The organism is Paenibacillus sp. FSL R5-0914 (assembly GCF_038004525.1).
GTDB lineage: Bacteria > Bacillota > Bacilli > Paenibacillales > Paenibacillaceae > Paenibacillus_AQ.
Genome location: NZ_JBBORH010000001.1, coordinates 1,384,114 through 1,441,784 on the forward strand (window position 1 = coordinate 1,384,114; position 57,671 = coordinate 1,441,784).

At 44.2% G+C, this 57,671-nt stretch carries 44 protein-coding genes and 1 pseudogene (1 of these 45 running past the window's edge); 43 read left to right on the plus strand and 2 right to left on the minus strand.

What is annotated here, in order from left to right; all coding sequences use genetic code 11:
- The first annotated feature begins 279 nt into the window (after window positions 1-279).
- The 40 genes and pseudogenes from MKX60_RS05970 (at window position 280) to MKX60_RS06170 (ending at window position 49,566) form a co-directional block, all read left to right on the plus strand.
- The gene (locus MKX60_RS05970) at window positions 280-2,976 is read left to right on the plus strand and encodes an Ig-like domain-containing protein (RefSeq protein WP_179086619.1); all 2,697 of its coding nucleotides are present in this window, start codon (window positions 280-282) and stop codon (window positions 2,974-2,976) included.
- A gap of 87 nt (window positions 2,977-3,063) precedes the next feature.
- The gene (locus MKX60_RS05975; protein ID WP_076285661.1) at window positions 3,064-3,600 is read left to right on the plus strand and encodes a hypothetical protein; all 537 of its coding nucleotides are present in this window, start codon (window positions 3,064-3,066) and stop codon (window positions 3,598-3,600) included.
- A gap of 153 nt (window positions 3,601-3,753) precedes the next feature.
- Complete coding sequence (locus MKX60_RS05980) at window positions 3,754-4,020, plus strand: alpha/beta-type small acid-soluble spore protein (RefSeq protein WP_076285662.1); 267 nt, start codon at window positions 3,754-3,756, stop codon at window positions 4,018-4,020.
- Between the two features lie 342 nt (window positions 4,021-4,362).
- The gene (gene metK, locus MKX60_RS05985) at window positions 4,363-5,565 is read left to right on the plus strand and encodes a methionine adenosyltransferase (protein ID WP_341059287.1); all 1,203 of its coding nucleotides are present in this window, start codon (window positions 4,363-4,365) and stop codon (window positions 5,563-5,565) included.
- A gap of 206 nt (window positions 5,566-5,771) precedes the next feature.
- Window positions 5,772-9,812, plus strand: coding sequence for an Ig-like domain-containing protein (locus MKX60_RS05990; protein WP_341059288.1), 4,041 nt, complete (start codon window positions 5,772-5,774; stop codon window positions 9,810-9,812).
- 228 nt (window positions 9,813-10,040) lie between these two features.
- A complete protein-coding gene (locus MKX60_RS05995; RefSeq protein WP_341059290.1) occupies window positions 10,041-12,773 on the plus strand; it encodes a stalk domain-containing protein in 2,733 nt (910 codons plus the stop codon).
- A gap of 57 nt (window positions 12,774-12,830) precedes the next feature.
- Window positions 12,831-13,991 carry a sensor histidine kinase gene (locus tag MKX60_RS06000; protein ID WP_042131343.1) on the plus strand — a complete coding sequence of 387 codons (1,161 nt, stop codon included), beginning with the start codon at window positions 12,831-12,833 and terminating at the stop codon, window positions 13,989-13,991.
- A 4-nt stretch (window positions 13,992-13,995) separates the two neighbouring features.
- The gene (locus MKX60_RS06005) at window positions 13,996-14,718 is read left to right on the plus strand and encodes a response regulator (RefSeq protein ID WP_042131342.1); all 723 of its coding nucleotides are present in this window, start codon (window positions 13,996-13,998) and stop codon (window positions 14,716-14,718) included.
- A gap of 237 nt (window positions 14,719-14,955) precedes the next feature.
- The gene (locus tag MKX60_RS06010) at window positions 14,956-15,402 is read left to right on the plus strand and encodes a glycosyltransferase family A protein (protein WP_341059292.1); all 447 of its coding nucleotides are present in this window, start codon (window positions 14,956-14,958) and stop codon (window positions 15,400-15,402) included.
- A gap of 652 nt (window positions 15,403-16,054) precedes the next feature.
- Window positions 16,055-17,542 (plus strand): annotated as a pseudogene (locus tag MKX60_RS06020) (DEAD/DEAH box helicase); the annotation flags it as partial.
- Window positions 17,539-18,357 (plus strand): ComF family protein, encoded by an 819-nt coding sequence (locus MKX60_RS06025; RefSeq protein WP_341059295.1) that lies wholly within the window; start codon window positions 17,539-17,541, stop codon window positions 18,355-18,357. The pseudogene MKX60_RS06020 and the gene MKX60_RS06025, both read left to right, overlap by 4 nt.
- A gap of 168 nt (window positions 18,358-18,525) precedes the next feature.
- Window positions 18,526-18,936, plus strand: coding sequence for a TIGR03826 family flagellar region protein (locus MKX60_RS06030; protein ID WP_042194629.1), 411 nt, complete (start codon window positions 18,526-18,528; stop codon window positions 18,934-18,936).
- Between the two features lie 102 nt (window positions 18,937-19,038).
- A complete protein-coding gene (flgM, locus tag MKX60_RS06035; RefSeq protein WP_042192418.1) occupies window positions 19,039-19,323 on the plus strand; it encodes a flagellar biosynthesis anti-sigma factor FlgM in 285 nt (94 codons plus the stop codon).
- A gap of 12 nt (window positions 19,324-19,335) precedes the next feature.
- The gene (locus tag MKX60_RS06040; protein ID WP_042192416.1) at window positions 19,336-19,836 is read left to right on the plus strand and encodes a flagellar protein FlgN; all 501 of its coding nucleotides are present in this window, start codon (window positions 19,336-19,338) and stop codon (window positions 19,834-19,836) included.
- Between the two features lie 54 nt (window positions 19,837-19,890).
- On the plus strand, window positions 19,891-21,474 hold the full coding sequence (gene flgK, locus MKX60_RS06045) for a flagellar hook-associated protein FlgK (RefSeq protein ID WP_341059296.1): 1,584 nt from the start codon (window positions 19,891-19,893) through the stop codon (window positions 21,472-21,474).
- Between the two features lie 15 nt (window positions 21,475-21,489).
- A complete protein-coding gene (gene flgL / locus MKX60_RS06050; protein ID WP_341059297.1) occupies window positions 21,490-22,407 on the plus strand; it encodes a flagellar hook-associated protein FlgL in 918 nt (305 codons plus the stop codon).
- A 15-nt stretch (window positions 22,408-22,422) separates the two neighbouring features.
- Complete coding sequence (locus MKX60_RS06055) at window positions 22,423-22,989, plus strand: DUF6470 family protein (RefSeq protein ID WP_341059299.1); 567 nt, start codon at window positions 22,423-22,425, stop codon at window positions 22,987-22,989.
- A gap of 108 nt (window positions 22,990-23,097) precedes the next feature.
- Window positions 23,098-23,553 carry a flagellar assembly protein FliW gene (gene fliW / locus MKX60_RS06060; protein WP_341059300.1) on the plus strand — a complete coding sequence of 152 codons (456 nt, stop codon included), beginning with the start codon at window positions 23,098-23,100 and terminating at the stop codon, window positions 23,551-23,553.
- Between the two features lies 1 nt (window position 23,554).
- Entirely contained in the window at window positions 23,555-23,797 is a 243-nt protein-coding gene (gene csrA / locus MKX60_RS06065; protein WP_339248693.1) for a carbon storage regulator CsrA, read from the plus strand.
- Window positions 23,798-24,039: 242 nt separating this feature from the next.
- Window positions 24,040-25,710, plus strand: coding sequence for a flagellin N-terminal helical domain-containing protein (locus MKX60_RS06070; RefSeq protein WP_341059301.1), 1,671 nt, complete (start codon window positions 24,040-24,042; stop codon window positions 25,708-25,710).
- 198 nt (window positions 25,711-25,908) lie between these two features.
- The gene (locus MKX60_RS06075) at window positions 25,909-26,307 is read left to right on the plus strand and encodes a flagellar protein FlaG (RefSeq protein ID WP_341059302.1); all 399 of its coding nucleotides are present in this window, start codon (window positions 25,909-25,911) and stop codon (window positions 26,305-26,307) included.
- Between the two features lie 16 nt (window positions 26,308-26,323).
- Complete coding sequence (gene fliD / locus MKX60_RS06080) at window positions 26,324-28,210, plus strand: flagellar filament capping protein FliD (RefSeq protein ID WP_341059303.1); 1,887 nt, start codon at window positions 26,324-26,326, stop codon at window positions 28,208-28,210.
- 28 nt (window positions 28,211-28,238) lie between these two features.
- Window positions 28,239-28,637, plus strand: coding sequence for a flagellar export chaperone FliS (fliS, locus tag MKX60_RS06085; RefSeq protein ID WP_341059304.1), 399 nt, complete (start codon window positions 28,239-28,241; stop codon window positions 28,635-28,637).
- Complete coding sequence (locus MKX60_RS06090; RefSeq protein ID WP_339243743.1) at window positions 28,630-28,965, plus strand: hypothetical protein; 336 nt, start codon at window positions 28,630-28,632, stop codon at window positions 28,963-28,965. The genes fliS and MKX60_RS06090 overlap by 8 nt, the downstream gene beginning before the upstream one ends.
- A gap of 235 nt (window positions 28,966-29,200) precedes the next feature.
- On the plus strand, window positions 29,201-29,398 hold the full coding sequence (locus tag MKX60_RS06095; protein ID WP_019915069.1) for a cold shock domain-containing protein: 198 nt from the start codon (window positions 29,201-29,203) through the stop codon (window positions 29,396-29,398).
- A gap of 385 nt (window positions 29,399-29,783) precedes the next feature.
- Window positions 29,784-31,220 carry an S-layer homology domain-containing protein gene (locus tag MKX60_RS06100; RefSeq protein WP_341059305.1) on the plus strand — a complete coding sequence of 479 codons (1,437 nt, stop codon included), beginning with the start codon at window positions 29,784-29,786 and terminating at the stop codon, window positions 31,218-31,220.
- A gap of 229 nt (window positions 31,221-31,449) precedes the next feature.
- The gene (hpf, locus tag MKX60_RS06105) at window positions 31,450-31,998 is read left to right on the plus strand and encodes a ribosome hibernation-promoting factor, HPF/YfiA family (protein ID WP_042131328.1); all 549 of its coding nucleotides are present in this window, start codon (window positions 31,450-31,452) and stop codon (window positions 31,996-31,998) included.
- A 279-nt stretch (window positions 31,999-32,277) separates the two neighbouring features.
- Window positions 32,278-34,785, plus strand: coding sequence for a preprotein translocase subunit SecA (gene secA / locus MKX60_RS06110; protein ID WP_076297896.1), 2,508 nt, complete (start codon window positions 32,278-32,280; stop codon window positions 34,783-34,785).
- A 364-nt stretch (window positions 34,786-35,149) separates the two neighbouring features.
- Window positions 35,150-36,263, plus strand: a protein-coding gene (gene prfB, locus MKX60_RS06115) for a peptide chain release factor 2 (RefSeq protein WP_143759238.1) whose coding sequence is annotated in 2 segments (ribosomal slippage) — window positions 35,150-35,221 and window positions 35,223-36,263 — 1,113 coding nt in all. Because the reading frame shifts where the segments join, the coding sequence is not laid out codon by codon here.
- A 151-nt stretch (window positions 36,264-36,414) separates the two neighbouring features.
- Complete coding sequence (locus tag MKX60_RS06120) at window positions 36,415-37,299, plus strand: YitT family protein (protein WP_076285679.1); 885 nt, start codon at window positions 36,415-36,417, stop codon at window positions 37,297-37,299.
- Between the two features lie 175 nt (window positions 37,300-37,474).
- Entirely contained in the window at window positions 37,475-38,530 is a 1,056-nt protein-coding gene (gene argC / locus MKX60_RS06125) for an N-acetyl-gamma-glutamyl-phosphate reductase (RefSeq protein WP_445670741.1), read from the plus strand.
- A gap of 20 nt (window positions 38,531-38,550) precedes the next feature.
- A complete protein-coding gene (argJ, locus tag MKX60_RS06130; RefSeq protein WP_341059306.1) occupies window positions 38,551-39,783 on the plus strand; it encodes a bifunctional ornithine acetyltransferase/N-acetylglutamate synthase in 1,233 nt (410 codons plus the stop codon).
- Window positions 39,784-39,825: 42 nt separating this feature from the next.
- Entirely contained in the window at window positions 39,826-40,656 is an 831-nt protein-coding gene (argB, locus tag MKX60_RS06135; RefSeq protein WP_341059307.1) for an acetylglutamate kinase, read from the plus strand.
- 69 nt (window positions 40,657-40,725) lie between these two features.
- Window positions 40,726-42,012: an acetylornithine transaminase gene (locus MKX60_RS06140; protein WP_341059309.1), complete on the plus strand. Its 1,287-nt coding sequence runs from the start codon at window positions 40,726-40,728 to the stop codon at window positions 42,010-42,012.
- Window positions 42,009-42,977, plus strand: a complete 969-nt coding sequence (gene argF / locus MKX60_RS06145) for an ornithine carbamoyltransferase (RefSeq protein WP_341059311.1) — start codon at window positions 42,009-42,011, stop codon at window positions 42,975-42,977. The genes MKX60_RS06140 and argF overlap by 4 nt, the downstream gene beginning before the upstream one ends.
- A 311-nt stretch (window positions 42,978-43,288) precedes the next feature.
- Window positions 43,289-44,524, plus strand: a complete 1,236-nt coding sequence (locus MKX60_RS06150; protein ID WP_042192353.1) for an argininosuccinate synthase — start codon at window positions 43,289-43,291, stop codon at window positions 44,522-44,524.
- Window positions 44,525-44,618: 94 nt separating this feature from the next.
- The gene (gene argH / locus MKX60_RS06155) at window positions 44,619-46,034 is read left to right on the plus strand and encodes an argininosuccinate lyase (protein ID WP_341059312.1); all 1,416 of its coding nucleotides are present in this window, start codon (window positions 44,619-44,621) and stop codon (window positions 46,032-46,034) included.
- 146 nt (window positions 46,035-46,180) lie between these two features.
- The gene (locus MKX60_RS06160) at window positions 46,181-47,380 is read left to right on the plus strand and encodes a phosphoenolpyruvate hydrolase family protein (RefSeq protein WP_341059313.1); all 1,200 of its coding nucleotides are present in this window, start codon (window positions 46,181-46,183) and stop codon (window positions 47,378-47,380) included.
- A gap of 99 nt (window positions 47,381-47,479) precedes the next feature.
- Window positions 47,480-48,688 (plus strand): Tm-1-like ATP-binding domain-containing protein, encoded by a 1,209-nt coding sequence (locus MKX60_RS06165; RefSeq protein WP_341059315.1) that lies wholly within the window; start codon window positions 47,480-47,482, stop codon window positions 48,686-48,688.
- A gap of 41 nt (window positions 48,689-48,729) precedes the next feature.
- Entirely contained in the window at window positions 48,730-49,566 is an 837-nt protein-coding gene (locus MKX60_RS06170) for a phosphoenolpyruvate hydrolase family protein (protein WP_042192344.1), read from the plus strand.
- Between the two features lie 181 nt (window positions 49,567-49,747).
- Here the strand turns inward: MKX60_RS06170 and MKX60_RS06175 are convergent, their stop codons facing one another.
- Window positions 49,748-50,536, minus strand: a complete 789-nt coding sequence (locus MKX60_RS06175; RefSeq protein ID WP_341059316.1) for an alpha/beta hydrolase — start codon at window positions 50,534-50,536, stop codon at window positions 49,748-49,750.
- A gap of 188 nt (window positions 50,537-50,724) precedes the next feature.
- Between MKX60_RS06175 and MKX60_RS06180 the strand changes: the two genes are divergently transcribed.
- From MKX60_RS06180 to MKX60_RS06190, 3 genes are read left to right on the plus strand one after another with little or no spacing between them, the layout of a single operon-like run.
- Window positions 50,725-51,282, plus strand: a complete 558-nt coding sequence (locus MKX60_RS06180; RefSeq protein ID WP_341059317.1) for a type IV pilus modification PilV family protein — start codon at window positions 50,725-50,727, stop codon at window positions 51,280-51,282.
- The gene (locus tag MKX60_RS06185; protein ID WP_341059318.1) at window positions 51,266-51,811 is read left to right on the plus strand and encodes a type II secretion system protein; all 546 of its coding nucleotides are present in this window, start codon (window positions 51,266-51,268) and stop codon (window positions 51,809-51,811) included. Before MKX60_RS06180 ends, MKX60_RS06185 begins: the two co-directional genes overlap by 17 nt.
- Window positions 51,812-51,825: 14 nt before the next feature.
- Window positions 51,826-53,598, plus strand: coding sequence for a hypothetical protein (locus MKX60_RS06190; protein WP_341059319.1), 1,773 nt, complete (start codon window positions 51,826-51,828; stop codon window positions 53,596-53,598).
- A gap of 119 nt (window positions 53,599-53,717) precedes the next feature.
- On the opposite strand, the gene MKX60_RS06195 is transcribed toward MKX60_RS06190, so the two are convergent.
- A protein-coding gene (locus tag MKX60_RS06195; protein ID WP_341059320.1) for a DUF5057 domain-containing protein crosses the window boundary here: on the minus strand, window positions 53,718-57,671 show its 3' portion. Its footprint extends 615 nt past the window's final position; only the last 3,954 of its 4,569 coding nucleotides appear in the window; the start codon falls outside the window, past its right edge; the stop codon is at window positions 53,718-53,720.

Sequence of the window (57,671 nt, forward strand, 5' to 3'; positions counted from 1 at the left end):
GCGTTTAAGGTGTAGAGTCATTTACACAGGCAGTTGAAATTAACCAGTGGTAAAGCGATTTTAACAAAATGGAAAAATTAGCTTTACGTGACTTGAGGCACATTGTATAATACTTAGGTATAATTAGGAATCTAGTATTGTCATGTCCTGATCATTGTTTACCAGTTTCTGTGATACCCGTCACAGACATTATTTATACTTAATTTGCTCAACTCTGGAAAGGGGGTGCATCGGCTAATGAGTGACACGAGCTACTCAACTAAAGAAAAATCTCAGTTTATGAACGTCCAAGGAGGAGAAAAAAAGGTTATGAAGAAAATTTTATCCGTAGCATTATCTACAGCAATGGCATTCTCGATGTTTGCCTCTGTAGCGTTTGGTGACGCAGCAGCAACTCCGCAACAAAAATTTGACGCTTTGGCAGCAAAAGGTATTCTCAATGGGTACCCAGATGGTCAAGCTCACCTTGAAAAAGATCTTACTCGCGCTGAATTCGCGAAGATCGTTACTAAATTGTTCGATCTTACTGAAGTAACTAACAAATTGTCTTACAAAGACAAAGGTTACAACGCTAAGAACTGGGCAGTTCCTTACATCGAAGCTGTTACTGCAGCTAACTTGATGCAAGGTAAAGATACTGTTAAAGGTATCTTCGACTACAACGGTAAAGTAACAGTTGAAGAAGTAGCGGCTGTATTGTTCCGCGCTTTGAAACTTGAAACACCAGCAACTAGCGACAACACTGCATCAGCATGGGCTAAAGGTTATGCTCAAGCGGTAATCAATGCTGGTCTGATCGCTAAAGACACTAACTTCAAAGCTAACGCTAGCCGTTCTTTGGTAGTTGAAACAGCTTATGCTGTTGATCAATTGAAAGCAGCTCCTACTGTAGCTTCTGCTGAAGCAACTAGCCCTACTAGCGTAGTTGTAACTTTCTCTGACAAAACTACTACTACTGTAACTTTGACTACTGCACTTGTAGAAGGCGTTGAAACTTCAATTTCCTTCAAACACAACAACCACGACTACACAACTAAAGTAACTTTGGCTGCTCCTAAGGTTCTTTCCGTAGAAGCTCCAAACGCTAAACAAGTTGTTGTTAAATTCAACCGTGCAATCAGTGCTGATTCTGTAATTGAAGACGGCAAATTGGTTGCTGACACTGTTAAAGTTGTTCCTGTAAGTGGAACTGCTGTAACTGTTGCTGGTTCAGCTGCAAGCTTGAACGAAGCTGGTACTGAGTTGACTATCACTTTGGATAAAGTTGATACTGACTATCTGAAAGGTCAATATACTGTAGTAGTAAGCGACGCTGTTCTAACTTCTGCTGGAACTAAAGTTGCTTCTTACACTACTTTGTTGACTGTTGCTGATACAGTAGCTCCTACAGTTAAGGCTATCAATGCCGTAGCTAAAGATTCTACTAAAGAAGTATTCGTACAATTTAGCGAGCCAGTAAAACAATACAGCTTTACTGCTACTGTTAACGGTGCTACTGTATCTGTATCAAGAGAATCTGCTGATACATTTAAATTGACTACAAATACTGCACTGAAAACTGGTACAGCTAATGATGTAGTGCTTAACAAAGTTACTGACTTTGCTGGTAACGTTGCAAGCTCACTTAAAACTAGTGTAACTGTAGTAGCTGATACTGCTGCTCCAACGATCGTTAGCGTAACTCCAGAGAGCGATCAATATGTAAAAGTTAAATTTAACAAAAAAGTTAACGCTGCATCCTTCAAGGGTAATGTTTCCTTGTTGAAAGCTGACGGTGACAAAGTTGGTAACATGAACGTTATTACAACTGACGATGGCGACACAATTAAACTACAAGTACCTAGTGGTTTTAACTTCCCATCATCTGGAACTTTCACTGGTACATTGTCATTCGCAGCATCTGTACGTGATACATTGGGTAACACTCTTGGATCTACTGTGACTCAAGCAGTTACTTTTGTTAAAGACACTACTAAACCAACTGTAGTATCTGCTACTTATGGTACTAGTGGTCTTGTACTGACTTTCAGCGAAGATGTAGTACTTGCAACTGGATCTGTTAGCATCATTGATGAATCCACTGGTGCTGTTACTGGTCCAGCGATTACTCAAGCTGATATGACTGTAAAAGGTGCAAAAGTAACCGTTAAGACTAACAGTACTTTGAGCGGAGACTACACAGTTCGTTTGACTGCTGGCTTGGTGAAGGATAAAGCAAGAACAGCTAATGTTTCTGACGCAGCAACTGTTGCTCTTACAGCTGAAAAAATCAACACTAACGATGACAAGAGACCTACTGTTACTTCTGTAGTTTATACAGCTGGTTCTTCAGAAGCTGGATACCACCAATTTACAGTTACAGCTACTGATAACGTTGGTTTGAATGTAGCTTCACTTCGTGATGCTAGCAGCTATGTCCTGAACGGTGCTGCTCTACCTTCTGGTTCTTACGCTGTTGTTGATCCAACTAAGGTTGTAGGTACTGCTACTAAACCAACATCTGCTGAAGTGAAAGTATTCATTCCAGTAGGCGGAATTACAGAAACTAAAGATTACACATTCAAAGTTGTTGGCATCTCTGATGCAGCTGGCAACGGAATGGAAAATACTGCTTCGGCTTCGGTAGTTCATAAGCTTATGAACACAACTGCTCCTAAATTGACTGAAGCAGCTATTAACAGCAATTCCGCTTACCTGACATTGACTTTCTCAAACAAAATTAAAACTGCTTTTGATGCAGACTTTGATGTTGTTGTAGGAGTAGATGGTAAAGAGCCAGTAAAAGCAGTTGTAACTGCAACTGTTGGTTCTGGTAGCGAAGAAGGTAAAGTATTGTTGAAAATCAGTGCTCACGGTAAAGAAATCACTGATTTGAACACTGTTGATTCCCTCACAGTTGAAGTTAAGACTGGTGCTACATCCGTAGACGGTGATGGACTTAAACTTGTTAGTGGTAACAAACAAACTGTAAGATAATTAGCTTCCTTTCGAAGCAAGAATAGCCTCTTCGGAGGCTATTCTTTTTTTATAGGCATTTATCCCCACTCATGAGGAGGAACTTCATTGAAATCGGTATGGAAAGTAACAACAGCTGCTGTATTACTGGCTGGTGGTGTATGGGCTGGATCACTGTTGAATGTTACTGCTGAAGGTGCAGGTGTTGGTTCGCAGCCTGGAACAGCAGATGACCCTGTGGTTACCAAAAGCTATGTTGATCAGCAAATTCAGAAAGCACTTACAGGTGGTACAGGTACAGCTCCAGTAGCTACAGCTACTCCGAGTCCAAGCTCAGCTCCAACAGCTACAACAAACCCGACTACTAGCAGTAATGAATCCGTAATTGTCGATGTAAAACCAGGACAAACCTTAATTGCTTCCGCAGGCGCTGAATTTATCGTTCGTGCGGGTAAAGCGGTTATCTACTCTCAGGATGCAAATGGTGTTGCTGATTTAACGGATGGTAAAGACCTTGCCAATGGAGTAGCTGCACCGACTAACCATTTATTATCTTTCCCTCGTGATGGTCGTGGTATTACTGTGCAATCAGGACAAACTCTTGGCCTTGTTGTCATGGTTCGTGGTGGATATACACTAAAATAATTTGTAATAATATATATTCATAATGCCCGTAAAAGTACTTAATCATACATGCAAACTGATTTCCAAAGTTACAAATCATTGGCGCGATTGAAGAGTAGCTGTTGGACGCACAATATTCCTGTAATCTTACAAATTCACAGGAGGTGCTGTAACATGGCACGTAACAATCGTACAGTGGTACCGGAAAGCCGGGCAATGCTGAAGCAAATGCAATATGAAATTGCAGCTGAATTTGGTTTATATGGAGCGCATTATGGAGGCGGAGCAGACACAGAGTTTGCTTCTGAATTAGGAGCAATCGGAGGTAGTGGTTCTGGCCGTAGCCAGTATCTTGGACATCTTAGTTCGAGAGATAATGGCTCTGTTGGTGGAGAAATCACGAAGAGACTCATTAAGCAAGCCGAACAGTCTCTTCTTTAATAATATCAGGCTGAAGGAATTCTTATTAATCCTATCTGATATTTCTTTTTAATACTGTGGAATCAATATTTATACTGTGATGGAGGGGCTTCGGAGTAATTGACACCACCTCCCAAATAAGATAATATGACTTTTGAGGAAAGCCTTAGACCTTTTCCATATGGGAAAGGTTCATTTTTTTGAAGAGTTTAGTGAATATAAACATGAAATACTGCAATCATCCTTCATAAAAAGAACAGGCCCCTGAGTTTCTTTGTTTTATATTTTTTTATTAATTTGGCCTGTGATTATTAAGGAACTCCTTATACAGTGTCAGACTAACCATAAGGGAGGTTGTTATACTTGTCTATTAAAGGGCGTCATTTGTTTACTTCTGAGTCCGTGACGGAAGGGCATCCGGATAAAATCTGTGACCAGATTTCCGATGCGGTATTGGATGCATTTTTAGCTAATGATCCAAATGCACGTGTAGCCTGCGAAGTAGCAGTAGCAACTGGTCTTGTTTTGGTGATCGGGGAAATCAGTACCAAATCTGAGTATGTAGATATTCCTGCCATCGTACGCAATACCATTAAAGAAATTGGCTACACACGTGCAAAATATGGTTTTGATTATAATACCTGTGCAGTTTTGAGCTCACTTAATGAACAGTCAGCTGATATTGCTCAAGGTGTAAACTCTGCTCTCGAGCACCGTGATCCAGCACAATTGGCTGAAGAAACAGCAAATATTGGTGCGGGTGATCAAGGCTTAATGTTCGGTTTTGCTACGAATGAGACACCTGAACTGATGCCGCTACCGATCGCTTTATCTCACCGTATTGCTCGTCGCCTATCTGAAGTTCGTAAGAACGGAACTTTGGAATATTTGCGTCCTGACGGGAAGACACAAGTTACGATCGAATATCAAGATGAGAAGCCTGTACGCGTAGACGCTATTGTAGTATCTACACAGCATGCGGAAGAAATTTCTCTTGAACAAATTCAGAATGATATTAAAGAGCATGTAATTATGCCGGTTGTTCCTGCAGAACTGCTCGATGCTGAAACTAAGTATTTTATTAATCCAACAGGACGATTTGTTATTGGTGGTCCTCAAGGGGATGCCGGTCTGACTGGACGGAAGATTATCGTTGATACGTATGGCGGATATGCTCGTCACGGCGGCGGCGCATTCTCTGGTAAGGATCCAACTAAAGTGGACCGTTCTGCGGCTTATGCAGCTCGTTATGTGGCGAAGAATCTTGTAGCTGCAGGTCTAGCTGATAAATGTGAGATCCAGCTTGCTTATGCCATTGGTGTGGCTACTCCTGTCTCGATTAATGTGGATACATACGGAACAGGTAAAATCAGTGAGGAAAAAATGGTTCAACTGATCAGCAACAACTTTGATCTTCGCCCTGCGGGTATTATCTCCATGCTTGATTTGCGTAAACCAATCTATAGACAGACTGCAGCATACGGCCATTTTGGACGGACTGATGTTGATCTTCCTTGGGAACGCGTAGATAAAGCGGAATTACTCAGAGGTCAAGCAGGATTGTAGTTAATTATATGTTCTTATAATACGTTACGTTAAGCCCGCAAGTTGGCACTTAGTGTCAGCTCTGCGGGCTATTTTTATGTAGTGGACAGAATTAGGATTGATTCTAATCATAGAGAAGTAGACTACTAAACTTTGTAAGCCCTTTAACCGAAATATAAGAATATACATAAAGACGTTAGTATGGTTTGAGAGGAGTCTATCACGGCATGAAAAGAAAAATTTCAATATGGACGGCAATTTTTCTAGCAGGAGAACTGGTACTTGGAGCAGGGTATCCTTCTATCGGAATTGGAATATCGGCAGTACATGCTGCAGCGGAATTTGGCATTAGTGTGTCGCCAGCACCTGGAGCAACCTATGTAAATATCGGATCATCTCTTAAATTAAGCTTTGATCGTCAAGTAAACCCACAGGCTGGAGAAATTACCATCACGGGTCAGGGTGATAGTACACCTTTTGTGACGATTCCTATTGGTAGTTATGGTTTAATCGGTAGTTCAAAAGACTACGAGCTTAAGTTAGGGCCAAACCAACAATTCACTCCGAATAAGGCATACACGGTCACAATTCCCAAAGGATTGTTCAAAGATAATGAGGGTAATGAATCAGGACTTACTTCATGGGCATTTACCACCGCTCCAGAGAGTAATACGGCTATCACGGCAGGCAACTTTTCACCGGCTAGTAATGCAAGAGTAGATGCCGGGAGTTTAAAGGAGCTCAGTCTGACACTAAATAAGCAGCTGTTAAAAGGTGGGGGCTCTATCCGAATCCTCTCCTCAGCAGATAATACAACCGTGCAAGAGTTCAGAATAAAGGATGATGACACTAGAGTTAACGTTCTGACTGATGCTAACTCTACTACAGTTAAATTAACGCTAGAGAAAGCATTGGCGGCCGGAGGGAATTACTATGTTCTTATTGATGCCTACGCTTTTAAGGATGTTGATAATAGAACGTTCTCTGGTATTTCTAGCGGCAATGTATGGAGTTTCTCTACAAAAGGTGTAGCTGAAATTCCAATGACTCCATCCCCGGCTAACGGTGCAGGCGGTATATCTACCACAGGAGCGCTACAGCTCACTTTTGACCGTCCTATGATGCCTGCATCAGGTGTAATTACGGTGTCCCCAGGGGCAGCTAACGATGCTAGAACAAGATGGCTTAATGTGAACTCCCCAGCCGTTACTGGAGGAAGCAGCAGAACTATAACATTGAATCCAGCATCCACAGCCTCACCGCTGCTAAACGGCACACAATACACAGTTACGATCCCCCAGGGTGCTTTTTATGATCAAGATGGAAATGTATTTCCTGCCTCGGGCCCGTACACTTGGACCTTCACAACGGTATCTTTGACTGGACTTGGCGTAAGTGCTTTGAATCCATCTGATCGAAGTGAATCTGTTGCTAACAACAGATCCTTTTCGATCGCGTTTAATCGGGATGTGAATTACAACAGTGCAGTGGCCAATGGTGTGGCTCTATATAAAAGCGGAGGATCTCAGGTGCCGGTTAACGTTACCCGGAGTACCACTACAGCTAAAGAATTTATAATCACACCTTCTGTAGCGTTAGATAGTGATTCAACTTATTACATTGATATCGCTAAAGGGGCTTTTGTAGACGCAAGTGATGCTAACGTTCTATATGACGGGTTAAGTGGTAAGAATTCATGGAGCTTCAAGACCTTGTCTCTGGACAAAACAGCTCCACAGCTCACATCTGCACAGCTTGAGAATAACCGAACCATTCGTCTGAAATATAATGAGACGCTCAATTCATCCATAGCGCTGCTGACTTCAAGCTTTGGAGTTACGGTGAACGACGAGAATCGAGCGATTGAAAGTGTTTATATTCAGGGAGATAGTGCCTACGTGGTGCTGAGTACAGGAGTAGCTGTTGGACAGATTGTAAAGGTCAGCTATAATGGCGGACTGCGGACGATTCAGGATCCAAGCGGAAATGCAGCGAGCACTTTTAGCTCTAAACAGATCACGAACTCCATCGAGTCCTCCATGCCGACACCTAAAGACGGGAGAATCACGGGAAGATCGGTAGTATTAAACTTTAACGACACATTAAAATCGGTTTCCTATTACGCTCATAACCAGTTCTCTGTGACTGCAGATGGAAGCTCACTTGGGGTCAACTCGATCAGTTCCAGTGGCAATACAGTATATTTAACGTTGAGCAGTGAAGCATCAAATGGACAGAACGTTCGAGTGTCCTATTATGCAGGTTCTTATCCTTTGCAAAATTCTTATGGGCAAAATATCGCAGATTTTACTGATTTCAATATCCGTAACAGTAATGATACGATTCCGCCAGTGTTCCAAAGTGCAACCGGAGGCGGCACTAAAATCATTCTGAATTATAATGAAGGCTTGTCTACAACCAATCTCCCACTGAATAGCCAATTCTCTGTGTTAGTGGGCAGCACGCCTAATTATGTGACTAATGTATCGGTCAGCGGTACTCAGGTTACGTTAACTCTCCAGACAGCGGTGAAGGTTAATCAGAATGTGACTATATCTTATGTGCCGGGCTCTACCGGAATAAGCGACTTGAATGGAAACCGAGCGGCGTATATTAACCTGCAGCCTGTATCCATCTCGGAAAACAGCGGCACTACCATACCGGAGATTAACTCAGCGACCGTTTCTGGTGACGAGCTAACCGTTACTTTTGCCAAGAATATGCAGGCATCCGGTTCCCTCTACACGAATCAGTTCGGAGTTCGAGCAGATGGCAGCAGCTTGGGCGTGCAATCCTACTCTATTTCAGGCAATATTCTAAAAATAACGTTATCCTCGGTTGTAAAGACCGGTCAAACAGTAGACCTGTCCTATATGACTGGTACCGGGACTATTAAGGATTTGAGTGGGAATACACTATCCTCATTCTCAGCTTTATCAGTTCAGAATCTAACTGGCGTGACCACTGGATCTGGAAATCGTCCATCCTACCTAGGAACACTTGCAACGAGTGAGTTTGGAAAAGAGTATGCACTATTAAAGAGCGATTCCTCGCAAATTGTGGATGACCGTTCTGTATATAATCAGTCTGTAAAAAGATATACTTTAAACGCAGATCGAATAGCTGCCAGTTATGAATATCTGTATAAGATGAATAATGATGTATTGGCTTTTGAGGTTCCTTCCACGGAGCAAGCAGCTTTTGTAACTGCTCCGCTAAAACCATTACTAGACGCGGTGAACCGTAATAAAAATACTAAGTTCATGATTCGTCATGGAGATAACCTATTTAGCGTAGGGCTCGATGATATTGATATGAATGGGCTAGCGAGCAGCCTGATCTCGGACAGTAAAAATATTTCGCTCGTGTTCCGCTTGGATAAAGTTCCAGCAGGTACATTTACACCTTTTGAGCAAAAGCTACAGACGATGGGTATGCGAACTATTACTAGTCTTATGGATGTCCGGGTGACGGCGATCGTTAGCGGTAATTATTCGAATGCCAAGGCACTGACAGTACCGGGAGAATATACCGTACGTACTACTTCTTCATTAAATAGTGCGCAGACATCTGCGGCCAGATTGGACCTTTCCTACTACGATGCAGCTTATTTACCTACAAAAATCAGTACGGTTGGCAACTATACGGTTATTCGTGCTCGTACCGCTGGTAATCAGATTTTAGGGACTTTCTTATCCACCCGAGCTTTCACGGATATGGGTAAGCATTGGAGTAATGCAATCGTAGCTGAGCTTAACGCAAAGAATATTATTGATAGCAGCTACGGTAGTGCGTTTAATCCGGAGAAAAAAATTACCCGTGCTGAGTTTGCTATTATGCTCAGTCGAGGTCTAGGTTTGCTAGGAGACCGTGAGACCGCACAACGTTTCCGGGATGTGCAGCCTTCCACACAAACTGGAGATTACATTGGTGCAGCGGCTAAAGCTGGAATTATCACAGGGAATACGGATGGTACCTTCCGTCCGAATGATAATATAACACGCGAGCAGATGGCGATCATGATGATCCGTGCGATGGAATATACCAATCATCCTATTACACTAAGCGGTACTTCTGCCTCAACACTTGCAAAATTCAAGGATAAGGCAAAGATTCAGAATCAAAGTTCGGAGTTCGTCGCAAAGGCAGTACAATCAGGGATTATTTTGGGCATGACAGTAAGTGAATTCGGGCCCCAAGGCAATGCCACCCGTGCTCAAGCTGCCGTGATGTTACAACGGATGCTGAAACAGACTGATTTCTTGTGAACAACTCTTATAAATAACCAAACAATTGGTAAAGCCCGGCAATTATGCCGGGCTTTTTTTGTCGTCTAATTATGACACTTTTGACTCTATAAAGCTTGAAATCTCTCAATTTCGCAACTTTTTGGCTTATTTTCAGTCTATTAAAAGAGTACTAGGAAAATAGGAACCAGTTTCCAGACATTGATATGGACTGATAGAGTACAAAAGAGATGGGAGAGTTACGTTGAAATGAATGAAGTTTTCATGGAGAAGAAGAGTAGCGAGGTTGTACGGGGAATAAGATTATCTTCCACTAAAAAGTGGATTGCTGCTTCATTGGCTGGTGTGTTATGGATTATGCCGGTAATCGGCAGTGAAGGTATGATGCTGTTTGGTCAGGGGTCTGTACCAATCGCAGCTGCAGCCACAGCTCCTTTTAAAGTAAGTAAGCTGGGAGAAGAAGTGATTACTTCGGGCGCCATTATGATGAAATATAAATATACTACTACACGTTCTGGGGCGAGTGCTTCTGGGCTTGCGGATGTCATTCGTGTAGATCTTAACAATCCATATGTTTCTTTAGATGTAATGACTGGTAAAGGTGGAAATCTGACTACGCGGCAAAGTACTGGCGGGATGGCGAAGGAAACTGGAGCCGTGGCCGCAGTAAATGGCGATTATTTTAATACAGGTGGAGAGGGTGCTCCGATCGGTGGACAAGTCTCAGGTGGAGTACTGGTGTCTACCCCTTCACAATTGGATGGAATGTATGCCTTTGCAGTGACAAAAGATCGCAAACCTATTATTGACGAGTACAGCTTTGAGGGGATGGTAACCGCGCCAGATGGCGCACAGTTTGAGATCTCCGGTATCAATAAAGGCGCTTATAGCCCTGAAGGCGGAAGCTCGACTTATAGTCATGCTAATGCTATGTATATCTACACAGATGTATGGACTGCACTCGACCGCCCTAAAAATAGCTCTACCACTCCAACAGAGGTACTTGTTGAGAATGGTGTAGTTACTCAAATCTCAGAAAATGCAGCACTCCCTATGGCGGTTCCAAAGGGAGCTTATATTTTGCGGGCACATGGCTTAGCCGCACGATATGTTACTGCCCATTTGACGGTAGGACAACCTGTAACAAGTGTGTATTCCCTGAAATCTAAGACTACACAGCAATCGTTAGATCCTGCGAGTCTACAAACAATGATTGGCGGACATACGATTCTAGTAAATAACGGAAAAGCAGCAACGTTCTCTCGTTCTACTAGCAGCATTGGAGGCTATCGTGCACGCACGGCTTTAGGATATTCTCAAGACGGACGTTATGTATATATCATAGCTACTGAGAAAAATGGCAATAGTTCAGGGATGTCTCTAACCGAATTGCAATCATTCATGACCAATATCGGAGTCTGGAAAGGTCTTAATCTCGATGGAGGCGGCTCTACAACGATGGTAGACCGGCCCCTCGGTGAAACCTCTACTACACTCACTTTTAATACAGAGTATGGCACAGAGCAACGTAGCATCGTTAACGGGCTTGGTGTCTACACTAACGCACCGCAAGGTGAAGTAAAAGGAATCAAAATTAGCGGAAGTTCCGCACTGCTGGTTGGACAAAAGGCAACGTATTCTTTAAAAGGTTATGACACTTACTACAACCCTATTGATGTAGCAGCGGGTAATCCTACATGGGTATCAAGCGGCGGAAGCGCAACGGTAAGTGCAGGTGAAGTAACGGCAGTGAAGCCAGGTACCGTTACCTTAACGGCTAAAAGCGGTTCTGCAAGCGCCTCTACAACTGTTACAGTTCTGGGTGGTAATGATCTATCCAGTATGAGTGTAGGTACAGCTACAGCGCCACTGACAGCCGGAACTACTGTGTCTGTCCCTGTTACAGCGGCAACGAAGAGTGGAACAACTATCAATGTTCCGGATTCAGCACTGAAGTGGGAGTTTGTAGGCTTTAAGGGAGCCGTGAAAGATGGCAAGCTTACTGTAAACGCCGTTGATGCAGGGGTTACTACAGGTTATGCTATTGCCCGTTATGATGGATTTAGTGCAGTGGTTGTATTATCAACAGCAGCAGCTACAACATGGGAAGATTTCGAGAAGGTAAGCTATCCAATCGACTTTACTACCAATGTTCCAGCGGTACAGGGTACTGCAACGATAGTGGATGGAACGGCTGAAAGAGTAGGCTCCAAGGTGCTGTCACTCAGTTATGATATGACGGCTGGCAGCGGCAAAATGTATGCTTATGCTCAGCTTAATGGTACAAGCGGTAAAACAGTTCCAGCGCTTGCAACTTCGATGTCGGTTGATGTGATGGGCGATATGAGCTTGAATTGGCTGCGTGCTGAATTTGTAGACAACAGTGGAGCTACAGCTTATGTGGATCTTGCGAAGATCATCGATTGGAATGGTTGGAAGAACATTAACATTGACTTGTCAGGCTCAGGCATTAAATTCCCAGCAACGCTGAAGAGACTCTATGTTGTTAACGTAGAGGAAGGCCAAGATGAACGGGCGAAGACGGGTACAGTTGCCGTTGATAATATCAAGTTTACAATGCCATCGCTTTCTAGTGATGCAGGCTTACCGAAAGGTACGGCTTCCATGAGCATTGGCTCGAAAGCAATGACCGTAAACGGAACAAAGAAAGCTATTGATGTAGCTCCAATTGTAAAAGATGGTAGTACTTATGTGCCAATTCGGTATGTCCTTGATGCTTTCGGAGGCAGCGCTACTTGGGATCAGGTGAATAAGAAGATCATGGTATTACGCGGAGCCAAGGCACTGGATCTTACCGTAAATAAAAAAGAATATCTGCTGAACGGCAAACGTCAAAGTGCTGAAGTAGCACCAATCATTTTACAAGGTAGGACTTTAGTACCGTTAAGACTAGTTTCTGAACAGCTAGGATTAACTGTAAAATGGGAACAGAAAACGAAGACCGTAACTATCGAATCGTGATATGTTAATATAAAGGAAAACCTTTAAAACGATTCGATAGAAAAGGGGCAAGCATCCGTGGAATTTCAAGCCGATGCGATTGATCGCGTCATTAAAAATACCATCGACGTGATGGAGAGCAGCAAGTATCAGATTTTTGAAATATTGCAGGTTGCGCGTGATGAACTTGCTGCACTCAACAAAGAACTGCAGCGGGTCATGGACGAAACGGATGAGACATTGAAAAAAGTAGACAAGCTGGAGCTGCAGTATCATCGCTCCAGAATCCGGCTGACAGAGGTCAGCCGGGACTTTGTCCGCTACTCGGAGAAGGATATCCGTATTGCCTATGAGAAGGCTACGGAGCTACAGCTCGAACTCATGATGACGCGTGAGCGAGAGGTCTATCTTCGATCAAGACGTGATGAATTACAAATGCGGGTGCGCAGTGTCGAAAATTCTGTAGAGCGCGCAGAGTCAATTGGTTCGCAAATGAGCGTAGTGCTCGAATATTTGTCGGGAGAACTAGGTCAGGTGACGAGAATTGTCGAATCTGCGAAGAACAGACAGATGATAGGACTCAAGATAATCCTGGCTCAAGAGGAAGAACGGAAGAGAATTGCCCGGGAAATTCATGATGGTCCTGCTCAAATGCTGGCGAATCTAGTCCTTAGGACGGAAATTGTAGAAAGAATGCTGGTAAAGCAGGAATTTGGGCTGGTGCAGGACGAAGTAATAGATTTGAAAGGACAGGTTCGATACAGCCTGGAAGAAATGCGTAAGGTCATCTTTAATTTACGACCGATGGCTCTCGATGATTTGGGATTAATTCCGACTTTGCGGAAATATGTGCATGATTTTGAGGAGAAGACGAAGCTGAGGACGACCTTGGAAACCAGAGGTCAGGAACATCGACTATCTTCAGCCATGGAGGCAGCGGTATACCGATTGGTCCAGGAAGCTTTGTCTAATGCAGCTAAACATGCCTACCCGAGTTTCGTATTGGTAGAGATTACTTACCAAGCGCAGTTAATTAAGATTGTGATTAAGGATAATGGATTAGGTTTTAATGTGCAGAAATTAAAAAATCCGCAGGGTAATCGTGAAAGCTTCGGGCTAGTAGGTATGCGGGAACGTGTAGAGCTGCTTGAAGGCAGAATGGAAATCATTTCAGCCGAGAATCAGGGGACAACAATCGTGATCCACATTCCGACGAACGTGGAGAAAGGGAAGGAGTAATGTGATGGAGAACTTAAACTCTACTAAAACGCCCATTAAAGTTCTTTTGGCGGATGATCATCAGCTTTTTCGTGAAGGGCTGAAACGTATTTTGAATATGGAGGAGGATATCGAAGTCATCGGTGAATGTGGTGACGGTATCCAGGTATTAGAGTTCTGTAACGGAACTAAGCCAGACATCGTACTAATGGATATTAATATGCCTATTGAGAATGGCGTGGAGGCCACTCAAAAACTGCGGGAAATGTTCCCGGAGGTTAAGGTAATTATTTTATCGATTCATGATGATGAGAGTTATGTGTTTGAAACCCTTCGTAAGGGCGCCAATGGTTACTTATTGAAGGATATGGAGGCCGAATCTCTTATTAATGCGATCCGTTCGGTCTGTGAGGGACACGCTTTTATTCATCCAAAGGTTACCGGAAAGCTAATCAATCAATTGCGGCGCATGACTTACCTTAATGAGACTGGAGTAGCTGCTGATACGGTAGTGAAAGAAGCTGGTGTTAAGTTTGTGGCCGGTGACAACAATCCTCTAACGCGTCGTGAAGCAGAAGTACTGCGGCTGATGGCGGAAGGTAAGAGTAACAAAATGATCGGTGAGTATTTGTTTATTAGTGAAAAAACGGTGAAAAACCATGTTAGTAGTATTTTGCAAAAAATGGAAGTTGATGATCGTACGCAAGCAGTAATCAACTCGATCAAGTATGGTTGGGTAACCTTATAAGATTATTTACAGATTTACGGTACATATAGGAATGAAATCAAGGAGAGCACAGCTTGTTCCTCTAAAATATAAGAAAGTATAAGTTTCACACCATACTTTATGTCTTATATTTCTCGCTTAAACGCTTACCGTCCTTGCAAGGACGCCGAAGGCGTTTATGCTTGACAGGAACTCTGGGCAGTCACCGACCTTTTGAAGCCGGCATATAGTGTTGGTATACAGAGGAGGTGCATCTCCATGGTAGCCCAGTTGATATGGATTGCGGCTGTTTATGTATCCGCTGCAGTGATTATTCATATACTGCATAATCGGCAGAAGGTGCGGCAGACACCGCAGTCCGTGAAATGGATTCATTATATTTTGATTACCCGCAATCATGCATCTGTTGTGGAATGGTACATTCGGGCGCTGACATTTCAAGCATTTTTAACCGGAAAACGATTTCGAGTAACGTTCATGGATGATGGCTCGAGCGATGGAACCCTTGGAATTGTTTCCAGGCTGGCTGATAGTGGCTGCTCTATCGATCTTGCAACAGCTATGTACACTTTTCAGGTGAGTGAAGAAGAGTTGCAGCAACAAGGGATTGTGGTAGACTTGCGGTTGTCAGGGCAGGCTGTTTCGTTGCCTTTTATGGGGATGGCAGGAAGTAGGGGATGCGGATCAAAGCGCGACAGATTTTAAGTAAATATGTGAGTAACGGGTGAAGCACACTCTCCAAGAAATGGAGGAGTGTGCTTTTTGCGTTTGGCGGTAAGGGGAGTGTTGTGGGGGAGAGTGATTTATGGTGAAAGTTAAGGAGGCGGATTTTATGCGAGCGGCTGTGTATGCCTTGGAATGTAGAGGGATCTGGAGTATTTGGATTTCTTTAGATCTTACAGTAGATAGATGGTGGTGGTCTGGCGCTGGACCGGAGCGTCAAGGCAGAGGCTTAGTAACGGTGGACAAGCTGGTCTTATTATCTCCTGTACTGCCGCTGGGGTGGGCGGTGAAGCTCCGCGATTATTTTAAACAAAGGGACGGAATGAGGAACTGGGGGGCTAAGGAGTGGGGTCAATACGTAAGCTGTGTTCTTGAGCCTGAGTTGAAGGAGGAAAGGGAAGCAGGAGGAATGGGAAAGGAAGAGTGCCTTAGTGATGGGGTATCGCTATGGCGACCTTATGAATTAGGTTGGGTAATAGAACAGGGTAAGAAGAACATTGATAGCAGAAGTTACAGTAGAAGAAATGATCTCGATTATGCTTTGCTTGAATCGGAGGCAGAACAACTATCATGGGCTGTGGCCGGCCGCTCTTTACTTCAGCCGGAAATAGAAGCGCTGCTGGCAGAGGGATTGCCAGCGCTGACAGGTCGTTGGCGCCAGGCGGCACAACTGGCGCATTTGCAGGGGCGGCTGCAGCTGACAGCCGCCGTGGGTAGTCACGCCCCGGCTGCGCACGGGGCGTGGGCCCGCCAGCTCCCTGCGGGCGCTGGCGCTCTGGCGCGTGCGGCGGCTAGGCTGCCGCACGTATTGTGGCGCGGCGCTGTCGCCCGCCGCGCGGTTTCGCGCTGCCTGCGCTGCGGCAGCGCTCCCACCGGCCGCACGGCATGCGCCGCGTGCGGCCTTATGGGCTGCGCCTATTGCGAGGCCTGCCTCGCACTTGGGCGCAGCCGGGCTTGCGCGCTGCTGCTGCGCAGCGCAGCGCTTCCGGCCGTGCGGTGCACGGCCGCCCTTGACCCCACCGTGGCCGCAGGCCGGTGGGGACTGAGCCCAGCGCAGGCGGGAGCCGCTGGCGCTGCGCTGGGTTTTCTGGCGGAGCGGCGTGAGCGCTCCGCCAAAACGTGCCCAGAGCGGTTCCTGCTCTGGGCGGTGACGGGAGCCGGGAAGACGGAGATGATCTTCCCGCTCCTAGAGGCCGTGCTCGCCACCGGTGGGCGGGCGCTCGTAGCGACGCCGCGACGCGACGTCGTACTCGAGCTTGCTCCGCGGCTCGCAAAAGCTTTCCCGGCGGAGACTCTCGCCGTGCTTTACGGCGGCAGCGCAGAACGCTGGGTGAGTGGTCGCTTAACGCTCGCGACCACCCATCAGCTGCTGCGCTTCCATCGAGCCTTTGATCTCGTTATCATAGACGAGCTTGATGCGTACCCCTACCATAATGATCCTATGCTGGCTTATGCCGCTGAACAAGCCTGTAAGGTAGATGGCTCTTTTATCTACTTATCAGCTACTCCACCACAAGAAATGCAGCGGTTGGTCCGGTTAGGCAGACTTCCACATGCGAGAGTACCTGTTCGCTTCCATGGTCATCCCTTGCCTGTGCCACAGCATCTGACCATGACATCCGTTCAAACATGCCTAAAGCGTGGGATGTTACCTAGATCTCTCATACATACGCTTCGTAAGTCGCTCGAGCGCGAGGCGCAAATCTTTTGTTTTGTGTCGCGTATTGCACATATTGAAGGATTACTGGTTCTGCTTCGTCGGAGCTTTCCCGGCGTAGTTATCGAGGGTACTTCCTCCAAAGATTCCTTCCGGGCAGAGAAGGTAACTGCTTTTCGCGACCGGGCTATCTCCCTATTAGTAACGACTACGATTCTGGAACGAGGAGTTACAGTCCCACGCAGCGATGTATTTATTTTGGATGCGGATAGCGATCTTTTTGACGAAGCCTCCTTGGTTCAGATGGCTGGACGTGCCGGGCGATCTAAGGATGATCCTGCTGGGCGTGTTGTATTTGCCTCTTCCCAATGGACCCGATCACAGCGAGGAGCGATCTCCCAAATCCGTACTATGAACATCATCGCTCGCCGCAAAGGATACATTAGCAAGGAGGCGCCGAGATGAGCTCTCTGTTCTCATGGTTAACCAAATCTCGGGCACTCTTGTCCCCTTCCGTAACTCCATGCTTAACCTGCGGCAAGCGTAATCCTGGATCCTCACAATTTCCTGGAGTTTGCAGAATATGCGTAGAATCCATTCCTTGGATAAGTTCCCCTCGTTGCATGAAATGTGGTCGGCATGTGGGCTGTCTTGACTGTACCCGCAGTAGTGAACCGTCACCGATTATTTGTAATCGGAGTGCAGTGGCCTACACTAGTGTTATGCGAGAATGGTTGGGTCAGTATAAATATCGCGGGAATGAACGGTATGCCCCTTTACTAGGCCTCATGCTGGATAGAGCCTATCTAACCCTAAAAAAAGAGAAGCAGAGCGCTCTTTTATCCCGAAAACCATCCATCATCCATCGTTCTTGGTCTGCTGATTTGTTAGTGCCAGTGCCTGTCAGTGATGCCCGGCTTATGGAGCGAGGATTTAATCAAGCGGAAAGATTGGCGGATGTGCTGTCTAGACGTAGAAAGGTCCCACAGCTTCCGCTGCTAATCCGTACACATCATACGGGAAAACAGAGTTTTAAGAGCCGAGCGGAACGACTAACGGATATGAAGCACGCTTTTGCGGAGAATCCGGCAGTAACAACACAATTTGCGGATTGGATGAATAGTGAGGTATCTCTAAATCGTCCTCTTCGGATTATTATTGTTGATGATATTTATACAACGGGCAGTACCATTCGTGCGTGCGCTGAGATCATACAACAAATGGGTTCAGATTATGGTTATACGGTAGAGGTGTATAGCCTAACTTGGGCACGTTCCTGAGGAGAGCGAAATGCATGATTGTGAACAGCCCATTCACTTTTTGAAGAGATCCATGCCCGTAATAGCGTTTCTTCCGTCCCATAGACGAATTCTTTGCAATCATGTAATCTAGGAGCATAAGGATATTATGCGTTGTACAGAATGTACGGAGAGGAGCGGCTGCTTGTTATGAATCTAGACAATTGTCCAAGGTGCGGCCGGTTGTTTGTTAAGAATCTTATGGGGTTGTGCCAGCCTTGCATCAAAGAGCTGGAGCATGAATATGAGATCTGCGTGGATTATTTGCGGGAAAACAAAGGAACCAACATTCAAGAGCTGTCCGATGCTACGGGAATTTCGATTAAGGAGATCACCCGCTTTATTCGAGAGGGCCGGATATCTATAGCAAATGCTCCTAATATGATGTATCCCTGCGAGGTGTGTGGAACGCTGATTCGCGATGGGCATATGTGTGATAGTTGTCGTACTCGGCTCAGGAAGGATCTCAGCAATGCCGCAAAGGAAAGTGCTGCTGAGGATACTACCAAAAAGACAACAGACGGTGCATATCGTGCCATAGACAAATTGCGTGGCCTATAAAATCTGCAAAAAAACGTTTGCAGCTATAAAGTATGTTTCAGTCTACGCCGATAAACTTAGTAAAGATTATCGGCTTTTTTATATTAGAAGGAAGGTGAAGTTATGAAAATTAACGAGACCGGACGAATTAACGCGATGAATCCGTATCAACGCAGCGCGGATGCGCAAAGGCAGGAACAAATGAAGAAAAGTTCACGCAAGGATGAGGTTTCGATCTCTGATGAAGCAATTCAGCTCTTGCAAGCACAGAATTCTGGTAATGATGCTGAACGTGCACTTAAGATCGACAGTTTGAAGCAACAGGTCTCCGCAGGTACCTATCAAGTAGATGCAGCTAAGCTAGCAGAGAAACTCGCCCCTTACTTTAAGCAATCCTCCGAGAATTAGGTGAAACCATCCATGGCATTGACGACATTAATAGAACTATTGGAGCGGCTGGACGAAGTGCATAATCAAATGCTGGAGCTGGCCGCTGAGAAAAAACAGACGATTATGGACAACAAGGTGGATGCATTAATCGACATCCTGAACCGTGAGTCCAAGTTAATGAAACTGATTGGACAGCTCGAGGAACAGCGAATCGCGGCGGCATATACCGTTCTGCAAGGCGTAGGTATTCGTTCCAACCTGAACCTGAACCTAACTGAGCTGTCCAGACTTATATTTGACCCTGAAGACAAGGCACGACTGCTGCATATTCAGCAGAAGCTTTCTGGCACTTTGCACCGCTTGAAAGAAGCAAATGAGCTTAATCAGAAGCTGATAGAGCAGTCGCTTACTTTTATAGATTATTCTTTGGATCTGCTGGTCGGAAGACCGAATCAGGATATCACTTATCATCGTCCGTCCGATAAGGGCAATGGCGTAAATCGGTCGGGGATTTTTGATGCACGAGGCTAGAATTGTACTGATGAAGTGTTCTGTCAGAGCAGAACATAAGGAGGAGTAAGCAGCATGACATCCACATTTCACTCGATAGAGACGGCGAGACGCAGCCTTTTTACTCAGACCGCAGCTCTTAATACGACTGGACACAATATCGCAAATGCGAATACCGAGGGTTATACTCGTCAACGTGTAAATATGAAGGCTGCTTTACCTATTGAAGCGTACGGATTTAATAAATCTACCGTTCCTGGTCAAATGGGTACAGGGGTGGAATTCTCATCTATCGATCGGATTCGGGAAATGTTTCTGGATGATCAGTACCGTGGTGAGAATTCTGCATTTGGTAACTGGAAACTTCAAGCAGATACCCTCTCTAAACTAGAAGCGATTGTTAACGAACCATCGGATACAGGTATTCGTACAGTTCTAGATAACTTCTGGAAATCATGGTCTGACCTTAGTAAGAACCCTGAAGATCCTACTGCTCGTAAGATTGTAGTGCAAACTGCACAATCTCTGACCGATGCCATGAATTATATGAGCACGCAATTAGATAATCTCGATCGGGATCTAGCTACTAATATTGACGTTAAAGCAAAAGAGGCTCAGGGCTACCTGACCGCTATCGCAGATCTGAATAAATCGATCTATAAGATCGAAGGTATGGGCGATCAAGCGAATGATTTACGCGATCAACGCGATCTGATGGCAGACAAGCTATCCAAGATTGCTAATATTACCGTCGTGGAGACAGAAGCTGGTTATAACGTTTCTCTGGGTGGACAGCCACTGGTAGAGGGTGGAGAAGTTACTGCAAACGTAGATAGTGCATTTCTTAATAATGCTTATGCCGCTGGAACTTTGAAGGGCGGCGAGGCTTACGGAATGATATTCTCCAAAAATACTTATGTTACTGACTACAAGAAACAACTTAACGATATGGCTAGTACGATTGCTACTGGTGACGTTGAAATTACTATACCGGCAGGTTCCAATCTTCCTGAGGGTACCATGTTAACTAATGATGCTAAGATTACTCAAGCGGATGGTACTGTAGTTACTTTGGCCGCTGGTCAGGCAATGCCTAAGGGAGCAACGATGTATGAGGACGCTAAAACCATTGTCAAAGGACTGAACGGACTTCACAAGTTAGGTTATGCGATGGATGGAAGCTCAGGTCGTGATTTCTTTGTAACCTCTGGTGACGCTGGAACTATCAAGTTGAATCCGGAAATTGCTGCAGATGTTAACTTATTCGCAACCTCATTGCGCACTACTGTAGATGCAGCTGGCAACACACAGGTCGTTAAAGGAAATAACACCCTGGCGCTCTTGCTGACAAACCTGAAGGATAGTAAATTCACTACGCCCGACGGTAAAGTTAGCAATACTGTGGGTGGGCTTCTAGGCTCTATGGTTGGCCAATTGGGTATTCAATCGCAGGAGGCAGCGCGTCAAACTGATAACTCAGATTATCTGGTAGAGCAGGTTAACTCCCGTCGGCAATCTGTTAGCGGAGTATCGCTAGATGAAGAAATGTCGAATATGCTAGTGTTCCAGCATGCTTATAGTGCCGCAGCACGTTTTATGACTACTTTTGATGAACTGCTCGACAAATTGATTAATTCCACCGGCACAGTCGGCAGATAAAAGGAGATATAGCGTATGTTGAGAGTAACCTCTAACATGATGAATTCACAGCTTCTGCTTAACCTAAACCGCAATGCACGTACAATGAACGACACACAATTACAGCTTTCAAGCGGACAAAAAATCAACAAGCCTTCCGATGATCCGGTAGGGATTACGTATTCCCTGCGCTATCGGGCGGAGCTTTCATCTAATGAGCAATATACCAAGAATGTAGATAGCGCTCTTTCATGGCTAGATTATAATGATACCGTCCTAGGTCAAGCGGGGGATGTTGTTCAAAAGATTCGAGAATTGACCGTACAAGCCTCAACAGGTAGTAATCCACAATCCGCACTCGATAGTATCAATTCAGAGGTTATGCAGCTGAAGGAACAGCTTGTGGATATTGCTAACAGTACGCTGAACGGTAAATATATTTTTAATGGTGAGCAATACAACACGAAGCCTTATGATTTCGTTAAAGGTGCAGATGGTACATACGATGTATCTAAGCCGATTACTACGGATACTGGGCAGATTCAGTTTATCGTAGGTGAAGACGTGCGTATGCCTATCAGTACGACTGGTAATGAGATATTCGGTAATACGGGTGATACTGACAATCTGTTTGCAATTATTAATAATCTTTCAGCTGGGTTAAAGGCTGGTGACCTGAAGGTTGTATCGGGTCAATTGGATGTACTCGATACGCGTATGGAGACGATTTTGTCTGCACGTTCCGAGATAGGGGCAAAGACTAACCGTGTTGAATTGATGCAGGATCGGCTTAGTGATTTAAATGTAAACTTAACCGATCTCCAAGCGAAGACAGAAGATGCAGACTACGAAGGTTTGATTATGAACTCTAAGATTCAAGAGAATATCTATAATGCCTCCTTATCTGTAGGTGCGAAGATTATTTCAACATCTCTTGTGGACTTTATAAGATAACGGAGGTGGTTCTCGTTGCTTCAGCCGATACTGCAAATCCGTCAGACACCTGCTGTAATTGGAATTGATGCTGATCCGGGCACATACTCAATAACCCAGCCAAAGGCTGAGGTCAATGTTACAACCACTCCGGGGCAATTAACGGTTCAATCCACTCGGCCTGAGCTTACTGTAGATCAATCTCGAGCATGGGAAGCTTATAATGGCGGGAAGATGCTCGATATGAATAGACGGATTTACTCTGGAATTCAGCAGTTGTATCTTCAGGGCATTGCTAGAAAGGTCGAGCAAGGGAATCGTATGGCTCAGTTTTTCAGACCTGGTAACACAATTGCAGAAGTTTACGGCACGGATACCCAGCCCAACTCGTTTCCTGAGATTCGCGGTCCAGCATCATATGACAATGTAGATATTCATATCGAAACGAGAGCCCCGCAAATCGAATTTCGAGCCGCGAAGGTGGATATTCAGGTGGAGAGACGTAATCCGCAAATTGAATATACCCGTGGAAAGTTAAACATATATATGCAGCAATACGCTTCGATTCAGTTTATTCCACCAGAATTGAATGTTCAATTGTAGCTTCATAAGCTATAGATGTGCCGGAAAGCGCCTCTATAGCTTTTGTGCTATATATAATGTAGTACAATTTCGTAAGAAGCTAGTTTTGCACAGCAAAACTTTTGAGGAGTGAACAACTTGATTATAGAAACACTATCTTGGGGCAAACTGGAAGTAGATAAGGAGCAGTTATATCATTTTCCTAAAGGAATCCCTGGCTTTGATGAAGAAACTGATTTTGCTTTGATCATGATGGCGGAGACACCTTTTTGGTATTTACAGTCAGTAAAAAGTAAGGGACTGTCCTTTCTTTTGGGTGATCCGTTTGCTTTTTATCCAACTTATGAATTTGAACTGCCGGACGATGAGGCTGAAGAGTTAGAGATTAAATCGGATGTGGTCGTCCGTTGTATTATTACTTTGAAAGAAAATGTTGAGCAGTCTACGATTAACCTCCTTGCTCCTATTGTATTGAATCCGGTAGGGAACTTTGGTAAACAAATCGTGCTGCATAAAGCGCCTTATCATACGAAACATAGCCTACTGCAAGAGCAGTCGGTTATCGATGGAAAGGATGGTGGGTGATATGCTCGTACTTTCCCGCAAAAAAGGGGAGTCCATCGTCATCCAAGATCAGATAGAGCTGACGATCTTAAGTGTGGATGGTGATACGGTAAAGGTTGGTATTTCCGCGCCGAAGCATGTCGATATTTTTCGAAAAGAGGTTTATCTATCGATTCAAGAAGCCAACCGTGAGTCCGTTGCTCCACAGCAGACAGATCTGAATGCATTGATCCATCGTCTTCGTGGTGTAAATAAGAGTGATTAATTGACATATCATGTATACAGAATCCAGAACCTGGGACTGCTTAACCGCGGACTCGGGTTTTTATTTGTGTTTTGGAGAATTTCTCCAAGAAATTTCAAAAAAAATTCGAAATGCTCTAAACAGTTGGGTGCATGCCGTCGATATATGTAGTAGACGCTGACCCGGCAGGGCGGCCGACCTTAATGGATCGGCGTTTACCACATGGATGTGGAACTAACTTAATTTCAGGGAGGAAATATCAAATGATTATCAACCACAATATCGCGGCGTTGAACACTCACCGCCAACTGACTACTAACACTGCAAACACTAACAAAAATATTGAGAAATTGTCTTCCGGTCTTCGCATCAACCGTGCAGGTGACGATGCTGCTGGTCTGGCTATCTCCGAAAAAATGCGCGGTCAAATCCGCGGTTTGGATCAAGCTTCCCGTAACGCTCAAGACGGTATCTCTTTGATTCAAACAGCTGAAGGTGCATTGAACGAAACTCACAGCATCCTTCAACGTCAACGCGAATTGGCTAACCAATCCGCAAACGGAACTAACACTGATTCTGACCGTCAAGCGTTGCAAGACGAAATGAACCAATTGACTTCCGAAATCAACCGTATCGGTAACACTACTGAGTTCAATACTCAAAAATTGCTTAAAGGTGACGGACAAGCGAACCTTACTGGTACTGGTGTAGCTAAAGATGGTTTTGTTAGTGGTGGTAAAACTGATCATGTTCAAGCAACTCAGACACTAACTCTAATCGAAGGTAAAACAAACGATGAAATCTCACTAACAATTAACGGTCAAGAAGTTAGTTATAAGCTTACTGCTGATGACCAAGCAGCTATCACAGCTGGTGCTGATGCTGCTGCTAAAGCTGCAGCTACTGCTACCGCATTTAGAGCTGGACTGCAAAAAGCTATTGATTCTAACGATGTACTCAAAGGAAGCTTTACAGTTGGTGGAGCTACCGATAAAGTTAAGATTGATGCTGTTGCAGTTGGAAGCGGTGGGAAATTTGATGGTGCACAAGGCAATATGTCCGCAGCGAAAGTTACTACAGGCGGCACAACTGGTCTTATTGGTGCAGGTGCTTTAGCTTCTGTTGGAACAACAACACACACTCAAGCTACTGGTACGCTAGATTTTTCAGGTCTTGCTAATGCAACAGATGTAGCGAAACTGGCTGGAACTGGAATTACGATCAATGGCGAGCAAATTGAGTTTTATGATGCAACTAAAGGCGAATATAAAGGTTCTGCAAAAGGTGTGAACATTAGCGGTGCAGCTGATGGTGATGCTGTTGCAAAGGCAATCGTTGATACTCTGGGAAGCAAAATCGATGGAGTTACATTAACTAATGCTACTGGTGTACTTACTGTAACTGCAACTGCTAAAGGCGCAGCTGGCAACGGCATTATTTTGAAAGATGGCGGAGTTCAAAAAGACTTCGAAACTTCTTTCCAAATCGGTGCTAACACTGGTCAATCCATGAGCTTGGCGATTGGCGACATGCGCGCTTCTGCTCTGGGTATCACTGGTAAAGCTGGCGATGCTGGTTACACTAAGGCTAACACTGTAACTGACGGAACTAACAATGTGAATGCTGAAGCTGCTCTGAACATCTCCACTAAAGAAGATGCTTCTGCTGCTATCGCAATTCTGGATAAAGCTACTGCAACTGTATCCAGCTCCCGTTCTAAACTCGGTGCTGTTCAAAACCGTTTGGAGCACACAATCAACAACTTGGGAACAGCTTCCGAGAACTTGACTGCTGCTGAATCCCGTATCCGTGACGTTGACATGGCTAAAGAAATGATGCAACAAACTAAGAACAACATCCTTGCACAAGCTGCACAAGCTATGTTGGCTCAAGCTAACCAACAACCACAAGGCGTTCTTCAATTGCTTCGTTAATTTTAAAGTCAACCTCTATAGTTTTAAAAAAAGGACCTTGGATTTTTTCCGAGGTTCTTTTTTATGAACATTTATGATTATTATATAAACTTCAGAATTCCGGGATTTTTTCGGGTTTATCTTTCTTAAGTCCTAAATTATCCCTAAATATAACCGATATAAAGAGTATAAAATGAGCGTTGGTGGAGGTCGGGGTTTATGAATGTACAGTTTTCTCTTTCTGCTAGTTCTATTAGTTCCGTAACAAGTGCACAAGGTGTATCTGAAGCAACGTCCAGTACTGCATCGGTATCATCCGCAAGTCAAGAAACTCCTATCCGGAATGCTAAGGATATGAGTTTGAGAGAGAAACAAGGTGTAAATGTATCAGTTGCGGAGGGACAGCTCATTCGTACCATTGAACGGGCAGTGAAATCTTTACAGGGACCCCAGACTACGCTGGAGATCAGCATCCATGAGAAGACGCATGATATTATGGTCAAAGTGCTTAATAAGGATACCGGTGAGCTTATTCGCGAAGTCCCTCCAGAGAAGACTCTGGATCTCGTAGCTAGTATGATGGAAATTGCCGGAATACTTGTAGACGAGAAAATTTAGTATAGGAGGTGTTGTTTTGGTTACACGTGTAAATGGATTTTCAGGGATGGATATCGATAGTATGGTTAAGAGCATGATGGCCGCCAAGAGGGTGCCGCTGGACAAACTTAATCAAGACAAGCAGCTCCTGCAATGGCAAAGGGAAGGATACCGGGAATTGAACAGCAAGCTGTACGATTTCCGGACAAATAAATTAATCACCAAGTACGGAGGGAATGCTGCGCTCAACGCTCAGAAAGCTGTGGTTACTGGAAATACAACAGCTATTAAAGCTGAAGCTTTGGCAACAGCAAACGGAGTGGATATGAAGGTCAGTGTTACCCAACTGGCAACAAGAACGACGTACGAAACCCCTGGCTTGGGACAGGGGAAACCCGCTACAATGTCTCTGGCTTCACTAGATGGTGTTGATCTCTCCAATATGTCTGAAACTGATAGAACTGAATATTTGAAAAAGGGCTTTGATATCAGCATTAACGGTGAAACGTTCAAAGATAAAGATGGAAAGTCCATCTTTAACGGTCTGACTTCAATTTCAACATTAGTGGCAACGATTAACTCTTCCTCCAAAGCAAATGCTATTGCGAGCTATGATGAAATTACGGGCAAGCTAACAATTGCCTCCAAGACCAGCGGTAAAGATGGTATTGTAACAATGGGGACGCCTGCAAGCAGTAATACATTGCTGGGTCTGTTCTCGAAGAGTAATCTTAATGTGGTGGAATCTAATAAACTTACGGGCGTTACTACTGCAACTACAGTAACTGAGTTAATAAATAAAAGAGACGGTACCTCCCTAGTTGATGCTGATGTGAAAGACATCAAGTTTACTATCAATGGCAAGGAGTTAGTAGTTAAAGGTTCAGATTCTATTGCTACCATTATGAGTACAATTAATGGTGCGGGTGCCAAAGTAAACGCAAGCTTTACTACAGATGGAACCTTGAAGCTTGTTGGCGATTCTGGGGGCGACGTTAATCTCGGTGGAGATTCATATGGATTTATGAAGCTCTTTAATGGAAGGCAGTCAACTCCTGCAGATGATAATTCCATTAAAAAGACCATAGATGGGGTAAATGCTAAAGTATCTATCAACGATGTAGAAATTGATAATGTTAACAGTAATACGTTTACTATTAATGGTGTTCAGTTGACGTTGCAAGAGTTGACAAAAAAAGATGCAGCTTCTGCTGATATTCCAGTTATTATCAAGACGCAGACAGATCCCGATAAAGCTGTGGAGACCATCAAAGGGTTTATTGAGGATTACAACAGCTTGGTCGTATCTTTGAATGCGAAAATCGATGAAGCTAAATATCGCGATTTTAGACCTTTGACAGATGAACAAAAGTCTGCATTGAAAGACGATGATATTAAGACTTGGACAGAAAAGGCTAAGAGCGGTCTGCTTAAGAATGATGATATTATTAAATCTGTATTGTCCGAAATGCGCGCTATTATCACTGAGAAGCTGGGACCACTCAGTACACTAGGAATTACAACCGGAAATTATATGGAGAACGGTAAGCTTATAATAAAAGATGAGGGTAAGCTGAAGAGCGCAATCAGTGCTAATCCGCAGCTAGCCATGGATTTATTGCAAGGGCCAGCCAGTGCCCCTAAAGAAGGAATATTGGATAAAATGGCTGATAAAATATCGGTTGCTATTGATAAGATTTCTGAGCGAGCTGGCACAAATAGATTCTCTATGGACCTTACCAGTACCTTCAAAGAAGAAAGTGTAATGGGTAAGAAGATGAAGCTCTACAACACTCGTATAACTTCAATGCTGACTATGTTAAATAATGCCGAAACACGCTATTACAAGCAGTTCTCAGCCATGGAAACGGCAATGAACAAGTTACAGTCACAGTCTAACAGTCTTTTCTCCACATCCAGCTAAGATAATTATAAAATAGAGGGTGACATTATTGATAACATCTCCTTATGACAAGTATCGCCAATCTTCTGTCAAAACCTCAACGCCTGCACAGTTGGTAGTCATGCTTTACGATGGAGCCATTCGTTTTGTAAGAACAGCGATGGATGGTCTTAGCAAACAGGACTACGAGAAGACCAGTCTTAATTTAGGCAAAGCTCAAACGATTATAAGTGAATTAATGAGTACATTGGACTACTCTTATGAGGTCTCTAATAATCTTTATTCACTTTATGAATATACAAATTTCTTGTTAGTGGAAGCCAACATCCGCAAAAGCCCAGAAAAAGCGGAAGAGGCTATCGGCTACCTTACTGAACTTCGGGAAACTTGGCTCCAAGCATCCAAAATCGCGGCAGGCCAGGGACAGGCTGAAAGTGCTCATGGATGAGTTAATTCAGCACTTGAAGGAACTAACCTTGGACATTACGGACAGACTCGATGAGACTACCTATGAGGAGTTAGAGCTTTTTGTCGAGGATCGTCAGGAGCTTGTCGACTCCATTGCAGAACAAGCCGAAATTTGTAAGTCGACGTCCGCACAAAAACAAGAAATTAATCGAATTCTGGAATACGATAATGTGATTTTAGATAGAATGAACGCTCTTCGTTTGGAAGCCCAAGACTGGTTGCAGAAGCGCAATCAGGCCAAGGTACAGCGCAGCGCCTACGAGGCCGCTTATACCCCAGATAGTTTTCTAATGGATCGTAGAAAATAATTTATTTCGGTGTTTCACTATAGGAGTAGACGGGTATTAAATACCGTCTGCTCTTTTTTTGATCCTTACGCCTCAACTATTTCTTGATTATGGTAAATTAAACGTCCTATTTTACGTGGTAAATTATTGAATGTAAACATTTACTTTTCCAATTGACAATGAAGAAGTTACGGTGGTATAGTCGATTTGTGAGCAAGACTCACGTTCATCTGATGACGAAGGGAATGTTTAATCAATGGAAGGTAAAGTAAAATGGTTTAACGCAGAAAAAGGTTATGGTTTTATCGAGACTGCAGACGGTGGCGACGTATTCGTACACTTTTCCGCGATTCAAACTGACGGTTTCAAGACTTTGGATGAAGGCCAATCCGTAGAGTTCGATATCGTTGAAGGCGCACGCGGACCACAAGCAGCTAACGTAATCAAATTATAATCATACGGCTAAGCCGACCTACATATAAGTAGATGGTTAGCAATTTAGACAGCGCTAGCAAGGATCTTGGGAATTCTCCCAAGGTCCTTTTTTTGTGTTTGGGGCCCCCGCAAAGTACCTGAGTATGCATCGAAGTTAAGCTCCACTTTGTGGGGATATTTTGTGCGCTCATAAGTCTCTATTAAGGCTGTTAATAGAAAGAAAATAGCGTACTTTGTAAATTTATAATATGGAAAATGTTAGAACTCTTCGAAATGTGGGTAATAGCTTTACGTTGAGCTGTTTATCTTACCTCGACGCACACTATGTTAGCCTAGGCCAATACTTCCAAGAAGAGATTCATATAGCCTACGCTATCAAAACTTTTAGGAGGATGATTAGCAGGATGAAAAAGAAGTTGCGCGGTCTTATGACCGGAGTTTTAGGAGTTAGTATGTTATTAGGATCTCTTGGCAGCGTATCTGCCGCCTCCGTACCTAAGGATATTCAAGGTCACTGGGCCCAAGCTCAGCTACAGGAATGGTTAGATAGTGGATACCTTGGAGGATACCCAGATGGTACAGTTAAACCCAACAAGGCAATTACACGTGGAGAGTATGTGACTCTGGTAAATCGCCTGTTCGGTTTTAAAGAAAAAGCCACTGTAAGCTTTAAAGATATGAAAAGCACGAACTGGAACTACAGTGAAGTGGCTAAAGCCGTGGAGGCTGGTTATATCGGAGGATACGAGGACAATACGTTCCGTCCTAATAGTCCGCTCACAAGACAAGAGGCAGCAGTAATGGCTGCGAAATTACTTAAATTGAGCACCAATAGCACTACTAGCAAATTTAAAGACAACGCACAAATTGCAGCATGGGCAAAAGGTGCAGTAGCCGCTGCAGCGGATAAGAAGATTATTAACGGTTATCCGGATGGAACCTTCGGTCCTAAGAGATCGTTAACACGTGCAGAGGCTGTAGGTATCATCAACACCTCAGTCATCTATTACCCAGGTAGTGGTACAGGTGGTGGAGTAGTTCCTACCCCATCGCCAACGGCTACTCCGACACCAACCGCTACGCCAACGCCAACAGCTACTCCAGGTGGTAGTACAGGTGGTGGATCTGGCGGCGGTAACGGTGGTGACGGAAATGTCACAACACCAACCGTAAGTGGGGCAACCTATGGTAACGTTGGTTCGGTAACAGCCGATGTATACCTGACATCTTCCGTAACTGGCTCAGTGTACTATGTTGTAGCTCCTTATACTGCTAACGTAAGTGCACCGAGTGCATTGCAGGTAGAAAAAGGACAGATCAGCAATGGAACTGCAAGCGAACAACATGGTAGTGTTGCAACTGTAGCCAACACAACGGTTACATTCTCGGTTTACGGATTGAATCCTGGGACGGAATATGCAACATATATCGTAGCAGCGGATGCATCTGGCAATCTGTCTACTGTAACAACAGTTCGATTAACTACTGCTCAGGCAACAGCAAACTCGATTACGCTTTTTGAACCAGGACAAGTAGGTACAGTTACAGCAGATGTGTATGTTAAATATGGCGTGACTGGTGGCACTCCAACACCGGTAAGATATGTAGTATTGCCGGCAAATGAAAAAGCACCTAGCGCAACACAAATTTCTTTAGGGCAGAATAGTGCTGGTAAAGCATTGACTGCTCCATGGACGGACACGCTTACGTTCGCTCCTGGTGTAAAACATACGCATACTTTGACTGGATTAACAGCCAATACCGCCTATAAGGTATACGTTATTACAGGATCAGGTACAGAATTGTCACCTGTAGAAATCATTCAGATTCATACCAAGTAAATGGATCTTATACGGTTTCAATAAGGGAATATAAGAATGGAATTCGTACTATAATAACGACAGGTTTACTCTTGGTCCGGTGAGGCGAATAGTTGCTCTTACCGGACTTGTTTTATTTGTGAACACTACGACAATATTTGTTATCTAATTGTAAGGGCTGTAAGGAATTACTTTTTACTTAGCCTTAACAATTTGGTATAATGAAGGTGTAACTAAAGGAGGAGTGGCCATGCAATTCACCATTCGAGGTCAACAAATTGACGTGACCGACGCTTTGAGAGAGTATGTTGATAAGAAGCTCAGCAAACTTGAGAAGTATTTCGAAGCACCCCCTACCTCTGAAGGGTCTGTGACGCTTGGCGTAGTTCGCGGCCTTCATACGGTGGAAGTAACCATTCCGCTTGCTGGCGTGACGCTTCGTGCGGAAGATCGCAGCGATGACATGTATGCTTCCATAGATGCCGTTGTGGACAAGCTGGAACGTCAAATTCGCAAACACAAAACGAAGATCAATCGTAAGTTCCGTCAAGAGGGACTGAAGACGCTGTTTGTGGATGGAGCTAGTACCGCTGTTGCTGTAGAAGAACAAGATTATGATGATTTAGAAGTTGTGCGGAACAAACGCTTTACAATGAAGCCGATGGATGTGGAAGAAGCAATTCTTCAAATGAACATGGTAGGACATAATTTCTTTGTGTTTTCCAATATCGACACCTCGGAAGTAAGCGTAGTTTACAAACGTGATGATGGTAAATATGGACTGATTGAACAGGGCTAAGATACAATGATGCCAGTTATGCTCTAAGTATAAAGGGCCTCGAGAGTTAGTCAGAACCTAAGAAATTTAAACCGAGCCCCTATTCGCTTGCAGCGAATAGGGCTCTTGTGCGTATAAGCGACTATATTTGAAAAATGTGGCTGATACACCTTGTATTGCGGCATCTCTTACAAACTGTTACAATTTATGAAGCAGCGGAATCGAATTTATAAATGGCCCTTTCAATTTTGTGAGGATGGGCTCGGTTCCACCATCTGTGTTGCATGAAAGGGGTTAACCATGCTAGGACTTGTAAAGAAAATATTCGGAGACACCAACGATCGTGACGTTAAACGTCTCATGAAGACAGTCGATGTAATTAATGGATTGGAACCGGAATTTGTAAAGCTATCTGATGAACAGTTACAAGCTAAGACAGCAGAATTCCGTGCCCGTATTGAAAAAGGCGAAACTCTGGAAGAAATTCTTCCTGAGGCATTTGCAACCGTACGTGAAGCTTCCAAGCGGACACTTGGTATGCGGCATTTTGATGTGCAGTTAATTGGTGGTATGGCTCTGCATGAAGGCCGAATCTCCGAGATGAAGACTGGTGAAGGTAAGACACTAGTAGGTACATTGCCAGTGTATTTGAATGCTTTGCTAGGTAAAGGCGTACACGTAGTAACGGTCAATGACTATTTGGCTCAGCGCGACAGCGCACAAATGGCACAAATCTATAACTTCCTGGGCATGACGGTTGGGGTTAACCTAAGCGGTATGGACCATGCTGATAAACAAGCTGCTTATGCCTGCGATATTACGTATGGCACAAACAACGAATTTGGTTTTGATTATTTGCGTGACAACATGGTGCTTTATAAAGAGCAAATGGTTCAGCGCCCTCTGTATTTCTGTATTATTGATGAAGTGGACTCTATTCTTATTGATGAAGCACGTACACCTCTTATTATTTCCGGACAAGCTGAGAAGTCTACAGAATTGTATTTTTCAGCAGACCGTTTCGTGAAAAAGCTTAAGGCTGAAGAAGACTACACAGTTGATATTAAGGTGAAGTCTGTTGCCTTGACTGAAAAAGGTGTGGCTACTGCTGAGCGCGCTTTTGGTATTGAGAACTTGTATGATCACAGTCATGTAACTTTGAATCACCATATCGTCCAAGCCCTAAAAGCAAATGTAATTATGCGTCGTGACGTAGATTACGTTGTAAACGAGGGTGAGGTCGTTATTGTTGATGAATTTACAGGACGTCTAATGTCAGGTCGTCGGTATAGCGATGGGCTGCACCAAGCGATTGAAGCGAAGGAAGAAATCGAAGTACAGAATGAGAGTATGACTCTTGCAACAATCACATTCCAGAACTACTTCCGTATGTATCGTAAACTCGGTGGTATGACAGGTACAGCGAAGACTGAGGAAGAGGAGTTCAAGAAGATTTATGGTCTTGAAGTTCTTCAAGTTCCTACGAACAAACCAAATCAGCGTGTAGATATGCCGGATGTTGTCTACAAGAGTGAGAACGGTAAGTTCAAGGCTGTTGTGGAAGAAATTGTAGAGCGTCACAAAAAGAACCAGCCGGTACTGGTTGGTACAGTGTCGATCGAGAATTCAGAGCTCGTATCTGAAATGCTGAAGCGCAAAGGCGTTAGACACCAAGTGCTTAACGCGAAGCATCACGCTGCGGAAGCGGAAATCATTACACATGCAGGTCAGCCAGGTACAGTTACGATTGCTACCAATATGGCTGGACGTGGTACGGACATCGTTCTGGGTGAAGGTGTGACAGATCTTGGAGGTCTGCATATCATTGGTACAGAGCGTCATGAATCACGCCGGATTGATAACCAGCTGCGCGGTCGTGCGGGTCGTCAAGGTGACCCTGGTTCTACACAATTCTACTTGTCGCTTGGCGATGAGCTCATGAAGCGTTTTGGTGCTGACAACGTTCTGACTATGATGGATCGTCTCGGATTCGAGGAAGATCAGCCGATTGAGAGCCGCATGATCACGCGTGCTGTAGAATCTGCTCAGAAACGTGTTGAAGGTAATAACTTTGATATCCGTAAAGTCGTATTGCAATATGATGACGTGATGAATCAACAGCGTGAAATTATTTATAAACAACGCCGTGAGATTCTGGAGTCCGATAATATTAAAGATATCGTGCTTGAAATGATCAAGCCTGTAATTGAGCGTATCGTTCTAGCACACTGTAGTGATGATATTCCTGAGAACTGGGAACTGCAAGAAGTTGCTGATTACGTAAACAGCAAGCTACTTGAAGAAGGTGCTTTGACCCGTGATATTCTATGGGGTAAGGAAGCTGAGGAGATCATCGAGTTTATTTTCGAACGTGTGCTTGAGAAATATGCTGCACGTGAAGAACGTCTGGGTTCAGAACTCGTACGTGAATTCGAGAAGGTAATCGTGCTTCGTTCCGTAGATAGCAAATGGATGGATCATATTGATGCAATGGATCAATTACGTCAAGGGATTCACTTGCGTGCTTACGGTGGTACGGATCCACTTCGCGAATATCAATTCGAAGGCTTTGAGATGTTTAATACTATGACTGCTACGATTCAAGAAGAAGTAGCTACTTATATTATGAAGGCTCACATCGAGGCGAATCAGGAACGTCAATCCGTTATTGATGAAGACAAGATCTCTACAAACAGCGAACCTGTTGAGAAACGTCCGGTTCATGTTGAGGCTGTGACTGGCCGTAATGATCTTTGCCCTTGCGGAAGCGGCAAGAAGTACAAGAATTGCCACGGTCAAAACGCATAAGACAAACGTTTAGTAGCGCTCATATTCAGGTGTTGAAGATGTAAGTCTTTAACCCTGATCTCTATGGGTATACTAACCATAAAGAGCGGCTGGGCCCGGGGGTATCCCCCGTTTACGGCCCAGTCGCTTTTTTGGATCTTTAGCACTTGAGTGAATGTGGAATGGAGAGAAGGTTTGGAACTGGAGAAACGGAGTGTTCGCCTTTGTTTCGGGATTCCAACCGCTATGCGGTTATCAATTCAAGGAATCTGGAAACAACAGCGATCGGAAGTCCAATCCTTCTCGGAATGGCTGAACATTCACTCATTATTAACTTTCCAATAGCGAAGACCGTAACAACCAATTTTGAAAGGTGAAGTGACCTATGATAGAACCAAATGTAAAGCAGGATCTGCGTGAAATAGGCAAGAAACTAACTGACCTTAGGGGGTCTCTTTGACTTAGATCTTAAGCAAGAGATGATTTCTAACTTTGAAGAGAAAATGGCGGCTCCAGGATTCTGGGATAATAGTGAGCAAGCGCAGAGTGTAATCGCTGAGATGAACGCTGTGAAATCTTCCGTAGATCAATACGAGAAGCTTCAACAGGAATACGATGATGCTGCGATGATGGCAGAGCTTGCGGATGAAGAGGGCGATGAGGATCTGGCAACAGAAATCGGAGAGACGATCCGTAGCCTAGGCAGTAAAGTGGATGAATTCGAGCTGCAATTGCTGCTTAACCAACCGTACGACAAGTTAAATGCTATTCTTGAGCTTCATCCAGGTGCAGGCGGAACAGAATCCCAAGACTGGGGACAGATGTTGCTGCGTATGTACACACGTTGGGCTGAGAAACGTGGATTTAAGGTTGAAGTGCTTGATTATTTACCGGGTGATGAAGCAGGGATTAAGAGTGTCACACTGCTCATCAAGGGTTTCAACGTCTACGGATATTTGAAAGCCGAAAAGGGTGTACACCGACTGGTGCGGATATCCCCGTTTGACTCTTCTGGCAGACGGCACACCTCTTTTGTGTCCTGTGATGTCGTTCCGGAAATTACGGATGATGTTGAAGTTGAGATCCGCACCGAGGATCTTAAGATCGATACGTATCGCGCGAGTGGTGCCGGTGGACAGCATATCAATACCACGGACTCTGCTGTACGGATTACTCACTTGCCGTCGGGCGTAGTGGTAACCTGCCAGAACGAACGTTCACAGATCAAGAACCGGGAACAAGCCATGAAAATGCTGCGTTCCAAGCTCTATGAACGCAAGCTGCAAGAGCAGCAGCAGCAATTGGATGAGATTCGCGGCGAGCAATCCGAAATCGCTTGGGGCAGTCAGATTCGTTCCTATGTATTCCATCCGTATAACATGGTCAAGGATCATCGTACTTCCGTGGAAACGGGTAATGTGGGTGCAGTAATGGACGGAGACCTGGACGCATTCATTGATGGGTACTTGCGTAGCCAGATCAAGGTTGAGGCGGATTAAGGGATTTTTTCGGGAATATAGGAAAGTATAAGGTTACTCCATACTTTATCTTTATATTTTTTTAGGGGAAACGGATACCATTCTTTGATATGGATGGAATAGCCGTTTCTTCTTACGTAGAGCAAGATGACACTTTAAGGAGCGCCATGAAATGCAAAAAATCAATTCTCGTAATAAACCCCCGCTGATTCCGCTGAATGGACCCGTCCGTCATGTGGTGGATACAATGCTTATTCTGATCGGTTCGCTAATCACGGCACTGGGGTTTAATCTTTTTTTTCTGCCTAATCATATAGCTTCTGGTGGTGTATCGGGTCTTTCAGTATTGGCTGAAGCTTGGTTCGGGGCTGAACCGGCATTTACGCAATGGGCACTTAATATCCCGCTGTTTGTGCTCGGAGTAATCTTCCTGGGTAAACAATACGGTGTTCGCTCGTTGCTTGGGAGCTTTGTGCTGCCGCTATTTATCTTGTTGACAAAAGATTTACCTACACCTACAACTAATCCACTTTTAGCCTCCATTTATGGCGGTATCTGTGTGGGGGTGGGACTTGGCGTTGTATTCCGCGGACGGGGCTCAACAGGTGGACTTACGATTTTGGCGCAAATCATTCAAAAGATATCTGGTCTCAGCTTCTCGGTTTCCGTTGTGTTGCTGGACGGGACAGTTATTGTGCTGGCTGCATTTATACTCGGCATGGAGCAAGCGCTGTATGCGCTGATCGGATTGTTTGTTACAGGTAAGGCCATTAATGCAATAGAGGTAGGCTTCCGTTATACGAAGGTTGCTTATATTATCTCGGACAAAACAGATGAAATATCTGCGGCGATATTAAATGATCTGGATCGTGGTCTGACAAAGCTGGACGCACATGGCGGGTACACTGGCGATGCACGTACCGTTCTGATGGTAGTGGTAGGTCAGAATGAAGTATCAAGGCTAAAGGCGATTGTCCAATCCGTAGATACAAGTGCATTTGTTATAATTACCGAAGCACATGAAGTGTTAGGCGAAGGATTTAAAAGAGAAGCGTAATCTCTCCTACAGGGGAGGTGACGCTTCTCTTTTTTTCTAAATGAGGTTATATTTAGGATGAATAAAGTTCACATATTGTGTTGTATTTATATTAATAGGGATGTATAATAATACATATTTCTAAGACGGTATGCATTATATTAAATAATATATTCATGATAAGCAGGAAGTGGGGATGACAGTGGAAGGCAAGCTGAGGGCGGCGATTGTTGGATCAACGGGTTATGGAGGCGTAGAGCTGATTCGGCTACTACAAAGTCATCCTAAAGTAGAGATTACTTCGGTAATTTCCTCATCTAGTGCAGGGGATGCGATAGAGGAAGGGTTTCCTCATTTGACAGGCATTATTGACCGAAGGCTGGATGGCGTTGATCCGGTGCAGATGGCTGAGCGGGCGGATGTGGTTTTTACGGCTACGCCGTCTGGTGTAAGTGCAAAGCTGGTGCCGCAGCTGCTGGAAGTTGGACTTAAGGTCGTAGATCTATCCGGTGATTTCCGATTGAAGGATGGCGCAGAGTATGAGCACTGGTACAAACATACAGCTCCTGCTGATGAGTATCTAGAACAGGCTGTATACGGACTTTGCGAGGTATTCGGAGAGCGTGTGGCTGGGGTTGATTTTATATCTAATCCAGGCTGTTATCCTACGGCTACACTTCTTGGACTAATTCCTGCAATTCAGGCAGGTTGGATTAAACACGACAGTATTATTATTGATGCGAAATCAGGCGTTACTGGAGCAGGACGCGGAACGAGCCTGATGGTGCATTATGCAGAGATTAACGAGAACTTTAAAGCTTATAAAATCAATAAGCATCAACATATACCAGAAATTGAGCAGACGCTCACGGAGATTGCTGGAGAAAAAGTAACGGTAACGTTCACCACACATCTCGTGCCAATGAGCCGAGGTATTATGAGTACGATGTATGCAGGAATGACGGGCAATTATACGGAGCAGGATTTTGTGGATTTATATCGTGAATATTATGCGGGCAGACCCTATGTGCGGGTGCGTGATGTAGGTGTGATTCCAGCGACAAAAGAAGTTAGCGGCTCTAATTATTGTGATATCGGATTTGCGACAGATGCTCGTACAGGGCGGGTGACGATAGTCTCCGTTATAGATAACGTTGTAAAAGGTGCGGCAGGTCAGGCAATACAGAACCTTAATTTGATGATGGGATGGGAGGAAACCCTTGGCCTCGGCTACACACCTGTGTATCCATAAGGATCAGCGGTACAAATAACATGAGCGAGATTGAATTATTTACTGCCTTGGAAGGTGGAAGCATTACTTCACCTAAAGGATTTAAGTCCGGAGGACTGCACTGTGGATTGAAAAAAACAGACCGCAACGATCTCGGAGTGATTCTTTGTGAGGTTAAAGCTACGGCTGCTGCCGTGTATACGACGAATGTTTTTCAGGCGGCTCCTCTGAAGGTGACGCGAGAAAGTCTTGTGAACGGAACGTTGCAGGCGGTAGTCGTGAACAGCGGGAATGCTAATGCCTGCACAGGTGAACAAGGCGAGGCCGATGCTTATGAGATGCGCGCTGCTGCGGCTCAACATTTGGGCGTAGAGCTTAATGATGTTGCTGTCGCTTCGACTGGTGTGATCGGTGAGCTGCTGAAGATGGATTGCGTACGTAGCGGTATTGCTGCAATACCAGAAAAGCTGGACGGTGGGGCTGCTGGAGCGGAGGAATTCTGTCAGGCCATACTTACAACTGATTTAGTTAAAAAAGAGGTTGCCGTGAAGGTGCTTGTTGGCGGTGTAGAAGTTATTATTGCTGGAGCTGCGAAGGGCTCCGGGATGATTCATCCTAACATGGCTACGATGCTCGGTTTTATGACTACAGATGCTGATATTTCAGCGGAAGATTTACACAGTCTACTTCGTTCTGCTACGAACGTTACTTTTAATATGATTACAGTTGATGGAGATACAAGCACGAATGATATGCTAGTCTCGATGGCTAGTGGGCTTGCAGGTAATGAAAAGTTGACTCGACTGCATCCGGATTGGGACGCTTTTGCCGCTGGATTCACGTATGTCTGCCAGACGCTTGCCAAGGCGATTGCACGTGATGGAGAAGGTGCGACCCACCTGATTGAGGTTCAAGTGAATGGTGCTGTTCATGACGAAGCTGCTGCAGCGATTGCCAAGACAGTGGTGGGTTCTAGCCTAGTGAAATCTGCTATTTTTGGAGCGGATGCGAACTGGGGACGGATCATTGCTGCGGTTGGACGCGCGGGTGTTCCAGTATCTCCGGAGCGTGTGAACATTTCGTTAGGTGATATTGAGGTGCTGCTGCACTCGAAGCCGGTTGCTTTTGATGAGGAGAAGGCCTTGGCCTATTTGCAAAAAAGTGAAACTGTGCTGATCACTGTAGATCTGCATGATGGAACCGGAAAGGCTACAGCTTGGGGCTGTGACCTAACTTACGATTATGTGCGTATTAACGCTGCATATCGTACCTAATTTGTGGCGTGATTAAGCCCACAAGGGAAGGATACCGAACATATGACGCTAAATAGCGAGCTTGAACTTATAGATGCATTAGATGGCAGTGGATTGTTTGTGATGAAATGCGGCGGCAGTACGCTGGCTGCTCTTCCTGATTCTTTTTTCGAAGATTTACGAGATTTGCAGCAGGAAGGCATTCAGCCTGTAATTGTTCATGGCGGAGGGCCGGCCATTTCAGAGAATCTAGCAAAGCTGGGCATTGAAAGCAGCTTCGTGAACGGTCTGCGAGTAACCACCGAGGCAGTACTAGATGTTGTAGAGATGACGCTGGCAGGGAGTATCAACAAGGCGATTGTAAGGCGAATTCAAGGAAGTGGCGGTCTAGCTCTAGGGCTATCCGGCATCGATGGAAATATGATTACTGCTAGACCCGTAGCTAATAGCGCTGAAGTAGGGTTGGTAGGAGAAGTAACGGAAGTGAAAGCTGATATCGTAACAGGGATTATAGGTATGGGATATATTCCTGTCATTGCACCTATCGGGGTAGATGCTACTGGTCAGCGCTACAATATTAATGCAGATACAGCAGCAGGGGCAGTCGCTTCTTATGTAGAGTCTCCCCAAATGATCGTAGTCACTGATGTGCCTGGCATTATGAGTACGGTGGAGGGTCAAAAAATTGTACTTCCATCCGTTACCGTACAGGAAATCGAAGCTTTAATTGAAAGTGGAGAAATCTACGGCGGCATGATCCCAAAAGTACGGGCAGCTATCGATTGCATTCAAGGCAGCGTTTCAGAGGTTATTATTGTGGATGGAAAAGAACCGCGGGTGCTTAGCCGAGTACTGCAAGGTGAAGCGATAGGTACACGTATTATTCGTTCGTAGAATCATAGATAATATCATTTAGAGGTGCAGCCTGGTACACAGGAGCACAAGGTGGGAGAGTGACTTAGAATGAGCAAGCTTACACAAGCGGAATTGGATTCGCAAGCAGGGACACAACAGACCGATACAGCAGGATCAGGTACGCCGGATGTTGCAGCAGGCAAGCTTAGCGCGGTATTCCCTTCTTACGCCAGATATGATCTCAGCTTAGTTAAAGGCAAGGGCACCTGGGTATGGGATGATAAGGGAAACAAGTATCTTGATTTCACAAGTGGATTAGCTGTGACCAGTCTAGGTCATGCTCCTGAAAAAGTCGGTGCGAAGCTAAAGGATCAGATTGATACACTCTGGCATGTCTCGAACCTGTTCCATATTCCTGGACAGGACAAAGTTGCAAACCTTTTGACAGAGAATAGCTGCGCTGATCAAGTGTTTTTCTGCAATAGTGGGGCAGAAGCGAATGAGGCTGCTATTAAGCTGGCTCGTCGTTACCACCAGAAGATTAAAGGTGTGGATCGTTATGAGGTCATCACATTCGAACAATCCTTCCATGGACGTACACTAGCCACACTGACAGCAACAGGTCAGCAAAAGGTGAAAGAAGGATTCCTGCCGCTTCCAGCAGGCTTTAAGACGGTACCCTTGCATGATCTGCCAGCGTTAGAAGCTGCTATCGGGGATCATACCGCTGCTATCATGCTGGAGATGGTACTTGCAGAGGGTGGCGTGCTTGAGGTAGAGCCTGAGTTCTTGAACGCTGTAGTAGCACTGTGCAAGAAACACGGATTGCTTCTCATAGTAGATGAAGTACAAACAGGAATGGGACGTACAGGCAAGTTGTTCGCTCATCAGCATTATGGAATTGAACCAGATATTTTCACTTTGGCAAAGGGAATTGCTAGTGGGTTTCCAGCAGGCTTAATGCTTGGCAAAGGATATTTGCGTGATGCTTTCTCACCTGGCAGCCATGCGTCCACCTTCGGAGGAACACCGCTTGCAACAGCGGTTATGGCAGCGACGATTGAGACAATGTTGGAGGATGAGCTTCCTCAACGCGCTGAAGAAATGGGTAAGTACCTGACAGGTCTTTTGAAAGAGAAGCTGGCGGATTGTTCTTTTGTGAAGGATATCCGTGGTAAAGGGCTGTTAATCGGGATTGAATGTCAATCACCAGTGGGCGATATTGTTTTGGCTGGACAAAAGAAAGGCCTGTTGTTCGTGACAGCAGGTCCTAATGTCCTTCGCTTACTGCCTAATCTATATGTAAGTAAAGAGGAGATCGACCAAGCGGTAGACATCGTCTCCGAACTCATTCATACTTATGCTATACAAGCAAACGGGGAGGTAAGCTCATGAGTCAGGGCGTACAGAGTAACAAGCACACCATTGCGCAGCAACTGAAAGGCCGTGATTTACTGGAGCTGAACGATTACAGCCCGGAGGAAATTACGTATCTGATTGATTCAGCGATTGAGCTGAAGAAGAAGCAGAAAAATGGCGAAGAATTTCAGCCGCTGAAGGGGAAAACGATTGGTCTTATTTTTGAAAAATCCTCTACTCGTACGCGCGTGTCGTTTGAAGTTGGAATGTATCAGCTGGGAGGGCATGCCCTTTTCTTGAGCAAAAATGACATTCAGCTTGGACGCGGTGAAACGGTTGGCGATACAGCACAAGTAATGTCACGTTACCTCGACGGAATTATGATCCGTACCTTCGGCCATGACAAAGTAGAGGATCTGGCTCGTTATGCTTCTATTCCAGTAATCAACGGTCTGAGCGACCTGGCACATCCTTGCCAAGTGCTGGCGGATTACCAAACCATTTATGAGCACAAAGGAAAGCTCAAAGGCCTGAAGCTGGCTTACATCGGCGATGGCAACAATATGGCGCATTCTTTGATGATTGGTGGAGCCAAGCTGGGTGTTGATGTATCAATCGCTGGACCGGAAGGTTATGAGCCGGATGCAGCAGTTGTCGCAGAAGCCCGTGAGATCGCTAAAGAAACCGGAGCTAAGATTGTGGTTACTAACAGCCCGCAAGAAGCTGTACAAGACGCTGACGTCATCTACACCGATGTGTGGGCGAGCATGGGCTTCGAAGAGGAGCAAAAGGCGCGTGAAGCGGCATTCAAGGACTATCAGGTCAATGAGGAGCTTGTAAAAGGCGCGAAGAGCGATTATCTCTTCCTGCACTGCCTGCCGGCCCACCGTGAGGAAGAGGTTAGCACAGGCGTGATTGACGGCCCTAACTCGGTCATCTTTGATCAGGCTGAGAACCGCCTGCATGCGCAAAAGGCTTTAATGGCTGCGCTGATGAGTTAAGGAATCATAGATAATTAGGATTGAACTTATATTGGTCTAAGATTATATAAAATACTATATAAGATGAACTTAATAAGTAGCGTTGGAATTCCGGTGCGGAGCAATGAAGTGAAAGTTTGGAACTGTAGGAGCGTTAGCGTTCGCCTTTATAATCAGATTTCATCTGCGAAGGCAGACTACAATCATAGAAATCTGATTATAACAGCGACCGGAAATCCAAACATTTCACGTAGTTGCGCTTTATCACCGGAGTTCTATAAGCGCATTTAAGCGAATCTTATACCCCCCACACGAAAGGAAGTTGCCACACCATGGCTAAAGAAAAAATTGTACTCGCCTATTCCGGCGGACTAGATACATCCGTTATTTTGAAATGGCTTAAAGAAACTTATGATGCTGAGATCATCGCCTTCACAGCCGATATCGGCCAAAAAGAAGAGCTCGACGGTTTGGAAGAAAAAGCACTAGCTACTGGTGCATCGAAAGTATACATCGACGACCTGCGCGATGAATTCGCTAGCGATTTCATCTACCCTATGTTCCAATCTGGCGCACTTTATGAAGGCCAGTACTTGCTCGGAACTAGTATTGCTCGTCCGCTAATCGCTAAGCGTATGGTGGATATCGCCATCGCTGAAGGCGCTACGGCTATCGCGCATGGCGCGACAGGTAAAGGTAACGACCAAGTGCGTTTTGAACTTGGCGTAGCTGCTCTTGCACCAAACATTAAGGTGATTGCACCTTGGCGTTTGGAAGAGTTCCGCAATCAATTCCCGGGTCGTGCGGAAATGATCGCTTATGCGGAAGCTAATGACATTCCGGTACAAGCCTCTGCGGCGAAGCCGTATTCGATGGACCGTAACCTGCTGCACATCAGCTATGAGAGCGGCGTATTGGAAGATCCTTGGTTCGATCCAAGTGCACCAGAGAACAAAGGAATGTTCCTACTGAGTAACGCTCCTGAGGATGCTCCGGATGAAGCGGAATATTTGGAACTCGATTTCGTTAAGGGAGACTGCGTAGCGCTGAATGGTGAGTCCTTAAACCCACTTCAAGTGATGGAGAAATTGAACGAGCTAGGCGGTAAACACGGTATCGGACGTGTGGATATGGTTGAGAACCGTTTTGTCGGCATGAAGAGCCGTGGTGTGTATGAGACTCCGGGTGGAACAATCCTGTTCGTCGCTCATCGCAAAATGGAGTCCATCACGATGGACCGTGAAGTGATGAACCTGCGTGACAGCCTGATCACTCGTTACAGCACTTTGGTGTATAACGGTTTCTGGTTCGCACCAGAGCGTATTGCACTGCAAGCTCTTGTAACACAGAGCCAGCAAAATGTAACAGGTACTGTTCGTCTTAAACTGTACAAAGGCAACATCATCGGCGCTGGAGTGAAGAGCCCAGTCAGCCTGTACAACCCTGAAATTGCAACGATGGAAGCTGATCCTACACAAGCTTATGATCAAGGGGATGCAACTGGCTTTATCCACTTGAACGCATTGCGCCTCAAGGTTTCTACAGGTGTAAATGGAGCTTCGAAATAGAACGGTAACATAAACTTAAACGGGCAACCCAGAAGGCCGTTCCTCCCGTCAGGATAGGAGCGGCCCTCTGGCGTCCAAGAGGAGGAAACTACAGGTGAGCAAGCTTTGGGGCGGACGGTTTACTAAAGGAACAAACAAGCTGGTGGAGGAGTATACGGCTTCCATTGGATTTGATAAGGCTTTGGCCAAAGAAGATGTACAAGGCAGTCTGGCGCATGTCACAATGCTGGGAAAATGCGGAATCCTTCCACAAGAAGATGTGGAGACCATTAAGCAAGGTCTGAACAAAGTATTGGACAAGGTTAACGCTGGAGAGGTTGTTTTCTCCGTAGCGGATGAAGACATCCATATGAATATTGAAAAACATCTGATTGAGGAAATCGGTCCAGTCGGAGGTAAGCTGCACACAGGACGCAGCCGTAATGATCAAGTGGCAACGGATATGCACCTTTACCTACGGGGCCGTGTAGTTGAGCTAGTTAGCTTGCTGCATGAATTGCAGGAAGCTTTGATCGAGCAAGCCAAAGATAATGTGGAGACAATTATCCCTGGTTATACGCATTTGCAACGGGCACAACCGATCCTGTTTACTCACCACTTGTTGGCTTACGTCTCCATGTTCCGCCGCGATGCAGAACGTCTGACGGACAGCTACAAACGGATCAACGTTCTGCCACTCGGGGCAGGTGCGCTTGCGGGAACGACCTTCCCGATCGACCGTCATTTTGTAGCGGAGCAATTGGGCTTTGACAGTGTGTACGAGAACAGTCTGGATGCTGTCAGCGACCGCGATTTCATCGTGGAGTTCTTGGCGAATGCAGCGCTTGTTATGACACATCTATCCAGACTCAGTGAGGAATTGGTACTGTGGAGTAGCACAGAGTTTAGTTTCGTGGAGCTGGATGATGCTTTCTGCACAGGCAGCAGCATTATGCCACAGAAGAAGAACCCGGACGTACCAGAACTGGTACGGGGCAAAACAGGCCGCGTTTACGGCAACCTGATTGGCTTGCTGACCGTGCTGAAATCACTGCCACTCGCGTACAACAAGGATATGCAGGAAGACAAAGAAGGCATGTTCGATACCGTTACTACACTGACTGGTGCACTGCAATTGTTCGCGCCGATGATCTCCACCATGAAGGTGAACAAGGGGCGTATGCGTGAAGCCGTGAACACGGACTTCTCGAATGCTACGGATATCGCCGACTTCTTGGTAGGCAAAGGTCTTCCTTTCCGCCAAGCACATGAAGTAATCGGAAAAACAGTGCTCTACTGCATTAACGAAGGCAAGTTCCTGCTGGATCTGACGTTGGAAGAGTTCATGCAATTCTCACCGCTGTTCGATGAGAATATCTATGCTGTTCTCCAACCGGAAGCTGTAGTTAACGCCCGTAACGTTTATGGCGGCACAGCCACCGTTCAGGTGAAGGCTGCAATCGAACGCGCGGAGCAGGCACTGCACGAAGCTAATGAATGGGTTGTAAAACACGGTGACGCTATATTGTAAACCGTATCAATACCAAATCTCGCCTCAGACTTTGATAGGTCGCAGGTGGGATTTTTTTTATCTAAAAGGGCTCTAAATACAACATAACTGGATTCACAGTGTTCTTTACGGTTATCCTTAGATTAGGGATAGGAGGGTGCGTAAGTATGAGTAGAGAGCAAATCCTAGACGAGCTTGGATCGCAATTAGAACTGGGGAATCATATTATTGGAGTAGCCACAGGTGCGGGAATAACGGCAAAGTATGCGAAGCAGGGGGGAGCAGACTTCCTTCTGATGTTAAACTCGGGTAAATTCCGCCAGATGGGGAGGAGCTCTCTCGCTGGGATTTTGCCATTTTGCAATAGTAATGATATGGTGATGGACTTTGCGTCTAGAGAGATCATACCTTTGGTAAGAGATATTCCTATTATTTTTGGCCTTAATGCAACCGATCCGACAAAAGATATGGAGACCTATATCTGTGAAATAAAGAATAAGGGATTTTCCGGAATTAATAATTACCCCACGGTTGGATTAATAGATGGTCAATTTGGAGAAGCGCTCGAAGAAGAAGGGAATGGTTATCTACTTGAAGTAGAAGCTATAAGAATAGCACACGAAAAAGATTTGTTTACCATAGCCTTTGTATTTGACGAAATCCAAGCCGCTCAGATGATCGAGGCAGGAGCGGATATTATTTGTGCACATTTAGGCTTAACCGAAGGGGGATTATTAGGAGCCAAAAAAGTATTTTCTCTGGAAGCAGCCAAGGCTAAGGCGGACAAAATTTTTAATACATGCAATGCGATAAAGCCAAATTTAATTAAATTGGTTTATGGTGGTCCCGTGAAAACGCCAATTGATGTGCAGTATATGTACAGTAATAATCAAAACTTGATGGGATATATCGGGGGCTCTGCTTTTGAAAGAATTCCCTCGGAGAAGTCCATTACGAATATAACCAAAGCTTTTAAAGTTTCGGGGACGCTGGATGAAGATGATTTTATGGTCAAAATGTTAGACGGCATCACAAAGCACTATGATTATGTTGAATTTGTAAAAGAATACGTAGCTCAAAATTATATGAATGAGATCTTGTTTGCAGATTTAGCTAAGGTGGCCCATGTATCCCGAAGTTATTTAAGTAGCTTGTTTACCAAAAAAGTAGGCTGCAGCTTTCAAACGTATCTCGTGCAATTTCGGATGGATAAGGCAGCGGAAATATTACATAGAGACCCTATCCAGTTATCTGAGCTAGCACCATTAGTTGGGTACCAAGACTATGCGCAGTTTAGCAAAATGTTTAAGAAGTACAAAGGGTACTCTCCAAAACAATATAAATCTAACATAAACACAAAAACATAAGACATAAAAGCGTTTTCATTGATAAACCAAAGAAGTATGATTAACTCATAAGTTGATCATGCTTTTTTGTTGTAGATATTTGAAGAGGAGGTTGAAGAAATGAAGACGATTGCCATTGCCGGAACTTTTGACACCAAGGGTGAAGAATATCTCTACATTAAAAATTTGCTGGAAAGCTTGGAGCTAGGTACGTTTACGATTCATACGGGTGTGTTTGAACCCACCTTTCCACCGGATATCTCTAACCGAGAAGTAGCAGCAGCCGCGGGTGTAAGTATAGATGAGCTCGTTGCCAAGAAAGATAGGGCACTAGCAACGGAATTATTAGCCAAAGGTATGGAAAAATTAGTGCCTGAATTATATAAGCAAGGCAAATTTGATGGAATTATCTCCTTTGGGGGCACTGGAGGGACTTCACTTGTAACCCCTGGTATGCGGGCATTGCCTATTGGTGTACCAAAAGTGATGGTTTCGACCGTAGCTTCAGGGAATACTGCTCCATATGTAGGCACTAGTGATATTGTCATGATGCCATCGGTTGTAGATGTTGCTGGACTGAACTCCATTTCAACAAAGATTTTTACCAATGCAGCCTTCGCCATCGCCGGTATGCTTAAATTTGAGAATAAACAAGTGATAGAGAAAAAACCATTAGTAGCTACAACAATGTTTGGGGTAACAACCCCCTGTGTGACGGCGGCCCGTAATTATCTTGAGGCTAGAGGATATGAAGTGCTTGTATTCCATGCAACAGGTGTAGGTGGCCAGTCCATGGAAGCGTTAATCGAGGCTGGTTTTATTGAAGGCGTATTGGATCTGACCACAACAGAGTGGGCGGACGAAATTATTGGTGGTGTGCTAAATGCTGGACCTCATCGGTTAGAAGCTGCTGGAAAACATCATATTCCACAGGTTGTATCGGTAGGCGCGCTTGATATGTGCAACTTTGGCCCTTATGATACGGTACCCGAGAAATTTGCTGGACATAAGTTCTATAAGCATAACCCTACAGTTACTTTGATGAGAACAACAGTAGAAGAAAATGAAGCCATCGGCAAAAAGCTTGTCGAGAAATTAAATATGGCCAAAGAGAAAACAGTGTTAATGCTGCCGCTTAAAGGGATATCCGGAATTGATGTCGCAGGGGAAGCTTTTTATGGGGTAGAGGAAGATCAAATGTTATTTGATACCTTAAGAAATGGTGTGAACAGAAAGGTTGTCGAGGTTATCGAGATGGATTGTGCCATTAATGATGTAGAGTTTGCAGAAGCAGCAGCTCAGAAGCTAATAGATCTCATGAGCAAATAACACTAACACAGAACATTTAAATAATGATGGAGGCGTTACACATGAACAAAAATACAAGAACTGAAATCATGGCGAAGTTTAGAGAAGAAGTAGCAAATGGAAAGATTCTTTTAGGTGTTGGGGCTGGCACAGGGATTACTGCAAAAAGCAGTGAAGCTGGCGGAGCGGATATGCTGATTGTTTATAATTCAGGAAGATACAGAATGGCAGGTCGTGGATCACTCGCGGGGTTATTATCTTATGGAGATGCGAACCAAATCGTAGTCGAAATGGGCTCGGAGGTATTACCTGTTGTAAAAAATACTCCCGTATTAGCAGGCGTATGTGGAACAGATCCTTTTAGAGTGATGGAAGTTTATTTAAAACAACTTAAGGAACAAGGTTTCAGCGGCGTGCAAAACTTCCCAACCGTTGGTTTGATCGATGGCGTATTCAGACAGAACCTTGAAGAGACTGGGATGGGGTATGGTTTAGAAGTAGATATGATTAGAGCAGCGCATGAATTGGATATGCTCACCACTCCTTACGTATTTGATCCTGAACAAGCTAAAGCTATGGCAGAAGCAGGCGCAGATATTCTGGTGGCGCATATGGGCTTGACTACCAAAGGTACAATTGGAGCTAAGACCGCTCTTACTTTAGATGATTGTGTAGAAAGAATTGAAGCGATTATTAAAGCAGGGAAAGCAGTAAATCCCGATATTATGGTTATTTGTCACGGTGGACCGATTGCTGAACCAGAAGATGCTGCGTACGTAATTGAACGGACAGAAGGTATAGACGGATTCTTTGGTGCATCGAGTATTGAAAGATTTGCTGCTGAAAAAGGAATCACAGAACAGACTGGATTATTTAAAAAAATCACCAAACAAGCATAATTGCCTTCGGCGTCCTTATAAGGACGGTAAGCAATTAAGCGAGAAATATAAGGATAAAGTAGTATGAAACTTTTACTCTATCCTTATATTTTAAAAGAACCCTCCGAAGAGGGTAATCTGGGTAGAACAGATATTAAGGTGTAGCTTATGGCTGCACCTTTTTGTTGTCTATTAGAAGAAGCTAGTTATTACTCAACGGTAGCCAAGCTAATATATCGCGGATTTTGGCATCCCAGTAGCCCCATTCATGGTTGCCAGGACCTTCATCGTAGGTGAAATCAAGGGAGGTTGCTCGGCATGCATCGCGGAATTTCAAGTTATCTGTGTACAGGAAATCTTCTGTGCCACAGCATTGATACAGCGCTGGTTTCGGTCCCGTGGAGCGGTTCACTTCCTCAAGCAGCCATAGAAGGTCTTCGGGCGTTCCGGCGATATCTTCTGTTCCGAAAATCATTTCGTATTCTTTGCTTTTGACGGTAGGATTTTCCCCGTTCATAAAATTATGCGCCATATCAAGTGCTCCTGATAGACTTGCTGCAGCCGCAAAAGCTTCCGGTTTCCGTAGTCCTAGCTTGATCGCTCCGTAACCACCCATCGACAACCCGGCTACAAAGTTATCCTCGCGTTTATCTGACAATGGGAAGAATGAGCGCGCAAGCATAGGCAACTCCTCACTAATAAAGGTCCAATAACGACCGCCAACAGCCATATCCGTATAGAAACTGCGATGCACATTCGGCATAACTACAGCTATTCCCATCTCTGCTACATATCGTTCTATCGAAGTCCGGCGAAGCCAGATCGAATCATCGTCGGACAAACCATGTAGCAAATACAACGTAGGGTGTAGTTCTCCCCTGGTTACGTTGCTCATACCGATTTGTGTGGTTGTTTTTTGCGGCAAAATTACAGTCATTGAGGTATTCAATCCTAGTACTTCCGAATAAAATTTACACTCTATTAAAGCCATTTCATCCATCCCCTCTCTTTCCAAATGATAGCACAGAGCAAAAGTGAGAGATATTGTAGAAATATCTGAATTATAAGGGTTTTGAGGATTGCTGTAGCTGGATATGAGAGAATATAATGGAAGTAGAAAATTAAGGAAAAAACGTGCAAATATGAAAGCATTCTCGTAGCCGGGAGGAAGAAAGTAGGATGAAATCAGGCCTAAAGCAGGAAAAAGGATTTACATTGATCGAAGTGCTGGCCGCTATTGTGATCTTATCGATAGTTTCACTGGTACTTACGTCTTACTTTACAAACGCCATGAGTTACTCTAAATCGAATCAAAACAAGACGATTATGGTCAATCTGGCGCGGAACGCGCTGTTTTATGTGGAGAAGCAGGATTTTGAGAAGATGTGGGATTATTTTATAAAGGAGAATTATGATTCGATAGAGGCGGCGAAATGCCAAAAGGATACGGATGATTCCGTGAAATGCGATGATTACATACAGCTTTTTGAAGATACTACCATCTTAAATCAGGTTTTGAACCCTTCAATCAATGGGATCAACTATCAGATCGATATTAAGTATCAGCGTGAATTGCATAACCCAAGCTTAAGCCCAAGCCCAAGTGATTCAGATGAACAGAAGATGGCAGCATATCTATTGCCGGTATTGGTAAAAGTCAGCAGAGTGGATTCTTCTAGTGGACCTCAGACCCAATCTGTTTTGGAGGGATACATTACCGATGAAAAAATTCGTTAACCTTTTCCGCAGGGAGGGTGGATTCACTTTAGTGGAGCTAATTGTAGCCCTATCGTTATTTACAGTTGCTGCAGGAATTATTTCAGGGATCACGATGTTAGGCTTACGCAGTTATCATAAAATATCGATTGAAAACTCATTGCGGGATGAAGGGGATTTGTTAATGTCCGCAATAATTACGGAGCTGTATACCTTTGCGCCTGATAAGATTACCCCAACGATGATCCAGAATGCTGATAAGACCCAGATTATTGATAGCTTCATTACGTTAGAGCGCCAGGACGGCACCAAATCGCGGATTCGTATTGCTAATGGCATTCTTACGATAGCTCCACCCGATGTGATAGATCCTCCAGCGGACACAAGAACTAAGATTACTTCTAGGTTAGCAGAGGGTTCTGCCATTACTCTAGAATGTCAGAATAGCATTCCTTGTGATAGCGGTCTAATATCCATAGATTTATCGCTAGTTCAGAGCTATGACGGAAGAGATTACCCGTTGGAGTTGAAAAGTAAATTCGGATTCTAGGAGGAGTAGGAGGGATGAGGAACCCTAACGAAAGAGGTTCAGCTCTAGTATTGGTTATGTTTGTTGCTCTTCTACTTACGATACTTGGACTAGCTGTACTAGGGGCAACGATGGGCGGGGCACAACGAACGGAAACCAGAGAGAACGATGTGCAAAGTTTACACCTTGCGCAGAAGGGGCTGGACGAAGCGGTTGCTTACATACAGACGAAGCTGGATGGACGAAAGGATATTGATCCTGATCATATGGAGGATGAGATTAAGAATATTGTTAATGAGGTGAGCACCAAAATTGTCGGCGTCAGCAATGACGTAACGGAGTTATCTGGAGCTGGCTTTACGATCAAAAGCATCACCTATGAGAAGCAGGATAAGCAAAAATATTATGTCGATATTGAAGCACAAGCCACGGTAAATGGTGTTAAAAGACAATTGAAGCAAAAAATCGTCATCGACACCTATCCAGATTTTTTGAAGTACGCATTTGGATCGGAAGGAGTATTGACGTTAAACGGAGCGCCTGGTTTCCATGGCAATATATATGCGGGTGAAAAACTAGTCATTAGTGATGTGGCGAAATATAAATACAAGGGACCGGGCTTGCTGACAAAACAGACTCAATATCCTAGGGTAGGGCTGTTCTCCGGTGGAGGTTCCATTGTGGGTGTGACGGAGAAAGTTTCCGAGGTTCATGTACAGTCTTTGCAGACTATTGAGTATTCGGGGTTTGTTGGGAGCGGAGTCGTAAGCAGTAATAACGCAACAACGATTTTACCAAAGATACTAGGGGTTGCTAAAGAACAGGTACTCATTAAACCATATAAGAAATTTATCCAGATTAATGTGTTAGAATCTTTCATAGACAAGGTGACGGAAGCAATAGGTACGGGGAATAGGGATAGAGTAAAGGACGCTGTAGACAAGAATGAACTTGGCGATTATTTAAAGAATAAGATGACCAATTTACCTGATTCAAATCTACCAAATAAGCCAGTGCTTCCAGATAAACCAACTGAAGCAGAAGAAGATGATTATAATCTTAAGTATAGTCAATACCTAGATAACTTAAAGAATTATAAGATTAGACAGAATTTATTATTAAAAGATCGGACGACGTCCGCTATCTATTATGGTGACTTACTAATCGATGGGATAGATAAACAGCAACTAACCTTTACGGCTGGTAGTAAGAGCGGTAATGATATAGACAAACCTAAGTGGATAATTGTAAAAGGTAATCTGGAAATCAACAATTATAGTTCAGATCAGAATAATTTTTTACCCATACAAGCAAATATTATTGTCACTGGAAGCGTCACTATTAAGGGAAGAGTGGCTTTCAACTCCACTATGTATGTTCTAGGAGAAACTGTTGTAGAGGATGCAGTAATTAAAGGGTTGAATGATAAGGAATTGGTTCTTATATCCAAAGGAGCGGTGCTTATTAATCGTATTGATGCTTTTACGGACAAGGCAGAAGAGATGAAAGCATTTTTTTATACCGATAGTAATGCTGAACTTTATGGGGTAGGATCGATTTTTTGGTTGAACGGCGGTTTTTTTGCTAAAGGAAATCTTACAGTAAATGCAGTGCTAGGACAAGTTCAACCATTAAGTTCAGGAGTGGGTTTCGAATTCAGAGATCAGGATAAGGTGTTAGACTCTAATTTGTTCCAGCGCTTTCAAGTGAAATATAATCAGGAAGTCTTCACTCACCAGCAATCGAGCTTACCGCGTGTGCAGCAGGTTAATGTAACTGTAGGACCGTTGGAGCTTGTAAGTCGTTAATAAATATAGAGTTTGGTTTTTAAAAAAAGAGGATGTCCCTCGCCATTGCTGGCTGAGGGATCACCCTCTTTTTTTTAATGTATTCCAAGTTTTATCACTGATAAGAAAATGTAGTTGATTTAGTAACGATCACCGTTTGGAGAGTCTAGTACATTGACGGTAATATAGCCTTTTACGGGTAACTCTCCGGTTATTGAGGAATTGTAAGTAACTGTAACGACTGCTTCTCCCTTTTTAAGTGCTGTAACAATTCCTCTGGCATTTACATCTGCACCGTTATCTACGCGGACTGTGCCGGGAGAATTGCTTTCCCAACTTAGATTATTTTTAATTTGATCCAAAGAGATTGAGGTCGGATATGCCCACAAAATGGACATTAACTTATAAGTATCTCCTACATATAGATTTATTGACTGATTCTTGAACCGCAGTCCAGTTAGTTCAACAATGCTGATGGTATGATAAGCGTTTAAAGTTCCATCAGATACCCCAATTTCTATGCCCTCTTTAACCGTTGTTCCAGCAGTGAACGTAACCTTCGAACCGTAATCAAAAGTCTGAAATTGAGCAAATTTATTATCGTTAGGTTGAATGAAATTCCAATTTAAAAGCAAGTCATCCGCATCTTCAGGATTCCAAATTGCATGGAGATCTATAGACTCGCCTATCATAACTGTTGTTGGACCGTTGATAGCGAGTGATGTTAATGGGTTTGTAATCGTGATAGTTTTTTCTGCACTTATAGGAATTGGATTACTAGAAGTTACGGTAAGCTTTACGATATAAGTTCCCGATTGCGCCGCGCTGAATATCATTTCACTTTTATCTCCAGGGAAGGCTGAATTGTCACTTAAAATAGCGTTACTAGCTCCAGATGTTTTGTTTATAACGGACCAGTTATACACCAGGTTGCTCTCAGTTCCTTGACTATCTTGACTGTATAAGGCACTTAATGGAATGGATTCATTGATTCTTCCTGTTTCATATCCTTCAATTGATAGAGAACGGGTGTTACGTTCTTCTACAGTTATGGATGCAGTACCAGAAACTCCGCTACCATCAAGAGCTTTAACAGCGACTTGTGCTGTTCCTTTGGCCAAACCGACAATATCACCACTGCTGGAATCTATTTGCACAACCGAATCATTACTAGTTGTCCAGAGGAATACAGAATTACTCAAATCAGAAGGAGTAACTGTTGGGATCAGACGCATCCCATCCCCTACATAGATAGTTCTGTTCTCTAGTGCAAGACCCTTGATTTTGTATTCAGCTCTAAATGTAAGAGTCTCGAACGAAAGTGTCGTACGAGTTAGATTGGTCGTTGATGGTGTAAAGTTTGGTGTTGGGTAGAGCTCGGATGGTAAAGCTCCTGTAAAAGGGAAGTGGAATAAAGTTGAATTACTTTTGTTTAGTGATTTCCCTATAATAGTTCCATATACTTGCCCCCCTGGGAATCTAATATCTGCATTAGGTGCAAGAATAGTTCCGTAAACATTACTATTATCGACCCTCAAAGAAGTAGCTTTAGGAAAGTTGAATAATACTAACTGACCGTTGGTTCCTAATGGTACATGCAAGAAAGGTTCTGTAATATTGTCATTCGTAACATTAATAATGATTGTAGATCCTTCAGGGACCTTAAGCTGGGAACTATTAAACGTACTTAGAATAGTGGCAGGAACCTCAAATATGTTAATGGATGAATTCCCGGTTAAAGTAAGTTTTCCATAAGTGTCATCATTCGCAATCCCGTTAGCACGAAGTGCTCCAATAGCAGTAGAGAGGCTGCGCAAATACTGGCCTTGAGCATTAAAATCTATAAGTGTTCCCTTTATAGGTTTACCATTTTGAATTGAACCGTAGTTAAGATTTTTATAGTCTCCTGCATACAACACATTTCCGTATATAGTGCCTGCAGGGAAAGAAATGTCCCCTCCTGTAACAATGCCATATGGCAAGCTATCTTTATACCTCCCATTTACTGTCCCGCCGTAAGATTGAAAATCTACAGTGCCTGCTGATGCTAAGCTTCCATCAATGGTACCGCCGACAAGCGTTGTAGGACCTAGGATGAATGCATTGTAGCCACCTGCAATCCCAAATGGATTAGTAGCATGAATATCCACGTAGCCAAGTTTGGAATCATTCAGGGTGTACACTCCAGTTTCTGTCGGTACTATGGTGAACTGAAAAACAATCGGTCGTTCAGTATCAGGTTTATAGGTTTGTATGTTACCCTCTGTCTTTAAGGTATATGAAATATCGCTAAGTCTATAGGTTAAGGTATACCCACCCAACAGACTTCCTTCTTTAGTCATTCCCGTAGGGAGTTGGCCTGATATCTCTAGATTAGGTGGAAGTTTCTCTGTAAAAGTAATATCTGATATTGATTGTTTACTGAAAGTTTGGTCCCCCGCACTAACATCTTTGAAAAGAACGGGTTTTGGAGTGACAGAATAATCGATAGTAATTTGTTCTCCTTTGGCTACGATTCCGTTCACAACATTAGAAGAAAGCGATCGTGTTACTGCCAAGTTAGGAGTAGACTTTACGACATTTACAGTGACTGTACGAGTCGAGAGAGCCCCTGTGCTGTCCCAAGCATTAATCTCTATATCAAAAGTTCCACCTTCAGGCAGTGGGTTAGGAAAAGTCTCATGAATATTCTGTCCTGATTTGATCGTCTTCTTGGTCGATCCCATTTTAGTTAGATACGTATCCCCTTGTTTGAACAAAATTTCAGTCGTCAGGTCACGATCATTCAAGTCTAGATCGGTTACTGTGTAGTCGACAAGTAAGGTGCTTTGATAAGAAGGAATCGATGATCCATTAGTCGGTGTATGCACGGTAATCTCAGGAGCATGATTAGCACCTATAAAAGCACGATACATGGTATTGACGAATAGCTTTTGTTCCCAGACAGGGAATTTTTTTAGATTGGCCGGAATATCACTTACTCCAAAAAAGTGACCTGTACCTGAGTAGGTAATATTTCCTTTGGAATATGTGTAATATTGATTCCAGCTATCTTCGGTATCACGTTGGTATTGATTATATTCTCCATTTGGTTTTATCCTCGTACCTGACGGTTCGCTTTGAATGTTATACCAGGATACTACCTCAGGGTCTTCCAGGTTAAGAGTAAAGTATTGGTTATGTGTTGGGGCAATTTGTGGCTGAAGGATATCGATCTGCTTGTTGTTGTCATCTCTTTTGCTCAGATAGAAAGGATATTGCATCAAAAGTCCGTCATTCACTGGCTTAACCATGGTAGAGAGATTGATGGCATTGTGGCCTAAGTTGGTCTCAGGGTTCATTTGGCCAGTGATACCCATGAAATTATTGATCCAGTTCTTTTTACTAGCATCTAAATTAATAATGGTATCGTGAGTGAACAAGGCGCTTTGCTTAAAGGTACCAGTAAATTGTGTGATAGCGTTGATCGCATTAGTATTCAAATTAGATTTTTTATAGTATTCGTCTACAAATCCAAAGATGAGCATGTCATAGGTGCCATTTAGTCCGTAGCTTTGTGTTGCAGCATATTTTTCATTCACATATGTGTTAAATTTGGTCATAGTTTTGACCTCTATATTAAGTTGATAGTCAGTTGTATTCAAAAACAGCGGATCCATATTACTAGTGTTCAGGAGGCTGCTTTCCGTTAAATTGTCCGGCATAACCTGAAGGATATTTACGATAGTCTTTTCTCCACGGTAACGAATTACGCCGCTGTCAAAATCCTTTAATTGCGAACTATGATAATCATTGATTTCTAGCTTCCAGTAGAGTAATCCAGAGTAAGTTTTTGGCAAAGTGTATTCGATAGTTCCACTGGAAGTATTAATTTCTGTTTCAGCAACGACCTGTTTTTCTCCCATTTTGATGGACTTATCAAGACCGATATATAGCTTGACTGAGAGCGGAGAGCTTAATATTCTAGGTGCGTTGGTAACATTGAAATTAAAAGAAAGCTTCTCCCCAGGAACATAGATTTTACTATTAGCTACATTAGGGTCATAGTCAGGTATTTTGTCCGTAATTTGAAGACGGGGGCGTTTTTTTAAGTC

Bases quoted from the DNA above. Each gene is read 5' to 3' on its own strand.
- MKX60_RS05970 (WP_179086619.1), top strand. From the start codon at position 280: ATGAACGTCCAAGGAGGAGAAAAAAAGGTTATGAAGAAAATTTTATCC.
- MKX60_RS05980 (WP_076285662.1), top strand. From the start codon at position 3,754: ATGGCACGTAACAATCGTACAGTGGTACCGGAAAGCCGGGCAATGCTG.
- MKX60_RS05990 (WP_341059288.1), top strand. From the start codon at position 5,772: ATGAAAAGAAAAATTTCAATATGGACGGCAATTTTTCTAGCAGGAGAA.
- MKX60_RS05995 (WP_341059290.1), top strand. From the start codon at position 10,041: ATGAATGAAGTTTTCATGGAGAAGAAGAGTAGCGAGGTTGTACGGGGA.
- MKX60_RS06005 (WP_042131342.1), top strand. From the start codon at position 13,996: ATGGAGAACTTAAACTCTACTAAAACGCCCATTAAAGTTCTTTTGGCG.
- MKX60_RS06010 (WP_341059292.1), top strand. From the start codon at position 14,956: ATGGTAGCCCAGTTGATATGGATTGCGGCTGTTTATGTATCCGCTGCA.
- MKX60_RS06025 (WP_341059295.1), top strand. From the start codon at position 17,539: ATGAGCTCTCTGTTCTCATGGTTAACCAAATCTCGGGCACTCTTGTCC.
- MKX60_RS06030 (WP_042194629.1), top strand. From the start codon at position 18,526: ATGAATCTAGACAATTGTCCAAGGTGCGGCCGGTTGTTTGTTAAGAAT.
- flgM (WP_042192418.1), top strand. From the start codon at position 19,039: ATGAAAATTAACGAGACCGGACGAATTAACGCGATGAATCCGTATCAA.
- MKX60_RS06040 (WP_042192416.1), top strand. From the start codon at position 19,336: ATGGCATTGACGACATTAATAGAACTATTGGAGCGGCTGGACGAAGTG.
- flgK (WP_341059296.1), top strand. From the start codon at position 19,891: ATGACATCCACATTTCACTCGATAGAGACGGCGAGACGCAGCCTTTTT.
- flgL (WP_341059297.1), top strand. From the start codon at position 21,490: ATGTTGAGAGTAACCTCTAACATGATGAATTCACAGCTTCTGCTTAAC.
- csrA (WP_339248693.1), top strand. From the start codon at position 23,555: ATGCTCGTACTTTCCCGCAAAAAAGGGGAGTCCATCGTCATCCAAGAT.
- MKX60_RS06070 (WP_341059301.1), top strand. From the start codon at position 24,040: ATGATTATCAACCACAATATCGCGGCGTTGAACACTCACCGCCAACTG.
- MKX60_RS06075 (WP_341059302.1), top strand. From the start codon at position 25,909: ATGAATGTACAGTTTTCTCTTTCTGCTAGTTCTATTAGTTCCGTAACA.
- MKX60_RS06090 (WP_339243743.1), top strand. From the start codon at position 28,630: ATGGATGAGTTAATTCAGCACTTGAAGGAACTAACCTTGGACATTACG.
- MKX60_RS06095 (WP_019915069.1), top strand. From the start codon at position 29,201: ATGGAAGGTAAAGTAAAATGGTTTAACGCAGAAAAAGGTTATGGTTTT.
- MKX60_RS06100 (WP_341059305.1), top strand. From the start codon at position 29,784: ATGAAAAAGAAGTTGCGCGGTCTTATGACCGGAGTTTTAGGAGTTAGT.
- hpf (WP_042131328.1), top strand. From the start codon at position 31,450: ATGCAATTCACCATTCGAGGTCAACAAATTGACGTGACCGACGCTTTG.
- secA (WP_076297896.1), top strand. From the start codon at position 32,278: ATGCTAGGACTTGTAAAGAAAATATTCGGAGACACCAACGATCGTGAC.
- MKX60_RS06120 (WP_076285679.1), top strand. From the start codon at position 36,415: ATGCAAAAAATCAATTCTCGTAATAAACCCCCGCTGATTCCGCTGAAT.
- argC (WP_445670741.1), top strand. From the start codon at position 37,475: ATGACAGTGGAAGGCAAGCTGAGGGCGGCGATTGTTGGATCAACGGGT.
- argJ (WP_341059306.1), top strand. From the start codon at position 38,551: ATGAGCGAGATTGAATTATTTACTGCCTTGGAAGGTGGAAGCATTACT.
- argB (WP_341059307.1), top strand. From the start codon at position 39,826: ATGACGCTAAATAGCGAGCTTGAACTTATAGATGCATTAGATGGCAGT.
- MKX60_RS06140 (WP_341059309.1), top strand. From the start codon at position 40,726: ATGAGCAAGCTTACACAAGCGGAATTGGATTCGCAAGCAGGGACACAA.
- argF (WP_341059311.1), top strand. From the start codon at position 42,009: ATGAGTCAGGGCGTACAGAGTAACAAGCACACCATTGCGCAGCAACTG.
- MKX60_RS06150 (WP_042192353.1), top strand. From the start codon at position 43,289: ATGGCTAAAGAAAAAATTGTACTCGCCTATTCCGGCGGACTAGATACA.
- MKX60_RS06160 (WP_341059313.1), top strand. From the start codon at position 46,181: ATGAGTAGAGAGCAAATCCTAGACGAGCTTGGATCGCAATTAGAACTG.
- MKX60_RS06165 (WP_341059315.1), top strand. From the start codon at position 47,480: ATGAAGACGATTGCCATTGCCGGAACTTTTGACACCAAGGGTGAAGAA.
- MKX60_RS06170 (WP_042192344.1), top strand. From the start codon at position 48,730: ATGAACAAAAATACAAGAACTGAAATCATGGCGAAGTTTAGAGAAGAA.
- MKX60_RS06175 (WP_341059316.1), bottom strand. From the start codon at position 50,536: ATGGCTTTAATAGAGTGTAAATTTTATTCGGAAGTACTAGGATTGAAT.
- MKX60_RS06180 (WP_341059317.1), top strand. From the start codon at position 50,725: ATGAAATCAGGCCTAAAGCAGGAAAAAGGATTTACATTGATCGAAGTG.
- MKX60_RS06185 (WP_341059318.1), top strand. From the start codon at position 51,266: ATGAAAAAATTCGTTAACCTTTTCCGCAGGGAGGGTGGATTCACTTTA.
- MKX60_RS06190 (WP_341059319.1), top strand. From the start codon at position 51,826: ATGAGGAACCCTAACGAAAGAGGTTCAGCTCTAGTATTGGTTATGTTT.